58 protein-coding genes, 3 tRNA genes and 1 other annotated feature (2 of these 62 cut by a window edge) are annotated in these 57,671 nt (G+C 46.7%); of the genes, 51 read left to right on the forward strand and 10 right to left on the reverse strand.

Annotation, left to right across the window (positions count from 1 at the left end):
• From BM613_RS03730 to BM613_RS03755, 6 genes are all read left to right on the forward strand, one after another.
• Positions 1-1,938 carry the 3' portion of a cation-translocating P-type ATPase gene (locus BM613_RS03730; RefSeq protein WP_245926230.1) on the forward strand. It extends 1,224 nt beyond the left edge of the window, so only the last 1,938 of its 3,162 coding nucleotides appear in the window; its start codon lies off the left edge, out of view; its stop codon occupies positions 1,936-1,938.
• The gene (locus BM613_RS03735; RefSeq protein WP_146192758.1) at positions 1,889-2,104 is read left to right on the forward strand and encodes a hypothetical protein; all 216 of its coding nucleotides are present in this window, start codon (positions 1,889-1,891) and stop codon (positions 2,102-2,104) included. Before BM613_RS03730 ends, BM613_RS03735 begins: the two co-directional genes overlap by 50 nt.
• A 63-nt stretch (positions 2,105-2,167) precedes the next feature.
• Positions 2,168-2,542, forward strand: coding sequence for a hypothetical protein (locus BM613_RS03740; protein WP_109429836.1), 375 nt, complete (start codon positions 2,168-2,170; stop codon positions 2,540-2,542).
• Positions 2,543-2,572: 30 nt separating this feature from the next.
• Positions 2,573-3,628: a calcium/proton exchanger gene (cax, locus tag BM613_RS03745; RefSeq protein WP_109429837.1), complete on the forward strand. Its 1,056-nt coding sequence runs from the start codon at positions 2,573-2,575 to the stop codon at positions 3,626-3,628.
• 41 nt (positions 3,629-3,669) lie between these two features.
• Entirely contained in the window at positions 3,670-4,407 is a 738-nt protein-coding gene (locus BM613_RS03750) for a TVP38/TMEM64 family protein (protein WP_181362872.1), read from the forward strand.
• Positions 4,404-5,084, forward strand: coding sequence for a YjbE family putative metal transport protein (locus BM613_RS03755; protein ID WP_181362873.1), 681 nt, complete (start codon positions 4,404-4,406; stop codon positions 5,082-5,084). The genes BM613_RS03750 and BM613_RS03755 overlap by 4 nt, the downstream gene beginning before the upstream one ends.
• Here BM613_RS03755 and BM613_RS03760 read toward each other — a convergent pair.
• From BM613_RS03760 to BM613_RS03775, 4 genes are read right to left on the reverse strand one after another with little or no spacing between them, the layout of a single operon-like run.
• A complete protein-coding gene (locus BM613_RS03760) occupies positions 5,057-5,683 on the reverse strand; it encodes an HD domain-containing protein (RefSeq protein WP_109429840.1) in 627 nt (208 codons plus the stop codon). The two genes, BM613_RS03755 and BM613_RS03760, sit on opposite strands and share 28 nt — an antisense overlap.
• On the reverse strand, positions 5,680-6,387 hold the full coding sequence (gene tmk / locus BM613_RS03765; protein ID WP_219930623.1) for a dTMP kinase: 708 nt from the start codon (positions 6,385-6,387) through the stop codon (positions 5,680-5,682). The genes BM613_RS03760 and tmk (BM613_RS03765) overlap by 4 nt, the downstream gene beginning before the upstream one ends.
• Positions 6,384-7,100, reverse strand: a complete 717-nt coding sequence (tmk, locus tag BM613_RS03770; protein WP_109429841.1) for a dTMP kinase — start codon at positions 7,098-7,100, stop codon at positions 6,384-6,386. Before tmk (BM613_RS03770) ends, tmk (BM613_RS03765) begins: the two co-directional genes overlap by 4 nt.
• A gap of 44 nt (positions 7,101-7,144) precedes the next feature.
• A complete protein-coding gene (locus tag BM613_RS03775; RefSeq protein WP_109429842.1) occupies positions 7,145-8,656 on the reverse strand; it encodes a Ppx/GppA phosphatase family protein in 1,512 nt (503 codons plus the stop codon).
• A 109-nt stretch (positions 8,657-8,765) separates the two neighbouring features.
• On the opposite strand from BM613_RS03775, the gene BM613_RS03780 reads away from it, so the two are divergent.
• From BM613_RS03780 to BM613_RS03880, 21 genes are all read left to right on the forward strand, one after another.
• Entirely contained in the window at positions 8,766-9,065 is a 300-nt protein-coding gene (locus BM613_RS03780; protein ID WP_109429843.1) for a hypothetical protein, read from the forward strand.
• Between the two features lie 71 nt (positions 9,066-9,136).
• Complete coding sequence (locus tag BM613_RS03785) at positions 9,137-9,442, forward strand: metal-sulfur cluster assembly factor (RefSeq protein ID WP_109429844.1); 306 nt, start codon at positions 9,137-9,139, stop codon at positions 9,440-9,442.
• 204 nt (positions 9,443-9,646) lie between these two features.
• Positions 9,647-10,435, forward strand: coding sequence for a Fe-S cluster assembly ATPase SufC (gene sufC, locus BM613_RS03790; RefSeq protein ID WP_109429845.1), 789 nt, complete (start codon positions 9,647-9,649; stop codon positions 10,433-10,435).
• Between the two features lie 12 nt (positions 10,436-10,447).
• Positions 10,448-11,740 carry a Fe-S cluster assembly protein SufD gene (gene sufD / locus BM613_RS03795; RefSeq protein ID WP_109429846.1) on the forward strand — a complete coding sequence of 431 codons (1,293 nt, stop codon included), beginning with the start codon at positions 10,448-10,450 and terminating at the stop codon, positions 11,738-11,740.
• Positions 11,740-12,966: a cysteine desulfurase gene (locus BM613_RS03800; RefSeq protein WP_109429847.1), complete on the forward strand. Its 1,227-nt coding sequence runs from the start codon at positions 11,740-11,742 to the stop codon at positions 12,964-12,966. The genes sufD and BM613_RS03800 overlap by 1 nt, the downstream gene beginning before the upstream one ends.
• On the forward strand, positions 12,953-13,369 hold the full coding sequence (gene sufU, locus BM613_RS03805; protein WP_109429848.1) for a Fe-S cluster assembly sulfur transfer protein SufU: 417 nt from the start codon (positions 12,953-12,955) through the stop codon (positions 13,367-13,369). The genes BM613_RS03800 and sufU overlap by 14 nt, the downstream gene beginning before the upstream one ends.
• Before the next feature lie 99 nt (positions 13,370-13,468).
• Complete coding sequence (sufB, locus tag BM613_RS03810) at positions 13,469-14,866, forward strand: Fe-S cluster assembly protein SufB (protein WP_109429849.1); 1,398 nt, start codon at positions 13,469-13,471, stop codon at positions 14,864-14,866.
• Complete coding sequence (locus tag BM613_RS03815) at positions 14,866-15,174, forward strand: Rieske (2Fe-2S) protein (protein WP_109429850.1); 309 nt, start codon at positions 14,866-14,868, stop codon at positions 15,172-15,174. The genes sufB and BM613_RS03815 overlap by 1 nt, the downstream gene beginning before the upstream one ends.
• Positions 15,175-15,215: 41 nt before the next feature.
• On the forward strand, positions 15,216-15,671 hold the full coding sequence (locus BM613_RS03820) for an RrF2 family transcriptional regulator (protein ID WP_109429851.1): 456 nt from the start codon (positions 15,216-15,218) through the stop codon (positions 15,669-15,671).
• Between the two features lie 212 nt (positions 15,672-15,883).
• A complete protein-coding gene (locus BM613_RS03825; protein WP_109429852.1) occupies positions 15,884-16,882 on the forward strand; it encodes an ABC transporter ATP-binding protein in 999 nt (332 codons plus the stop codon).
• Complete coding sequence (locus BM613_RS03830; protein WP_109429853.1) at positions 16,879-17,886, forward strand: ABC transporter ATP-binding protein; 1,008 nt, start codon at positions 16,879-16,881, stop codon at positions 17,884-17,886. Before BM613_RS03825 ends, BM613_RS03830 begins: the two co-directional genes overlap by 4 nt.
• 32 nt (positions 17,887-17,918) lie before the next feature.
• Positions 17,919-19,649, forward strand: a complete 1,731-nt coding sequence (locus tag BM613_RS03835) for an ABC transporter substrate-binding protein (RefSeq protein WP_109429854.1) — start codon at positions 17,919-17,921, stop codon at positions 19,647-19,649.
• 92 nt (positions 19,650-19,741) lie between these two features.
• Positions 19,742-20,707 carry an ABC transporter permease gene (locus tag BM613_RS03840; RefSeq protein WP_109429855.1) on the forward strand — a complete coding sequence of 322 codons (966 nt, stop codon included), beginning with the start codon at positions 19,742-19,744 and terminating at the stop codon, positions 20,705-20,707.
• Between the two features lie 11 nt (positions 20,708-20,718).
• Positions 20,719-21,627 carry an oligopeptide ABC transporter permease gene (opp4C, locus tag BM613_RS03845; RefSeq protein WP_109429856.1) on the forward strand — a complete coding sequence of 303 codons (909 nt, stop codon included), beginning with the start codon at positions 20,719-20,721 and terminating at the stop codon, positions 21,625-21,627.
• A 245-nt stretch (positions 21,628-21,872) separates the two neighbouring features.
• Entirely contained in the window at positions 21,873-23,198 is a 1,326-nt protein-coding gene (locus BM613_RS03850) for an NRAMP family divalent metal transporter (protein ID WP_219930624.1), read from the forward strand.
• Between the two features lie 42 nt (positions 23,199-23,240).
• Positions 23,241-23,486 (forward strand): hypothetical protein, encoded by a 246-nt coding sequence (locus BM613_RS03855; RefSeq protein ID WP_219930625.1) that lies wholly within the window; start codon positions 23,241-23,243, stop codon positions 23,484-23,486.
• A 154-nt stretch (positions 23,487-23,640) separates the two neighbouring features.
• On the forward strand, positions 23,641-24,258 hold the full coding sequence (locus tag BM613_RS03860; RefSeq protein WP_109429858.1) for a fatty acid metabolism transcriptional regulator FadR: 618 nt from the start codon (positions 23,641-23,643) through the stop codon (positions 24,256-24,258).
• Positions 24,259-24,304: 46 nt separating this feature from the next.
• Positions 24,305-25,072, forward strand: a complete 768-nt coding sequence (locus tag BM613_RS03865; RefSeq protein ID WP_109429859.1) for an electron transfer flavoprotein subunit beta/FixA family protein — start codon at positions 24,305-24,307, stop codon at positions 25,070-25,072.
• A 49-nt stretch (positions 25,073-25,121) separates the two neighbouring features.
• Complete coding sequence (locus tag BM613_RS03870) at positions 25,122-26,093, forward strand: electron transfer flavoprotein subunit alpha/FixB family protein (protein ID WP_109429860.1); 972 nt, start codon at positions 25,122-25,124, stop codon at positions 26,091-26,093.
• 21 nt (positions 26,094-26,114) lie between these two features.
• Positions 26,115-26,495 (forward strand): hypothetical protein, encoded by a 381-nt coding sequence (locus BM613_RS03875; protein WP_109429861.1) that lies wholly within the window; start codon positions 26,115-26,117, stop codon positions 26,493-26,495.
• Between the two features lie 281 nt (positions 26,496-26,776).
• Entirely contained in the window at positions 26,777-27,133 is a 357-nt protein-coding gene (locus tag BM613_RS03880) for a hypothetical protein (protein WP_109429862.1), read from the forward strand.
• Between the two features lie 67 nt (positions 27,134-27,200).
• On the opposite strand, the gene BM613_RS03885 is transcribed toward BM613_RS03880, so the two are convergent.
• Both BM613_RS03885 and BM613_RS03890 read right to left on the reverse strand, forming a co-directional pair.
• Positions 27,201-28,463: a glycosyltransferase family 2 protein gene (locus tag BM613_RS03885; RefSeq protein ID WP_109429863.1), complete on the reverse strand. Its 1,263-nt coding sequence runs from the start codon at positions 28,461-28,463 to the stop codon at positions 27,201-27,203.
• A 211-nt stretch (positions 28,464-28,674) separates the two neighbouring features.
• Positions 28,675-28,932 (reverse strand): DUF2892 domain-containing protein, encoded by a 258-nt coding sequence (locus BM613_RS03890; protein WP_109429864.1) that lies wholly within the window; start codon positions 28,930-28,932, stop codon positions 28,675-28,677.
• A 115-nt stretch (positions 28,933-29,047) separates the two neighbouring features.
• Here BM613_RS03890 and BM613_RS03895 point away from each other — a divergent pair, with 115 nt between their 5' ends.
• The 3 genes from BM613_RS03895 (at position 29,048) to BM613_RS03905 (ending at position 31,214) form a co-directional block, all read left to right on the forward strand.
• Entirely contained in the window at positions 29,048-29,587 is a 540-nt protein-coding gene (locus BM613_RS03895; RefSeq protein WP_181362874.1) for a TlpA family protein disulfide reductase, read from the forward strand.
• Positions 29,588-29,665: 78 nt separating this feature from the next.
• Positions 29,666-30,385 (forward strand): hypothetical protein, encoded by a 720-nt coding sequence (locus tag BM613_RS03900; protein WP_109429866.1) that lies wholly within the window; start codon positions 29,666-29,668, stop codon positions 30,383-30,385.
• Between the two features lie 175 nt (positions 30,386-30,560).
• Positions 30,561-31,214: a response regulator gene (locus tag BM613_RS03905; RefSeq protein ID WP_109429867.1), complete on the forward strand. Its 654-nt coding sequence runs from the start codon at positions 30,561-30,563 to the stop codon at positions 31,212-31,214.
• Between the two features lie 102 nt (positions 31,215-31,316).
• Here BM613_RS03905 and BM613_RS03910 read toward each other — a convergent pair whose 3' ends face one another.
• A complete protein-coding gene (locus BM613_RS03910) occupies positions 31,317-32,417 on the reverse strand; it encodes a histidine kinase (protein WP_109429868.1) in 1,101 nt (366 codons plus the stop codon).
• Positions 32,418-32,504: 87 nt separating this feature from the next.
• Between BM613_RS03910 and BM613_RS14970 the strand changes: the two genes are divergently transcribed.
• From BM613_RS14970 to BM613_RS03975, 14 genes are all read left to right on the forward strand, one after another.
• Positions 32,505-32,660, forward strand: coding sequence for a hypothetical protein (locus BM613_RS14970; RefSeq protein ID WP_181362875.1), 156 nt, complete (start codon positions 32,505-32,507; stop codon positions 32,658-32,660).
• Positions 32,639-34,327 (forward strand): FAD-dependent oxidoreductase, encoded by a 1,689-nt coding sequence (locus BM613_RS03915; protein ID WP_109429869.1) that lies wholly within the window; start codon positions 32,639-32,641, stop codon positions 34,325-34,327. Before BM613_RS14970 ends, BM613_RS03915 begins: the two co-directional genes overlap by 22 nt.
• Positions 34,328-34,339: 12 nt before the next feature.
• A complete protein-coding gene (locus tag BM613_RS03920; RefSeq protein WP_109429870.1) occupies positions 34,340-35,032 on the forward strand; it encodes a PIG-L deacetylase family protein in 693 nt (230 codons plus the stop codon).
• A 235-nt stretch (positions 35,033-35,267) separates the two neighbouring features.
• Positions 35,268-36,656: a cytochrome ubiquinol oxidase subunit I gene (locus tag BM613_RS03925; RefSeq protein ID WP_109429871.1), complete on the forward strand. Its 1,389-nt coding sequence runs from the start codon at positions 35,268-35,270 to the stop codon at positions 36,654-36,656.
• 24 nt (positions 36,657-36,680) lie between these two features.
• On the forward strand, positions 36,681-37,694 hold the full coding sequence (cydB, locus tag BM613_RS03930; RefSeq protein WP_109429872.1) for a cytochrome d ubiquinol oxidase subunit II: 1,014 nt from the start codon (positions 36,681-36,683) through the stop codon (positions 37,692-37,694).
• A gap of 4 nt (positions 37,695-37,698) precedes the next feature.
• The gene (gene cydD / locus BM613_RS03935) at positions 37,699-39,438 is read left to right on the forward strand and encodes a thiol reductant ABC exporter subunit CydD (protein WP_219930626.1); all 1,740 of its coding nucleotides are present in this window, start codon (positions 37,699-37,701) and stop codon (positions 39,436-39,438) included.
• Positions 39,438-41,204, forward strand: coding sequence for a thiol reductant ABC exporter subunit CydC (gene cydC, locus BM613_RS03940; RefSeq protein WP_109429874.1), 1,767 nt, complete (start codon positions 39,438-39,440; stop codon positions 41,202-41,204). The genes cydD and cydC overlap by 1 nt, the downstream gene beginning before the upstream one ends.
• A 39-nt stretch (positions 41,205-41,243) precedes the next feature.
• Positions 41,244-41,882, forward strand: coding sequence for a hypothetical protein (locus BM613_RS03945; protein ID WP_109429875.1), 639 nt, complete (start codon positions 41,244-41,246; stop codon positions 41,880-41,882).
• A gap of 108 nt (positions 41,883-41,990) precedes the next feature.
• Positions 41,991-43,121: an MBL fold metallo-hydrolase gene (locus tag BM613_RS03950; RefSeq protein WP_245926229.1), complete on the forward strand. Its 1,131-nt coding sequence runs from the start codon at positions 41,991-41,993 to the stop codon at positions 43,119-43,121.
• A 182-nt stretch (positions 43,122-43,303) separates the two neighbouring features.
• Complete coding sequence (locus BM613_RS03955; protein WP_109429876.1) at positions 43,304-44,521, forward strand: NAD(P)/FAD-dependent oxidoreductase; 1,218 nt, start codon at positions 43,304-43,306, stop codon at positions 44,519-44,521.
• Positions 44,522-44,776: 255 nt separating this feature from the next.
• Complete coding sequence (locus tag BM613_RS03960; RefSeq protein WP_109429877.1) at positions 44,777-45,139, forward strand: response regulator; 363 nt, start codon at positions 44,777-44,779, stop codon at positions 45,137-45,139.
• Positions 45,136-47,460: a chemotaxis protein CheW gene (locus BM613_RS03965; RefSeq protein WP_109429878.1), complete on the forward strand. Its 2,325-nt coding sequence runs from the start codon at positions 45,136-45,138 to the stop codon at positions 47,458-47,460. The genes BM613_RS03960 and BM613_RS03965 overlap by 4 nt, the downstream gene beginning before the upstream one ends.
• Before the next feature lie 70 nt (positions 47,461-47,530).
• Complete coding sequence (locus BM613_RS15755; protein WP_425450682.1) at positions 47,531-48,367, forward strand: methyl-accepting chemotaxis protein; 837 nt, start codon at positions 47,531-47,533, stop codon at positions 48,365-48,367.
• A 38-nt stretch (positions 48,368-48,405) separates the two neighbouring features.
• Positions 48,406-48,762 carry a chemotaxis protein CheW gene (locus BM613_RS03975; RefSeq protein WP_109429879.1) on the forward strand — a complete coding sequence of 119 codons (357 nt, stop codon included), beginning with the start codon at positions 48,406-48,408 and terminating at the stop codon, positions 48,760-48,762.
• Between the two features lie 91 nt (positions 48,763-48,853).
• Here the strand turns inward: BM613_RS03975 and BM613_RS03980 are convergent, their stop codons facing one another.
• The 3 genes from BM613_RS03980 to BM613_RS03990 form a co-directional block, all read right to left on the reverse strand.
• On the reverse strand, positions 48,854-49,687 hold the full coding sequence (locus tag BM613_RS03980; protein ID WP_109429880.1) for a carbohydrate ABC transporter permease: 834 nt from the start codon (positions 49,685-49,687) through the stop codon (positions 48,854-48,856).
• Positions 49,687-50,667: a carbohydrate ABC transporter permease gene (locus BM613_RS03985; RefSeq protein ID WP_109429881.1), complete on the reverse strand. Its 981-nt coding sequence runs from the start codon at positions 50,665-50,667 to the stop codon at positions 49,687-49,689. The genes BM613_RS03980 and BM613_RS03985 overlap by 1 nt, the downstream gene beginning before the upstream one ends.
• A 137-nt stretch (positions 50,668-50,804) precedes the next feature.
• Positions 50,805-52,112, reverse strand: a complete 1,308-nt coding sequence (locus BM613_RS03990; protein ID WP_109429931.1) for an ABC transporter substrate-binding protein — start codon at positions 52,110-52,112, stop codon at positions 50,805-50,807.
• A 547-nt stretch (positions 52,113-52,659) separates the two neighbouring features.
• On the opposite strand from BM613_RS03990, the gene BM613_RS03995 reads away from it, so the two are divergent.
• The 7 genes from BM613_RS03995 to BM613_RS04025 form a co-directional block, all read left to right on the forward strand.
• Positions 52,660-52,998: a hypothetical protein gene (locus tag BM613_RS03995; RefSeq protein ID WP_109429882.1), complete on the forward strand. Its 339-nt coding sequence runs from the start codon at positions 52,660-52,662 to the stop codon at positions 52,996-52,998.
• A gap of 129 nt (positions 52,999-53,127) precedes the next feature.
• Positions 53,128-53,203 (forward strand) — tRNA-Ala (locus tag BM613_RS04000).
• 54 nt (positions 53,204-53,257) lie between these two features.
• Positions 53,258-53,332, forward strand: a tRNA-Asn gene (locus BM613_RS04005).
• 7 nt (positions 53,333-53,339) lie between these two features.
• Positions 53,340-53,433, forward strand: a tRNA-Ser gene (locus BM613_RS04010).
• Positions 53,434-53,495: 62 nt separating this feature from the next.
• Positions 53,496-53,698: a binding site (T-box leader), on the forward strand.
• Between the two features lie 42 nt (positions 53,699-53,740).
• A complete protein-coding gene (gene leuS, locus BM613_RS04015) occupies positions 53,741-56,164 on the forward strand; it encodes a leucine--tRNA ligase (RefSeq protein WP_109429883.1) in 2,424 nt (807 codons plus the stop codon).
• Positions 56,165-56,200: 36 nt separating this feature from the next.
• Positions 56,201-57,076 carry a diaminopimelate epimerase gene (gene dapF, locus BM613_RS04020; RefSeq protein WP_109429884.1) on the forward strand — a complete coding sequence of 292 codons (876 nt, stop codon included), beginning with the start codon at positions 56,201-56,203 and terminating at the stop codon, positions 57,074-57,076.
• Positions 57,073-57,671 carry the 5' portion of a DMT family transporter gene (locus BM613_RS04025; protein ID WP_109429885.1) on the forward strand. Its footprint extends 283 nt past the window's final position, so 599 of the gene's 882 nt are visible here — the first part of the coding sequence; it begins with the start codon at positions 57,073-57,075; its stop codon lies beyond the right edge, outside the window. Before dapF ends, BM613_RS04025 begins: the two co-directional genes overlap by 4 nt.

Below are 57,671 nucleotides of genomic sequence, written 5' to 3' on the forward strand. Positions count from 1 at the left end.
CTTTTGATTACGATTGGACTTACAGCGGGGGTGCGGCGGGTTGGAAAAACGAGTTTAGTCATTCGCAAACTATCCTCGCTTGAAACTCTGGGTCGCGTCACAGTGATCTGTTCTGATAAGACAGGTACTCTTACAAAAAATGAAATGACAGTGCGTCAACTCTGGACGTCGTGTGGACGGTATCGCGTTTCTGGAGATGGGTATGATCCGCGCGGGGAAATTTCTTTCTTGGGGGCGGATCCGGGTGTTTCTGATCACGGCGTAGTCCAAACACTCGCGCGTTTGGGGGGGCTGTGCAATGATGCGGAACTTTGCTATCGTGGCAAACCGCTTACATCTTATTCGGGGATGTCAGTAGAAACTACTGACGCGACGCAATTTTCCGTGCGCGGTGATCCGACGGATGGGGCTCTCCTTGTGATGGCATTAAAAGCGGGTTGTGATCTGTCAGAGATCACACAGGCACAACGCATGCATGAATGGGTCTTTACGCCTGAGCAAAAGCGGATGAGTGTCGTTTATGCAAAAGAGGGTCAGTTCGAATTTATTGCCAAGGGAGCGGTTGAGGAGATTTTGGTGCGTTCGTCAGCTTTGCTTACAGAAGCAGGAGTTAAACCGCTTACTCTGGCACTGCGCACAAAGATTATTGATGAAATGAGCACATTTGCGGCACAAGCGATGCGAGTTATGGCAGTGGCATATCGACCGCTTGCAACTGCTGAACAGGAACTTCTTTCTCAGGTTGACCAGGAGGGGAGTGTGCGTGAACGCCTTGAGCGCGATCTGATTTTTGTAGGACTTGTCGGTATGGTCGATCCTTTGCGAGCGCATGTAGAAGAGAGTATTCAGCTCTGCCGCGAAGCCAATATTCGCGTCCTGATGATTACTGGTGATCATCCGGTGACTGCGGCTGCCGTGGCGCGCGAGATCGGCCTGGTCGCAGGCGAAGAAGAACCGCTAGTCCTTACAGGAGCAGAGGTTGAAAATATGTCGATCCAACAACTCGCGCACGAGGTAGAAAAAGTATCGATTTTTGCGCGTATGTCTCCCCAGCATAAATTAGCGATCGTAGATGCATTAAAGCTGCGCAAACAAGTGGTAGCGATGACAGGGGATGGAGTAAATGACGCGCCAGCTGTTCGTCGTGCTGATGTTGGGATCGCTATGGGCAGACGCAGCACGGAAGTCACGCGGGAAGCAAGTGTCATGACGGTGGCAGATGAGAACTTCTCTACGATCGTCAGTGGTGTGAAAGAAGGCCGAGATGTTTTAGGGAATATTTTACGCGCACTCGGATACTTGCTATCAGGTAATTTGGGAGAAGTTCTCTATGCGGCTTTTGCTGTATTTTTAGGAATGCCCTTGCCTTTTGTACCTGTACAAATTCTCTTGATTAATCTATTGACAGATGCGGCCCCAACCATTGGTCTTGTGACAAGACCCCCACATACTCCGGCTGCTTCGCGGCAAGCGTTAACACAACAACGCGATTTTTTAGACAAGCAGTATGTAAGGCAGATTTTCACACACGCAGTCGCGATTGGATTTTCTACTCTCGGTGTATTTGCTCTTGGACTAAAGATTTCTGGGCGCTTGGCGATTGCTCAGACGATGGCCATGGTGACATTGTCTTTGGCTGAATTACTGCATATCGAAAGCTGGCATCACGATGAAGAACCTGCTCCCTTGCCAGTGCCTTCCGATCGTGTGTTGCGTGTAACTTTTTATGGATCACTACTGATGATTGCGGGCTCTCTCTATCTAGCGCCCTTACAACACATCTTTCAAACGACTGCTCTGCCCATTTTTTATCTAACGATTTCAGTTGCAGGGGCGTTTGGCGCCTATGCAGTGCAAACAGCATTTCGAACAAGGGGGTATGGCCGTGTTGGCAGACGTGCAAAAGCGCTTACAGCAAGCGCAGGAATTGTTGCATGAGGCGATTGATTTAAGTTTGCAGCAATTTATGTCAGGACAAGCAGACAAACAGACGCTGGCGCGTGAGTGGAGTGGATTTGTCGGTGATTTTTTCGGCTACATTAAAAGCAAGAGCAAGGAGACAAAGCAAAATCTTCTAACCTGGATTCACTTTCCTAATTCCTAGTTTTGTGTGTGGGCGCACTTGTGAAAAAGGGAAGGTATCATGAGGAGAAGGAGTCGACAGAGTATGGCGCAAGGTCCAAATCAGCAAAAGAAGTGGTGGATGGGGATAAGTCTTGTAACGCTTGGTGCGGTTGCGCACCCGACGGTACAACAATGGCTTCGAAAGGTGCTTGTCAAAACTGCACAAGGCATTCTTGAAGTAAAGGATGAGGCGATCGAAATGTATGCATTGACGCGCGAAGAATTAGAAGATATTGTGGCAGAAGTGAAGTATCGTAGACGTTTTGAGAAGATGGCAGTCGCAGGATCTAAGGTTACTGAGACCATTCATCAGGAGCCCATTTTGGAGAATGCAAAAAGGTCGCGAGTGCAAACTTCGCCTACTGAGTCTGAAGATCTGCAGGGTGTAGATGTGCTTTTGCAGGTACATGAACGGTAGTAGACAAGCAGTACAGGAGTGAAAGCACAAATGATGGGCAAAGGGTGGCAACTTGTCATTACTTTTGCAATCGCGGGGGTTGCGTATGCGCTTGATCTTTTGCCATTAAGCCCTATCTTGCGATTTTTGCTTGCTGCCCTTGCAATTATTTTTTTAGCTCGACTCATCGGGCAGGAGACAGAGCGTTTAGGGGATGTGTTTGGCTCTTCTGTCGGTGCGTTACTTGGGGCGACTTTTGGCAATGCGGTGGAACTCTTGATCTCGATCATTGCTTTGACTCAAGGGCTCACGACAGTAGTTAAGGCGAGCATTGTCGGAAGTATCCTCGCAAACTTACTGTTGACGCTTGGTCTTTCGATGATTGTAGGGGGCATGCGCAGACGCGTACAATCGTTTAATCAAATTAAAGCGGGTGTCAACAGTGTCATGTTGTTTGTTGCGGTGATCGGGCTTACGATCATGAGTATTGAATCGCTCATCGCACCCCAAGTCATGGGGAAAGAAGCTCTCAGTATTGGGATCGCAATTGTTTTTTTGATTGTCTATTTTTTAGGATTTGTCTTTTCCCTGTTTACGCATCGGACCTATCTGGCTGCTGGCGATCACGGGCAGCAGGCGCGTGTTGAAGCACAACGAGTCTGGTTACACATTGGGATATTGTTAACTGCGACAGCCATTGTAGCTGTTTTGAGTGACCAGATTGTTGCAACGCTTACTCCGCTTGCACGTCAGTTACACTTAACCGATCAGTTTGTCGGATTGATCTTTGTGCCTCTGATTGGAGCTACCCCTGAATTTTTCACTGCTTTGTTATTAGCTAAAAACAATCGAATGGATGGCAGTGTGGAGATTGCAGTCGGTTCCAGTTTGCAAGTCGCACTTTTTGTGGCTCCTGTACTTGTTTTAGTCGGATGGGCATGGGGTCGGCCTCTTACGCTTGTTTTTAGTGCGATTGAAGTCATTGTGGTCTTTTTAGCTACGATTCTAGTTAGCTTGGTCTCATTAGATGGAGAATCTCATTGGTATGAAGGGATCATGGTTACAGCGACTTATGTTATTTTTGCGTTGCTGTTTTATTTTTCCTAACGTGGTTAGCTTTCGATATTCCAAGACTCATGGAATTTTATGTGGCGGATAAACTAAGCGTAACGGCAGGAAAAGGACGTGATCCGATCGGAACGCATGTGCGCATTCGCAAAGTGATTTTCTTTGCAGTTTTGATTGGTGGGGCCGCTTGTTTCTTGTTTTTCTTATATCGGACGGGCATATGGTTTAAAATTCCTGACGCCTTGAGGCGAGCAGGGGTGTTTGGGGTTGCGATCAGCTTTTTGATGATTGTTTTCCAAACAGTGGTGCCCTTTGCGCCTTTTGCCCTTTTAGCTGGCTTTAACGTGACGGTGCACGGGTTTATCTTAGGGTATTTGATCACTTTTGCTGGTGCTTTTACAGGTGCTGTACTTCTATATTGGGTAGCAATAAAAGCATGGGATACTTTTTTACAAAAGCCGTTACATCGTTTTTTACATCGACATCCCAAAATGGATAAGGCACTTCGCCAAGTTTCGCGAGAGCGCAGTGCATCCGTTTTTTTTGTGATTTTAACGTTGCGGTTACAGCCATGGCTGCCATCTTCAGCGATTGATATTATGGCTGGGGCGGCGCATGTGCGCTTTTGGCCGTTTGTTGCAGCGACAATCGGTGGACAAGCTCCGATGATTGCTTTGGAATCGTATGTGGGCCATCGAATCTTACATTTTCGTACACATCAGCGTGAAATTTGGATCATTGGCATTGTGAGTGTTTTGCTGTTGATCATTTATTGGGCCATCCGCTATCGTAGAGCGCGCGCAAAAATGAATGAGTGAAGGGATGGGCACTGCTCGTGTGGATGGGGATTTTGGCGAAAGTAATAGAAATTTTGTTGGTCAATCTCGTTTTATCAGGGGATAACGCACTCGTGATTGGCGTGACAACGTTGCGCCTTTCTGCTCATCAAAGACGCTTAGCCGTGCTATTTGGCACTGCAATCTCGATCGTGCTGCGCATTTGGCTCACTCTGTTTGCCGGGGGATTGATGACTCTACCGTATCTCCAAGTTGTCGGTGGAATTTTCTTATGCTTTATTGCATGGTCTTTGCTTCGTGCCGAACAGCAAGTGGAATCTGCTCAAGAAGCCGTGAAGTCAAGGCCGAAAACGTTATTGGGGGCCATTTTTGCAATCGTCTTTGCGGATATTATGATGAGTATTGACAATGTGGTTGCTCTAGCTGGCATTGCTGCGGGCAATGAAGGCGTTTTGATCTTAGGGTTGATCATCAGTATTGCACTGATCATGTTTGCTAGCACAATCCTTACAAAACTTATTGCTCGTTACCGTTTTTTTCTATATGCTGGCGCTTTGATGATCGTATGGGTAGCAGGGGGCATGATGGCAAAAGACCCGATGGCTGCACATCTACCGCACCTGCTTTTACCTTTCACCGCACTGTTTCTTACTAGTTTTCTGTATGGGGTTCAACGGATTTTTAGAGCGAGTGAGTGACCAAACGCCATTTTCCAGGCATCGGCTTTTTTCTCTGCAAGACGTTTGGCATGAGTGGCTTGTAAACCAGTCACTTCAAGAACATAGCGGTCTTGCTCAAATTGACCGCCTAGGATTCTAACTCCTGCTGCATGTTTGCGATCGAGGCCATCTGCTACGCGCAAGATGGCAGCGAGCTGAAATAGCTCTTTGCTGCCCTTAAAATGTGTGATTAACCAACTGCGATCGGCCTTTTTTCTGTGAGTAAAAGCGAGAGCAGCTACATCATCGCGCACTTTTTTCTCCCAGGTTGTCGTTTGCCGCGCCGTCTGAATCAGATAGCGACTATGCTTGTGATGTCCTTTATCATTGATAAAATGCCCTATATCGTGCAACAGTGCAGCGAGGGTAAGCCGTAAGAGCAACTGGTGCTCATTTGAATTTTGCCGCAAGGGTTGCTCATGACTGAATCCGACGGATTTTGTTAACGTAAAAAGTTGTCTGCTAAAATGCATCACTCGTTCGCAGTGAGCTTGGTCTGTCTGATATAAGGACATGAGTTGAATGGTGTCTCTTTGTTGTTCGGGAGATAAGATGGAGACTTCTACAGTCCGCGTCATTTCTCTTCACCGAGCAGGCGTGATACATGCAAACGCAGATCAGCTTGCACGGCTTGGATACTACGCGCGCCTTGTAATGTAACAAAATCAAATTCCTCAGCTAATTCATCAAACTGTTCTTGGCACATGGTTTGATAGCGATGAAAGCTTTCAAACATGTCGGCCGACAGGGAAAGATCCATTCCAGATTCCCAGTATTCTAAGTACCCACGCTTTTGAAAATGTCGGTGTAATAATACCTCTGGAGCGAGTTGGAGATAGAAAGTTAAGTCGGGAATCAGTGCAAAGCCAAACAGTTCGTGAAGCCAATCTGGATCGGCTCCGCGCACGAGATCGCGCACCATGAGCGTAAAGATATAGCGGTCAGCAATCACGATAAAGCCAGCGCGCAGGGCGGGAATGATTTTGTTTTCCAGTTGATCGGCAAAATCTGTGGCATAGAGTAAACTCAGAGTCGTCTTGCCTAGCACATTTCCTTTTTTTGCTTGATCGATCACACTACTGACTAAGTCAGAACGCTTGATCCCTGTATCCATGACAGCATGCCCATTAAATTCCAGCCATTGTTTTAATAACATGGTTTGTGTCGAGCGACCGGAACAATCGGCTCCTTCAATGACAATTAACTTACCACTGTAGTTGGAATCTTGCAGATAGGGGAGACCGGCGCCGTAAAAACGTTCTTCCATCGATTGCGTGTTCATGCCCGCTGTTCCTCCTGTGATACGCTTGGAGCGACGTAATCGCGCAAATGTTCCATAACTGCTTTGCGCACTTTTTGTTGTTGCTTTTCTACAGATTTTGTTGCATCGACGACAAAGAAGTGCTCTTCTTCAATCATGTCATCATAATGGTTCTTAATCATTCCTTGGAAGAGTTTGAAACTCTCGATCGGGTCTGTTGATAATCCGAGGTCGAGTCCCGCCTCATGGTATTTTAATTGAGGACGAGAACTTAGAATACGCTCGAGTGAGACGTCGAGTGGCGTTTGGAAATAGAAGCTAATTGTTGGCTTAACGGCAAAGCTATAAACATTTTTCACCCAGTCTGGATCACATCCGCGTGCCATGTCACGTGCATATGCAGTGTAGATATAGCGATCGGCAAGCACAATGTAGCCGGCGCGCAAATGTGGCAGCATCATTTTTTCATAGCGATCTGCGAAGTCGCAGGCATGAATGAGGCTGAAAGTCGTAGGAGTTAGCAGATTTTTCTTTTTCGCCTTTTTATTTGCTGCTTTAATGAGTTCACTTGAATTCCACTCTGTGAAAAAGACGGGATAGCCCTGATCTTCCAACCAGCGTTTCAGCAAATAGATCTGCGTGCTTTTTCCAGATCCATCGGTCCCTTCTACAATAAATAAACGTCCGGGATAATTCATGGTACGTCCTAATCCGCGTGCTTTGCGCAGCCGCATAATGAGAAAGGCCCCTTTCGTATGACAATTCATTCTGTCTGTGGTTATTTTTCCTCAGATTCGATCCGCAGGGTGCGTTTGAAATTCTTTTTTACATAAGGCGCACAACTTTGTGCTGCTGCTTGTTCTACTTCAATACCTTGTGTGCTGTAGGTCATAAGCACGAGTTGATGATCATCACTCTTTACGCTAACGCGGTGAATGCGGCGTTCGTGACGTCTGTCTAGGGCTTCGGCTAAGCGCACAAGTACGCCAAGTTTTGTAGCGAGTTGCAAATCTTCTTCCGTAAGCAGCAGTCGGTAAGGGGCACAAATCTTGCGCAATTTACTCTTCCCTTTAAAAGATGCGGCAGCGGCAGCAAGAATTATCTCTCGGTGTGTAAGGCCATAGAGTGCACTGTTGAGAATGAGATAAAAGGTATGGCGATCATAATGATAATAGCTCACCTGTACGCCGATGCGGTGCAACATCGCTGCTGTAAAGAGGATGCGATCAGCGCCTGCAGAGAGAAATCCCCATTTTATCATATCTCGATATAAATAAAAGGCGAGATCGGTAACGTGGGTGGCATGCACCTCAGATTCCTGAAATCTTCTTAATGTGTTTAGTACACTATCCCTCAATACGCGAGCAGGCTCTAGGGTGGGTTCTCCTAAGATGTGAGAATAAAACACCCCATCGCGTAAACCTCGTCCACTGACGCGAACCTGCTGGCTGTGTAAAAGTTCGATTAATGCAAGCAAAATGGTCGCTCCAGGAACAATCAAGTCTACTCGATCACGCGATAACCCTTCGACTTTTTTGCGCTGATTGACAGGCAGGGCGCCGAGCCATATCACCGTTTCGCGCAGTTCTTCTGCACTCATGGTGTAGTTGTGCGTGATCGACAAGGGATAACCGATGCGCGCCTGGTGTACACTGGCTAAATTTCGCAGCGTACCGCCAATGCCGATGATTTCAATGCCAGGGTGAGCGGTTAGATACGGTTTTGCGCGCAGCGCGGCAACGATTGGGCTGATTGCACTTTGAATGCTTTCTCGTGTGCTAACAGTCGGCCAATTGTGACTGAGTGTCACTGCACCAAAGGGAAATGAATGAGTAGCAATCAGTTTCCCGCCTTCTAGCAAAGAAATTTCTGTGCTCCCGCCGCCGATGTCAATCACATAGGCGGTGTCGACACGCAGCGTGTGTGTAATCGCGCTATAACCTAACAGCGCTTCTTCTTCGCCGCTAATGACTTGAATGTCAAGTCCGATCTCTTGGCGTACAAGTCGAACGATGTCATCGCGGTTTTTTGCAGCGCGCAATGCTGCTGTACCGATGGCCACGAGTCGAGATACGTTATACGCTTTACACAGTCCTTGAAATTCGCTTAAATGAGTCATGAGTTCTACGATGCCGCGTTCAGACAGTGTACCATCTGCTTGGATGGCGTTGCTCAAGCGAGGTGTGGATTTATGTTCATCCACAACGTAAAATCCACCATTGTCAAAGCGTTTCAAGATAGAGAGTCGCATGGAATTGGATCCGATGTCCATGATGCCGGTAAGTGTCACACTGCTTGTCTCCTTACACCGAGGTTTCCGCGCCAATAGGTGTAGTATACCGAAAAAAATGAACTCATGTTAAACTGTTGTCAATTGCTTTTCGAAAGGTGTTTGCAAGATGACAAAGCGATACAGTGTAGAACAGGTGGCAGAAATGCTTGGTCGCGATCTTCTTACAGTTCGCACAGCGGTAGAGACATTGCATAAACAGCGTGCACTTTCCGCTGAAACTTTTTTATTTGCCAAGCGTGCTTGGCGTGTTACGCCCTCTGACGTGTCAAAAATCCAGATCTATCTCGACGAACAGGTAACAGGGAGTATGAGGCATCACGAACGCAAAGTGCGACGTGTCGTAAAACGACAAGTGATCGCTCCGCCACAATCAGATCTTCAACCGGACGGGGAGAACAGCGAATAGAGTGAGCTGCTGTAGATGGACAAAGTAAATCAGGTTCGTTACGATTTGAAAAAGAGTAAGGAGGAGTTTTCATGATCACAGAAGAAGCCGTGTATGAGCAGTTAAAAGAAGTGCTAGACCCGGAGATTCAAATCGATGTCGTCAATCTCGGAATGATCTATGGAGTTACGGTCGTCGATGGGGGAGAACGTGTGATTGTTCGCATGACGCTTACGACGATGGGGTGTCCTGCGATGGAAGAACTGCAACATGACATCATTAAGCGCATTCAACAATTGGGGGCAAAAGAGGTGGAAATTGACCTTACCTTTGATCCGCCTTGGAACAAAGAGATGATGTCGGAGGAAGCGAAAATGGTCATGCGATATTTGTTTTAAAAGAATCATTATTTTACGTTGCTCGCGCCGATGTGCGCGAGTTTTTTTATTGTGAAGCAGGGCGGAATCGCTTGCAATTTTGGCTCTATGTGATAGCATAAAGGTGACTAAATTAGTCAACTTTTCGAGAAGACCAATGATCATGATAAACCATAGGAAAGTGCACGACGATCCATTTGTGCTGATCGCTAGGAGGATACTTAAATGAGTACAAGTCCAGTGTTGCAAATCAATGATTTATATGCATCCGTAGAAGGAAAGCAAATTTTAAAAGGAGTTAATTTAACGGTTCGAGGCGGGGAAGTGCACGCGATTATGGGTCCGAACGGAACCGGGAAAAGCACACTTGCTTCGGCGCTGATGGGGCATCCTAAGTATGAAGTGACTGGTGGAACCGCCTTGCTAGATGGTGAAAACCTACTTGAGCTGGCAGTGGACGAGCGTGCCCGTCAAGGTCTCTTTTTGGCGATGCAGTACCCAAGTGAAGTATCAGGGGTTTCCAATGCAAATTTTATGCGTATCGCGCTCAATGCCAGACTTGGAGAAGGCCATGAAATGCCTGTGTTAAAGTTTCATCGTGAGTTGCAAAAAAAGATGAAGGCACTCAGTATGGATCCTTCCTTTGCAGAGCGTTATTTGAATGAAGGATTTTCAGGTGGAGAAAAGAAGCGCAATGAAATCTTACAAATGACTGTTTTAAAACCGCGGATTGCCATTTTAGATGAAATCGATTCGGGTCTTGACATTGACGCGTTGCGTATTGTTGCTGAAGGAGTGAATTCGCTGCGTGGACCTGAATTTGGTCTTTTAGTCATCACGCACTACCAGCGCTTGCTGCAATATATTGTTCCGGATTATGTTCACGTGATGATGCAAGGGCGCATTGTTCGTTCAGGAGGTCGGGAACTTGCCTTAGAATTAGAACAACGTGGCTATGACTGGTTAAAAGAGGAACTAGGAATCGTGGACGAAACGGTATCAGCAGGTGTATAGGGGGTTTCACGTGTGAGTGTACTAAAGGATCGATCTGTTATGGCGAAAGATTTGGAAATGTATAGTGCAACGCGGTTGGAGCCGGATTACGTCGTTCAGTTGCGCCAACGCGCGCTAGAATTGTATGAGGCGCTGCCGGTTCCTCAATATGAAAAGAGTGATTTGACAAATCGACGTGTAGATGCGTTTACAATAAACACCACACCTCCTGATGAGCATTTGTGGCGACCTGTAGCAGAGCCGTATATTGCACAACATGCAGAAGCCCCTTTACTCGTGATCGCAGATGGAGTGTTGGTATACTCGCGTGGACTAGAAGCGGCGGCTGCACAAGGCGTGATTTTTAAGAGCCTACAAGAAGCTGTTGTGTCTCATCCAGAATTGATCAAGCAATATTTACACTCTGTGGTGCCACAGGATGAAAATCAGTTCATTGCTTTAAATAGTGCACTCTGGCGCAATGGTGCATTTGTCTACATTCCGCGCAACATGATGTGGGAAGCGCCGTTGCAGATGATTTCCGTAACGACTGTGGGGGGGCACGGGACATTTGTGCACAATTTAATTTTGGCAGAGGCGCAAAGTCAAGTGCAGTTTGTAGAAATTTATGCGGCGCCGCCGACGCTTAGCGACGAGTTGCATGTAGGTGTGACTGAAGTTGTCGTACAGGATGGTGCGCACGTAAAAATCGGTACACTTCACGATTTTCCAACGCATTCGACAAACGTGATCGTGCGTCGTGCAAAAGTTTTGCGTGATGGACAAATGGATTGGATCGCTGGCGAAGTCAGTGAAGGCTATACAGTGATGGAGTTTGGTTCTGTGTTAGAAGGCCAGGGGAGTCGCAGTACCAGCCATGCAATCGCATTTGGTTCGAAACGGGCTCATTTTGATCTCACGTCGCGCATGGTGCATGTGGCGAAGTTTAGTGACAGCGACACGACGGCGAGAGGCGTGATGCAAGACCAAGCAGAAGCGGTTTACCGCGGACTTACACATATTTTAAAAGGGGCAAGCGGTGCGAACGGGCAACAATCAGAAAAGTTGTTAATGCTAAGTCCTGAAAGTCGCGCCAATGCGATCCCGATGTTGCTAATTGATGAAAATGACGTGAAGTGCGGGCACGCCGCGTCTGTTGGACAGATTAATGAAGACCAGCTTTTTTATTTGATGTCAAGAGGGATTTCGGAAGCAGAAGCAAAACGCATGGTTGTATGGGGATTTATTGATCCTGTACTTTCCGAGTTGCCGATTGCTGCTGTGCGCGAAGCTGTCGAGTCTGTGCTTGAGAGGAAGATGGCGTGATGGAACAATCGATGATTTTGCGCGACTTCCCTATTTTAGATCAAAAAGTAAATGGCAAGCGGCTCGTTTACTTAGATAGTGCGGCGACTTCACAAAAGCCGCAGCAAGTGATTGAAGCGCTAGAAAAGTACTATCGTGAATACAATTCAAATGTTCATCGCGGGGTTCACACGTTAGGATCCTTGGCCACAGACGCTTATGAGGGGGCGCGAGCAAATGTCGCCCACTTTATTCACGCGCCGTCAGAGAGTCAGATCGTGTTTACGCGCGGCACGACCGAATCGTTAAACATGATTGCTCATGGGTATGCACGTCCGCGGCTAAAACCTGGTGATGAAATTGTCATTACTCCCATGGAGCATCATAGTAATTTGATTCCTTGGCAACAAGTTGCACAGGTGACGGGAGCGACGCTCAAATATATTCCGCTACAACAAGATGGCACAATTGCGCTTCAGGATGTGCGCGAGACAGTGACGCCAAAGACGAAAATTGTCGCGATGGTGCATGTGTCAAACGTTCTTGGCACGATCAACCCCGTGAAAGAAGTAGCGCGGATCGCTCATGAAAATGGGGCCATCATGGTGGTTGATGGCGCTCAATCGGTTCCGCATATGCCAGTTGACGTGCAGGATTTAGATTGTGATTTTCTCGCGTTCTCAGGGCACAAAATGATGGGGCCGACAGGTATTGGCGTACTCTATGGGAAACGCAAAGTACTCGAAGAAATGGAACCGGTGCATTTTGGCGGCGAAATGATCGAAACCGTTGAATTGTTCTCGTCCACCTGGAAAGGGGTTCCTTGGAAATTCGAGGGGGGCACTCCCATCATAGCGGGTGCAGTCGGATTGTCTGCTGCAATTGATTACTTACGCGCGATTGGGATGGCAGAGGTTCAACGAATGGATTCAGAGATTACGCAGTATGCGCTCAAGCGATTGAGTCAGGTACCAGACTTGACGATCTATGGACCGCGTGGAGAACGTGGGGGTCTCGTAACGTTTAATCTTGCGGGCGTGCATCCGCATGATGTTTCTACTGTCCTTGATGCGGAAGGAGTGGCGATTCGCGCTGGTCATCATTGTGCACAACCGCTCATGCGCTGGCTTGACGTAGCGGCAACGGCTCGCGCGAGTTTTTACATTTACAATACAAAGGACGACATCGATGTGCTCATTCATGCGCTAGAGACGGCAAAGGAGTTTTTTGGCCATGCAATTAGATGACTTGTATCGACAAGTGATTATGGATCATTATCAGCATCCGCGTAATCAAGGCAAGCTTGAGGGCGATGCGCTTTCGGTAGATATGAAAAATCCGACATGTGGCGATGAGATTACGCTCCAGTTACAAATTGAGGATGGCATTGTAAAGGACGTGCGTTTTAAGGGTGTTGGATGCTCGATTAGTATGGCGTCTGCCTCGATGATGACAGAAGCGATTAAAGGAAAGACCGTGGAAGAGGCACTGGCGCTTTCGGAAGAGTTTCGCAAAATGATGAAGGGCGAGACGGTTGAGGATGAGGAGCTGGGTGATTTAGAGGCTCTGGCAGGTGTTTCGAAGTTCCCGGCGCGCATTAAGTGTGCAACCCTTGCTTGGCATGCACTCGAGCGCACTGCGCAAAAATAGGAACAAGAGATCAAAGAACCTGCATGAACGGGAAGTATCCATGTCCGATTGGTATCGCGCATTTCGATAGAACAAAAGTGAAGTAGAGGGGGACTTGCGATGAGTAAGACACTGCCAGAACTATCCGAATACCAATATGGTTTTCGCGATAAAGATATTTCAATTGTCAAGTTTGAAAAGGGACTCTCACGCAAAGTCGTCGAGGAAATTTCGATGATGAAAAATGAACCAGGTTGGATGACAGATTTCCGTTTGCGTTCACTCGATATTTTTCATGCGAAACCGATGCCAACCTGGGGTGGGGATTTATCAGATCTTAATTTTGATGAGATCACCTACTACGTCAAACCTTCTGAGCGTCAAGGAAAAACCTGGGATGAAGTGCCGGAGGAGATTAAAAATACGTTTGATCGTTTAGGAATTCCGGAAGCTGAACGAAAGTTTTTGGCAGGGGTTTCTGCACAGTATGAGTCAGAAGTCGTCTACCATTCGATGCAAAAGGAACTTTCCGATCTTGGAGTCATTTTCACGGATACAGATACGGCGCTACGTGAATATCCGGAGATTTTTAAGGAGTATTTCGGTACGATCATCCCTCCAGAAGACAACAAATTTGCCGCATTGAATTCGGCGGTTTGGAGTGGTGGGAGTTTCATTTACGTACCTAAAGGCGTGCGTTGTGAAGTGCCATTACAAGCGTATTTTCGCATTAACTCAGAAAATATGGGGCAGTTTGAGCGGACGTTGATCATTGCGGATGAAGATTCCTTTGTCCATTATGTAGAGGGTTGTACAGCTCCGATTTATAGTACGAACTCCTTGCACTCTGCCGTTGTAGAGATCATTGTAAAAGAGCGAGGGCGGGCACGCTACACGACGATTCAAAACTGGGCGCCTAATATCTACAATCTCGTGACAAAACGCGCTGTTGCTTATGCGGATGCCACGATGGAATGGATCGATGGCAACATCGGTTCAAAATTGACGATGAAGTATCCAGCTATTTACATGGTGGGTCCTCGCGCGAAAGGCACAGTACTTTCGATCGCGGTCGCTGGCAAAGGTCAGCATCAAGATGCGGGGGCAAAAGTGGTGCACGCTGCACCTGACTGTACATCGACAATCGTCTCAAAATCGATCAGTAAGCATGGTGGTAAGGCTACCTATCGTGGACTTGCATACTTTGCAGAGAATGCAGACCATTCAAAGTCGAACATTAAGTGCGATACGTTGATCCTCGATCAAGCATCGACGTCTGACACGATTCCTTATAATGAAATTGAAAACAACACGGTGACGCTTGAGCATGAAGCGACCGTCTCACGTGTGAGTGAAGAGCAATTGTTCTATTTGATGAGTCGCGGTATTTCTGAAGAAGAAGCGACACGTATGATCGTTATGGGTTTCATCGAGCCGTTCACAAAAGAATTGCCTATGGAATACGCAGTTGAAATGAACCGTCTCATCAAATTTGAGATGGAAGGATCGATTGGTTAATGTCTTTGGTGAAGGTCGCTTCACTTCCTGCGCTGCAAGAACAATCTATGCAGCGAGTGCGAGTGAATGATACGGATGTGTTGCTTTTATGGGTGAATGGCACGGTTTATGCAGTAAGTGATACATGTACACATGCACGCGTAAGTTTAGCTGATGGCTGGCTTGAAGGAGATATTCTTTGCTGTCCGAGACACGGTGGCAAATTTGATTTAAAGACGGGAAAAGCAGTTGCTTTTCCCGCGATCCGTTCCCTGCCAAAATATCTTGTGCACGTAGATGGCGAGGATGTGTATGTCGATGTCGAGTAACGGAGAGTGATCTCCTGAAGTGACAAAGAGGAGGGGCACCAGTGAAAGTATCGAAGCGCACGGAATATGGACTGCGCGCGATTGTCACCTTAGCGGAAGCGGCACAAACCGCAAACCACCCGATTCCTCTGCGTGAGATTGCAGAAGCCGAAGCGATTCCGGATGCATTTTTGGACCAGATCTTCGCCTTGATGCGGCGTGAAGGACTTGTCAAAAGTGTTCGCGGAGCGAACGGTGGATATTTGCTCGCGCGCGATCCGGCGGAGATTTCGATGGGGCAAATTATTAAATTACTTGAAGGCGATGTGGCGCCGATCGGCTGTGTAAGTGATGACTTCCCCTTTCCAGAAGAATTTTGCAGCAAGGCAGGCCGCTGCTCGACGCGCAATGTGTGGCTAAAGTTAAATGAAAGTATCATGCGCACACTTGATGGCATCTCACTTGCTGATGTACTAGCCGATGGTCAAAGTACGGCTGCATTGTCTGTGATAAGCTAAACGGAAAAATGAAGAAATGAAGAAACGGAAGATAGGGAGATGACCTTCTATATGAGCGTCATCTCCTTTACACTTTCCGATATTTTTACACACTTTTTACACTCTTGTTATCCACTTTTTGTGATAACTTAATAGTCAGACACATTATATCGCGAATTGGCGCCTCGATTCGCAGAAAAATTCAAGGATTCCATTGATTCTGGAGGTGCACGGTGGCGGAGCCATTGTTGAAAGTTCGCAATTTAAGAACGTATTTTATTAGTAAGAATTCCACGGTGAAGGCAGTTGACGGGGTAGATTTTGAAGTCTATCCAGGGAAAGTGCTAGGCATCGTGGGGGAATCAGGAAGTGGAAAGAGTATGACCTCTTTATCGGTCATGCGTTTAGTTCCTGGACCTCAAGGTAAGATTGTCGAAGGGGAGATCTTACTTGAAGGTCAAGATCTTTTGCAGCTTTCTGAGCGCGCGATGCGCGATGTTCGCGGCAATCGCATCGGCATGATCTTTCAAGAGCCGATGAGCGCGCTCAACCCTGTGTTAAAGATCGGGGAGCAGATTGGCGAAGTGCTTGTTCGCCATCGTAAAGTAACAAAGGCTCAGGCGAAAAAGCAAGCAGTCGCACTTTTGCGCAGTGTTGGATTTCCGCGGGCGGAGCAGATTGTGGATGAATATCCGCATCAATTGTCCGGCGGAATGAGGCAGCGCGCGATGATTGCGATGGCTATGGCTTGCGAGCCGTCTTTGCTAATTGCAGATGAGCCGACAACGGCGCTTGATGTGACGATTCAGGCGCAGGTGTTAGATCTGATGCGCAGCCTTAAGGAACAAAATGGAACGGCGATTCTTTTGATTACGCACGACCTTGGTGTAGTTGCACAAATGGCAGATGACGTCGTAGTGATGTATGGGGGTCAGGTGGTCGAAGCGGCCTCGGCGGATGAAATTTTTGATCACCCCTTACATCCCTATACCCAAGCATTGATGGCTTCTATCCCGGTGATCGAAGAAGAGCGCGAGCGATTGCAGGCGATCCCAGGGACAGTGCCAAGCGCTGCAGACTTTCCGTCTGGATGTCGATTTGCCCCACGCTGTGCATTGGCAGAAGAACGCTGCCACGAACAAATGCCTGAGTTGCGCGAAATTTCCCTCGCACATGCGGTGCGCTGTCTCGTAGTTCAAGGGAAAACCGATCGAAGGGAGAATGCAACATGAGTGTAGGTGCCCCCGAATCCTTCGAAAAATTGCAGACTGTGCAACCGCTGCTTGAGGTGCGCAATATCAAAAAATATTTTCCAATAACAGGAGGGGTTTTGCGGCGTACGATTGGACACGTCAAAGCAGTTGATGACGTCTCATTTACGTTAAATGAGGGGGAGACGCTCGGCCTGGTTGGAGAGTCAGGGTGCGGGAAATCAACACTGGGTCGCGTGATCATGCGCATTTATGAACCGACGGAAGGCACGCTTACGATCAATGGACAAGAGATCAGTCACCTCAAAGGAGAAGCATTGCGCAAACTGCGTCACCAATTTCAGATGGTCTTTCAAGATCCCTATTCGTCATTAAATCCGCGCATGAGTGTAGGCTCTCTAATTGCCGAGCCACTCCTTGTGAATCGGCGAGGTTCACGTGCACAGATTCAAGAGCAAGTGGAGTCTTTGCTTGCTATAGTCGGCCTGAGTCCTGAGGCGCGTGTGCGTTATCCGCACGAGTTTTCTGGAGGGCAGCGCCAGCGCATTGCAATTGCACGGGCACTCGCTTTGCGGCCAAAATTAATCGTGGCGGACGAAGCGGTTTCAGCACTTGATGTGTCGATTCAGGCGCAGATTTTAAATTTACTTGCCGATTTACGAAAAGAGTTCGGGTTGTCCTATGTGTTTATTTCTCACAATCTGGCGGTCGTTAAACATGTGAGTGATCGGGTGGCGGTGATGTATTTAGGGCGTTTGGTTGAACTTGCGCCAAAGTCAAAGCTCTATACACAACCCCTGCACCCGTATACGCAAGCGCTACTCTCTGCAGCACCTGAGCCAAAACGCCATGTGGCACGTGAACGCATTGTCCTTATGGGCGATGTGCCTAGTCCAGCAAAACCGCCGAGTGGATGTGCGTTTCACACGCGCTGTCCACAGGTGATGGATGTATGTCGCAGCTTGCGCCCGGAGTTAAAAGAGCACACACCAGGGCAATATGTTGCTTGTCATATTTACTCATAACAGAAAAAGAATCAGAATAGGGGGCTACATAAATGCAAAAGAAAACGACTATTTTTTCAGCAGCAGCCGTCGTCACGTTATCTGCATTACTTGCAGGGTGCGGTGGCGGGACAAATAGCGGGAGTGGATTGGGTCAAGCGGTTTCGGCAACCCCCGTAAACGGCGGCACGATTGTACAGGATTTTCCCACCTCATTTGGCTTGAATTTCATCCCTTATCTCTCGACCTCCTACTATACTCTCCAAGCATGGGCATTGCAATTTGATTCATTGCTGCAATTCAATCAAAACGATCAATTGATCGGCGACCTCGCAGACAAATGGACCGTCTCGCCAGACAAAAAGACGTATACCTTCTATTTGAATCCCAATGCCAAGTGGTCCGATGGCACACCGATCACTTCAAAAGACGTGCAACTTGGCGTCGATTGGCTACTATCAAAAAGCTACAATGTCACAGATGGCGGTTCCTATGGCTACATCCTTTCAAACGTTGTGGGTGTTCCGTCAAGCGGTTACCTCCCTGATGGACAGACGCCTTCTGGTTTTAAGATCATCAATTCACACGAGTTTTCGATCACGGTACAGCACGCCGATGCGGCTGTGCTTACCGCAGATTTGGCTGGTATTGTGCCCTTGCCCTATTCGGTACTTGGGAAAATTCCAATGTCGCAATGGAAAGGGTCCCCATTTGACAAAAAACCATGGCTTGGCAGTGGCCAATTTATTATGACAAGTCTCGTTCCAGGGCAATCGATCACACAAAAAGCAAATCCTTATTATGTATTTGGCAAACCTCACATTGAGTATAATGTCTGGAAGGTGATCAGTCCGGATGTCGTCGATGGGGATCTCGCTTCGGGCCAAGTGACGATTTCAAGCATTCACGCAACAGATGCGGCGAAGATGCGGCAAATTCCGAATGTTTCTGTAAATATTGAACCGACTAATGGATTTGATTATTTGGGCTGGCGATTAAATAACAGTGAATATGGCGATATTTTTAGTCGTGTGCGGTTTCGCCAAGCGGTAGAATATGCGCTAAATCGTCCTGCGATGATCAAAGCCCTATTTGACGGTTATGGTGTCGTTGAGAACGGACCCCTACCCCCCATTAATTTCTGGTATAACCAGGCATTAAATGGAACCTATCCATACGATCCTGCAAAGGCCAATCAATTGCTTGATGCACTAGGTATGAAGATAAAAAATGGTTGGCGGACATTGCCAAATGGGCAACCTTTTACCCCGACGCTGACGATTTCAAGTGGTGATGCAAACATTCAACGGCAAGCAGATTTTGTTCAGTACTACTTAAAGCAAGTGCATATTGATTTGAAAATTTTGCCTCCTATTAACTTTAATACGATTTTGAATCAATTGAACAACGATGCGAACGGCAAGCAGCCGATTCAAGGATTTCTGTTAGCGTGGAGTCTCAGCAATGATCCAGATCCACGAGGGCTATGGCGCGCGACAGATACGATGAATACTACGTCGATCGACTGGACGAATACAAAAGATCCTGCGATTCAAGAAAACGACAAACTGATTCACGAACAACATACGCGACAAGCGTTTGATCAACAATATCGCATTAGCATTCTGAATCAGTGGCAACAACTGCTTAACCAACAGATGCCAGAGAACTTCTTGTTTGACCAAGATACGGTCACAGCATATAACAAAAATTTACACGGTGTTGTCTTCTCTCCTTACGGTGCTTTGTTTGAGTACAAATGGTGGCTGTCGCCTTCAAGCTAAGGCATCCTCTATGAAAGTCTATTTGTGAAAAATAAGAAGGGCAGGTCATGCCGCCTGCCCTTTCGATTACGTAGAGTGGAAGGGGATTCACTTTGGCGACTTATATTATTCGCCGTTTACTTGGTTTAATTCCAACTTTGTTTGTCATCACTGTGATCGTGTTTATTTTGATGCATCTCATGCCAGGCAATGCATTTCTTGCTTTGACGCAAAACCCTCATATCAAAGATGCGGCAGAAGTAATCAAGCGTAAAGAAGCGGAAGCTGGTTTGAATCTTCCTTTGTGGCAACAGTATGTGAATTGGGTTGTCAATCTGTTACACGGGAATCTCGGGACCTCCTATCAATACGACGAGCCAGTGGCACGGCTGATTGGTTTCTCTCTGCCAAATACGCTGACGCTCGCCATCACTGCGGAGATCATCGTGCTGCTGGCGGGAATACCAATGGGCCTGCTACAAGCGAGTCGAGTGAATAAGGCGTTTGATGTCAGCACGTCGTTTTTCGCAGTCTTGCTTTACTCGATTCCAAGCTTTGTGTTTGCGTTGTTCCTCATTTATATATTCTCTTTTACGCTAAATTGGCTTCCCTCGTTTGGAACGGTAACCCCTGCAGTTCCTTGGTCTGGGGATCTAGGCGATCGCATTTCGCATCTGATCTTACCGGCACTGGCACTTGCGCTTCCATCGATTGCTTTTTACTCTCGTTTGACGCGTGGCAATACTTTGCAGGTGATCGTTCAGGATTTTGTTCGCACAGCCCGTTCCAAAGGATTGCGCGACAGTCGTGTGCTGTTTCGTCATGTCTTACGAAACGCCATTATTCCCATCATTACACAGTTTGGGTTTGACATCGGAGGGCTATTTAGTGGGGCTGTATTAATCGAAGAAATTTTTACCTGGCCGGGCATGGGGGAGTTGACCGTAAGCGCGAATTTAAATCGCGATTATCCGGTCATACTTGCGACGACCCTGATCTTTGCTGTAACCGTGTTGATCGGCAATCTGGTTGCAGATATTTTGCTTGCAATCGCGGATCCGCGTATTCGGTATAATTAGGGGTGGACAAGGTGGCAGTACAAGCATTGCACAATAAAGCAAAGACAGGCGAGACAAAGCGCAAGAGAGTGCAATCTCCCTGGCGGCTTTCACTTCAACGGTTTATGCGCAATCGGCTCGCAGTCGCAGGTTTTTTTACGTTGTTAGTGATTATCTTCGTGACAGTGGCAGCGCCGCTTTTTACGCCGTATAATCCGACTGCGATCAACATCATGAATACGAATTTGCCTCCTTCTGCCGCTCATCCGCTTGGCACCGATGGGTCTGGTTACGACAACCTCGCACGCTTATTGTACGGGGGGCGCGTCGATTTGACGGTAGCTGTTGCGGCAGCTCTGATGACGATGCTCATTGGCGTCATATATGGAGGGATTTCTGGTTTTTTTGGCGGATGGATCGACAATTTAATGATGCGTTTTGTCGATGTCATGTTAAACTTTCCATTTATCCCGTTTATTTTAGCGCTAGAGGCGATCTTTAATACTTCTGGTGAATTGATTTTGATCACCGTGGTTTCACTTACTGCGTGGCCGGGCCCAGCTCGTTTTATGCGGGGTATTTTCTTACAACTGCGGGAGCAGGATTATGTACTTGGTGCAGTCACGATTGGTGCAAGTAAGTGGCGGATCATTTTTCGGCATATGTTGCCCAATACAATTAGCAGTTTGGCTGTACTTGTGAGTATGTCTGTCGCGGGGTATGTCGGGCTTGATGCTGGTCTTACGTTTTTGGGGCTGGGATTGCCTTTAACAGTTCCCTCATGGGGGGGAATGCTCAGTCAAGCATCCAATTACATTGATATGCGCACTGAGCCGTATTCGTGGATTCCTCCTGCTCTTATGATCATACTTACAATTTTGTCGGTGAATTTTATTGGGGATGGGTTACGCGATGCATTTGATCCGCAAGCACGTACGTAAGTTTCTTGTCTACCTGCAGCAAATCATTGCTGTCGGATTGGGCTCCATGATGCATAAGAATTTTTACTTCTCGATACCAGGTCGCAGGATGGCCTGGTTTTTGTATTCTAGGTGTTGCAATTTTTGCGTATCCCGCATATAGTGAATGTATAAGTGGCGTTTGGGAAACTTTTTTTCTTGAACGACAATATGTGTGACTTGGCTAAACTACGCAATTTTTATTTATTTAGAAGGAGGCGTACATGATGTCGATTCAAGCTCCAGGTCGCGAAGAGGCGGCGCGCGCTCTCGATCGGATTCGGGTTGCCAGAGCGAGGATGGGTCGCTCATGGTTGCGCTTATTATGGTTGCTTGTAGGTCCTGGGATTCTAGTGATGCTCGGTGAGAATGATGGTCCTTCGATGCTTTCTTACTCTGCGACAGGATCCCAATATGGGATTGGGTTTTTTCTCCCTTTTGTGGTACTCACTTTTGCCCTAGCGTTTGTGGCTCAAGAGATCACAGTTAGACTTGGTGCTGTTTCTAAAGCTGGTCACGCAGAGTTGATCTATCGTCGATTTGGACGTTTTTGGGGCAATTTTGCTATGATTGACCTTTTGTTTACAAATGTACTGACACTGATCACAGAATTTGTTGCAATTGTTGCAGGAGCCTCTTATTTTGGCATTTCAAAATATATTGCAGTGAGTGCAGCGTTTCTTGTCGTGACGTTGGCGCTTAGTGCCCGACGCTACTGGTCGTGGGAACGCGTCACGTTGTTACTCGCACTTGGAAACCTCGTCTTTGTTCCGGTGGCACTTCTGTCTCATCCAAATTGGTCGGCTGTAGGGCATGCTTTTCTCACTTGGTCTCCTCTTCCCAATGGGGGATTAAATGAACAAACGATTATCATTTTGCTCTCGGATATTGGAGCGACGATCACACCATGGATGCTCTTTTTCCAGCAAGGTGCAGTGAGCGATAAAGGATTATCAACGCGTGATATTCGCATGGGACGCATCGATACAGCAATTGGCGCCTTGCTTGCAACAGTTGCAGCAACGGCTTGTATCCTGGCCACGGCGCCTCTATACACGCATCATATGAATGCGAGCCAATATGGAGCAGCACAGTTTGCGCAAGCACTCGTACCTTATGTGGGGCATGTAGGAGGAACTCTGTTTGCGCTTGGCATCCTTGAGGCTGGACTCGTTGCAATTGTTGCGATCTCGACTTCATCTGCCTATGCGTTTGGTGAAGTGACACAAAAAGCGCACAGCTTAAATCGGACGTTTCGCGAGGCAAAGGGATTTTATCTCGTTCTCTTGCTCGTTGCAGGGCTGAGCGGTAGCGTCGTCCTCATACCCGGATTTCCACTTGAATTTGTCGTTTTAATCGTCAATGTGCTTGCTGTTTTGACAATGCCACCTGCAATTGGATTTTTGTTGTTACTTGTAAATGATAAAGAAATTATGGGGGAGCATCGCAGTGGTTGGCTGCTAAACACGCTTGGCATTGGGGTTGGGGCGTTTGTGTCACTTGCGGGAATTCTGTATGCGTTGACCGTTATTTTTCCAACGCTGCATTTTTAAGTGGATAGAAAAAATTTGATTTCGTAGGGTGAGGTGTAACGTATGGCGACGCCAACAAGTGAACTTCTGTATCCGTTGCAACAAGGTCCGATACGACTTAAGGAATTGCATGAGAAACCAGAAGTCATCGAGGAGACATTGCGCGAACACAAAGAAGCACTGCAAAAAGTTGAGCAGTTGGGTCTGCGACCGCTTAGTCCACTCGTAAGAGTAACTATCTGGGGATTAAGGCTATACGTCTTATTTATGGTGGTTATCGTGATTGTAAACGTCATACAAAACCTATAAGTTTACGTCTTGTGCGCCCTTTTTTCGAGTCGTGGAGAATGGGGCGCTTTGCTGTCATTTTACTTGTGTGAAGCAATGGGGAGACTTGACGATGTAGTAAGAGTACGCTACTCTGTATACGAATGAATGAACAGCCATTCGATGTGGACAGGAGATGAGTGCCATCGCACAACGCAAAGATGCAGCCAAGTATCATGCGATATTAGAGGCTGCAATTAAAGTGATGGCAGTGTCAGGTTATCATGGGGCGCAGGTCGCACGTATTGCACGCGAGGCGGGTGTGGCTGACGGGACGGTATATCTGTACTTTAAAAATAAAGAAGACATTCTCGTCTCAGTCTTACGAGAGACGATCTCCCAGATTATCATGCTGTCTACTTGGCTAGAAGGTGATCATCCGGAACCATTGCTTGCATTACACAAACTCATTGAGGGGCATTTTACGACCCTTGGGAGGAATCCTGATCTTGCTTTAGTACTACAGGTTCACGTGCGTCAGTCAGACCCTGCGATTCGAGAGCAGGTAGCAGATATGATGCGACCCTATCATCGCATGCTCGAACGAATTTTAGTGCTCGGACAAGAGACAGGCGTTTTTCGACAGCCGTTTGATGTTCGCATTGCTCGCCGGATGATCTTTGGTACGATTGACGAGACTGTGAATGCGTGGATTTTTACTGGAGCAAAGTACGATCTCGCTGCACAGACAGACCCCGTATATGATATGCTTTTGCGTGGAATCGGAAAAGGGGATAAGCTGTCGGAGATTTAAGAAACGTTGAAGGCAAAAGAGAAACTAAGAGTAGAGGAGTGTCCCTATGAACATCATCGTATGCATTAAGCAGACGTTTGATACAGAGGCGAAAATTTCATTAGAAAATGGCGCGGTTAAAGAAGACGGCGTTCAGTTTATTTTAAATCCATATGATGAGTACGCAGTTGAAGAGGCACTAAAGATCAAAGAAGAACAGGGTGGTGAAGTGACGGTCGTCACAGTAGGCCCTGCGCGTGTAGAAGAGGCGATTCGCACGGCGCTGGCAATGGGAGCAGATGAGGCGATTCACATTGAAGATGAAGCGGCGTATGGCGATGAATACACAATCGCTGAGGTCTTAGCGGCTGCGATTCGACAAAAGTCTTACGACTTAATTTTAGCGGGGAATCAGGCTGTTGATGATGGTTCAGGTCAAGTGGCTGTGAGATTGGCACAGCTGCTCGACATTGCACATATTTCGACGATTACAAAACTTGAAATTCATGGCACACAAGTGGTTGCAGAGCGCGATGCAGAGGGGGATACAGAGATTGCTGAAGCATCTTTGCCCGTCTTGGTCACTGCACAACAAGGGTTAAATGAACCGCGCTATCCCTCGTTGATCGGGATCCGCAAAGCGAGTAAAAAGCCTTTGACAAAATTGACGTTAGCAGACCTTGGTTTATCTGCTGATGCAGTTGGGCGAAAAGTAACTCCGGTAGAAGTGTTTTTACCTGCTGCTAAAGGAGCTGGACGTATACTCGAAGGGGATACTGCGATGCGAGTACAAGAATTAGTGCGAGAATTGCGGCAAACGAGTAAAGTACTGTAATTTCAAGAGGAAGTGTTTATAGGTATTTATGTCCTAAGGAGTGATTGAATTGAAAAGGAATGTTTTAGTCATTGCTGATTTGCGTGGTAATCAATTGCGCAACGTTACATTCGAGACACTTGGCGCCGCTCATGCAATCGCGGATGGGGGAACCGTGGCTGCAGCTGTAATCGGTCACGAAATTTCAGCACTCGCTCAGACTCTTGGCGAGTATGGGGCTCAGCAAGTCTATGTCGTAGATCATCCAGAACTTGCACAGTATATTCCAGATGCTTATGTGGCGGCAGTTTCACAAGTGATGCAAGCGTTTGCAGCAAATGTTGTACTCTTTGCACATTCCGCGATGGGTCGCGACGTAGCGCCGCTATTAGCTGCCAAACATAAAGCAGGTCAAATATCTGATATTATTCATGTAGAACTCGCAGGAGACGATGTTCTCTTTACACGCCCGATCTATGCGGGGAAAGCATTTATGAAAGTAAAAGCAGCAGGCGATCTTGTATTTGCGACCGTGCGGCCAAATAACTTACCGATGCCAGAACATGTGGATGCAACAGCAACAGTGACTTCTATTACGTATGAAGTGCCCGAAAAGGTTCGCACGAGAGTGCGCGAAGTCGTCAAAAAAGCGTCTACCGGCGTTGACTTGTCTGAAGCGAAGATTATTGTCTCTGGCGGCCGCGGTGTAAAGAGCGCGGAAGGTTTCAAACCACTTACAGAATTGGCTGAAGTGCTTGGTGCAGCTGTTGGTGCATCACGCGGTGCTTGTGATGCCGGATATTGTGATTACTCCATGCAAATTGGCCAAACTGGAAAAGTGGTTACGCCTGATCTTTATATCGCGTGTGGGATTTCTGGGGCGATTCAACACTTGGCTGGGATGTCTAACTCCAAAGTGATTGTTGCGATCAATAAAGATCCAGAAGCGCCAATTTTCAAAGTGGCGGATTATGGAATTGTGGGCGATTTGTTTGAAATCGTTCCTGCGTTGACACAAGAAGTACGCAAAGTGCTCGCATAGGGAAAAGGAGTAGGCGATTGGATGACCATTTCAATTCCGTTGTCCTTTGCGAAATTTTTGCAAGCACATGTGTTCTCTACGACGATGTGGGAAAATGGGTATGATTCTGACGAGAGCAATCGAGTATGTGCGGCGATGACGGAGTGGGCGCAACGCGATTTGGGGATTTCGGGTGAGTTTGTAATCATATGGTCAGCAAATCAGGGAGCTGTGTTTTCTGGTGATTGTGAACTTGCATATCTCCACGCGAATCGAGCGTATCTTTTACCGAATCCCTATCTTGAAGGTAATGCGGAAGGCTTTATTCATGCATTGCAAAAGATAGTGGAGGGTCACTGGTCGGAACTCTATGATGTACCATTTTCCCATCGCGTTTTATACAATGTCGTATCGTGTGTTTGAAACATACACACGACAAAAATGGTAAAATATTGATAGGCCCGTGCATATTTCTTCTCTTCCCTGACATGCGCCCGCGCGCGGAGGGCGGTTGTTACATTACTTACAGTGTACAGCCGATCTAAAGGGTCACGGAAGGAGGAAATATCATGGGCATTTTTGGTGCTTATACGCGCTGGGCTGTTGTGTTTCTCATTATTTTTGTCTTATTCTTTTTGCTCGTGCCCTCCTATGTAACACAATGCACGACCGTTCCAGTGTATTAAGAGGGGGGAGTTCTAGCGATGAATGGGATGCGAATTCGGCAACAGTGTCTTGATTGTCAAGGGGCTTGGGTAAAATTTCGCACGCATTATGGGGTACACCAAGGGGTCATTCATCAAGTGCGCCATGATGCGGTATTGGTTCGAGTTCCTGCGCAATACGCGCCACGTCTAGCCTCATTACCCAAAACAGATGATGAGAAATTGGATGTTGCCTTAGCGCAATGGGGAGCAGGGTATCCACGTTATGGGGCAGTTGCTCCTGGATATGGACCCGCAGCACCCGGGTATGGATATAATTGGTGGTGGGCGGCTGGATTTTTATGGTGGTGGCTGGCGTTTGCAGCGATTTTTTGGCTTGCTTTCTTATTCTGGTAGTAAAAAGCAGATCAAGCTCCCAGGTAAACGTGAGGGGTTTGATCTGCGTTTTTGCTTAAATAATCGATTAAATACGTTTTGCCTCAGCGCTTTTTAATTCATGGTGTTGGATTGCGCGTGTGTGAATCGTATGGTTCCAAGTACTATTTTTGCGTGTAAAAAGTGCAGTGACAATCACGGGAATCCACGTGAGTGTAAAAATCGGGAATAATGGAATGGCGAGTAGTGCATTTGCGCTGACGCCGTCTAAAGCAAGTGCGACAATCATTTGTAGGATGACTAAAATATTTAAACTCCAAATGATCCATGGGGGGATTAAGGAGAATACAGTACCAACCCAGCCATTTATGCCGTTGTGTGCCTGAAAGAGCAGCATGAGCGCAGCCACGAAGATGATCAAAAAACTCGTAGGTTGAAATAAATAGAGGGCTGCGTCTAATTTTGCTAAATTGCGTTCGCGCACTCCCTGAATGAAGAGTGGAAGCGTATAGCGTTCACTGCAGCGAAAATGTCCACGCATCCAACGCAATCGTTGACGCATAGATGCCACAAGGGTTAATGGTTTTTCATCATATACACGAGCTTCATGAGCCCACTCAGGGATAATCCCCATGGTTACACATTTCGCCCCGAATTCAGTATCTTCTGCCAACGTTGTTGCATCCCAACCCAGTCGTTGCAGCAAATTTTGATCAATACATAGACCTGTTCCGCCTAAAGCGCAAGGTAATCCTAAATTTTTGCGGGCAAGTTGCCACATTCGATTCGTATACCAGTAAGATAGCGCCATAGAGACAGAAACCCATGAGTCAAAAGGATTCTTACTATCTAAATATCCTTGAATCACTTGTTTTCCTTGTAATAGTTTGTCATTCATGACCGTCAGAAAGTTACGGCTTACGAGGTTGTCTGCATCGAAAAAGACGATGGCGTCATACGTTCTTGTATGGTGCTTGAGTTGCTCAAGGACCCATGCGATCGCATAGCCTTTTCCTCGTTGCTGGGCAGTTTGCCGTTCATAGACGATTGCGCCAGCTTGTTGTGCGACATCTGCCGTATGATCATCACAATGATCTGCGATGACAAAAATATCATAAAGATTCCGCGGGTAATCTAAATCTTTGAGATTTGCAATGAGCGGAGAGAGAACCTTGGCCTCATTATGCGCAGGAATGACAATCGCAAAGCTTTTTTCTGGCGTGCGATATGATTTTTGTTTGCGCAATTTTAAGGAAAACAAAGAAATGACGAGCTGGTAAATGCCAATTCCGATTGCGGCAATCTGGATGACGATACAAAAAACGTCGACCAGCGTCAGCCAAACTGACATGTAGATATCCTCCATTCATACAAAAGCCATCCTTCGGTAGGAGTAAAGGGGTGCTGACTACCAGTTGGACAGGCTCTGTGTACAGTTTCTATGAGGAAAGACGCAGGAAGGACTTAAAAAGTTCAACTGTATCTTTCCCATACAGAAACTTTCCTACACTGAACACGCGCTTTGGGTGAAGGGGGATATCGCTTAGCGATGGGTAGGCAAATTATTTTTTATAAGTTACTCGTGTCATCTCTGCTTTGGAGACGCGTATACGCTCTTCTACTCCGAGTTTTTTTAAAACCAATTCGGTAGGGCAAAATCCTGTGGTATACGAGATAATGAGCATGGTAGCAGGAAGACCACCAATCAGTACCAGCCACTTATTCACAAATAAGGACAGCAGAATGCTGATCCAAAAAATAGATCCTGCGAGCAGACGGATGAGGGAACCTTTCCCTTCACAAACATAATTTTTACTCACGTGTACACCCCCGATAATGAGATGAATTCCATAGATTTTCTTAAGCTTACCTCAAGTAGAAATTGAATGCAAAGATCTGTATTGATCTGCGGTATACTGTGTAGGGGGGATCCATTTGAATTTGCAACGAAGACGACAGATTCTGTCGGGGATTCTTGCGATCGCAGGAATTGGTGCCTTGATTGCAAACCAGCAACCACAAACATTGGCGCAATTACCCGAATCCGGATATCAAGCACCAAGCTTTACGTTACAATCGATCAGTGGTAGGGAGATTAAATTGGCGCAATTTCGTGGGAGACCTGTCATGCTAAATTTTTTTGCGTCGTGGTGTCCACCTTGTCAAGCAGAGGCGCCAGATCTCGTGAAGATGTATGATCGCTACCAAGGAAAGATTATTTTTCTTGGCATAGATATGACGGAAACGGATTCACCAGCAGATGTGTCAGCTTTTATGAAGAAAGTTGGAATGACATATCCTGTACTCCTTGATGGCATGGGAAAGGTAGCACGTCAGTACGACGTGATCTCTATTCCGACAAGTTTTTTTATTAATGCACAAGGGAAAATTGTGCAACGTGTCGAAGGAGCGATGAATCAACAAACATTACAAACTGATCTTGCACAATTGTCTCGACCTGAGGTTCAAACATAAAGCGGTCATTCCTGCTTTGTATACTCAATACCGCATATCATATCGTCGCTAAGTTTCAGGAAATGGGGATAGACAAGCATGAACCAATTGCTTGGCGGATTGCATATCGGACCCTTTACAATTTATTATTCTTTTCTAGGGGGTGTACTTTTCGTCGTTTTTGCTGCGGTTGCCGCAAAGCTTTACGCAAAACGAGAAGGGTCCGCTTACGGAGACGTTTTTGTTGATACACTGCTCACCAGTGCTATGATTTGGGTGATCGTGTGGAAAGTTTCCGGCATGGCCTTTGTCTTTCAGGATATTTTAGAAAAACCTGTACAGGTGCTTTTTTCAGCTCCAGCTGCGGGGTCTGGGTTAATTGCTACGGGGATCGCCGGTTTATACTTGTTTGTGCGATTGTGGAGAGCCCATCCTGCACTTTGGCCGTGGGTAGACATATTGGTTGTTAGTATGACAGCAGGTCTTATTCCGTATTTTTTGTTGCACCTCGAACTTGGGAAACAAACAACTTGGCCATGGGGGATTTGGGCTGCTGGTGCGCGCTATCAACCTGTAAACTTTTATGAAGCTGGAATTTTGGCCATATGTCTGATTCTTGCTTTGAGCAGTCGGGTTGAAGAACGAGGCGTGCGGGGGGTTTACCTGCTAACATTGGTTGGAGTCGGAAGTTTGAGTGTGACGTATTTTACGTCGTCTACTACACTCGTGCTTTTGTTCTCGCCAGTGCAATGGAGTGCCCTGCTGCTCGCACTTTTAGGGATTTTCGGAATGAAGCGTTTCGAGCGGACGAAAGTGTAATGCTTGCGACTGTTTATTTGATGCGAAAACGGCATGTCAGCAATAGTCCAAAAGGACTACCGCACGTGGTTCAATTTACTCTTTTTAAGCGCTGGCGCTTGTGACACAATGACTTCATCGAGGTAGAATCTTCGCGAAAGTGACAAGTCTTGATGTGCAGGAGGAGAAAGGCGATATGGCGATCCGAGTAGCTGTGGTAGATGATCACCATCTATTTCGCAAAGGTGTGATAGGCATCCTGCAATCATCTTCAGATTTTGAGGTGGTTGGGGAAGCGGAAAATGGTCGCGAAGCCGTGTCGCTTGTTCAGTCTACCCATCCAGATGTGTTGATTATGGACTTGTCGATGCCACTGATGAATGGGCTAGAAGCAACGCGACGTATTCACGAATTGAATTTAGAAGTAAAAATTTTAATTCTTACAGTGAACGAAGAAGAAAGCTCACTCTTTGAAGCGATTAAACAGGGTGCTCAAGGCTATATGATCAAGACGGCAGATCCGGATGAACTTATCCATGCGGTTCATAGTGTTGCACAGGGCGAAGCTGTTGTCCCGGGAAATTTAGCGCTGCGGATCTTATCGGATTTTTCTAAGCCCAATCGTCCAAGTACTGTAGGAGATGCTGTCGAACCTTTGACAGCGCGGGAAATCGAAGTATTACGAGAATTGGGTACCGGGGCTTCCAATCGGGATATTGCAAAGCGTTTATTTATTAGCGAAAATACTGTGCGCAATCACGTGCGCAATATTCTCGATAAATTGCATATTTCAAACCGCGTAGAAGCAGCTACTTTTGCTGTGCGTGAGGGATTGACCAAGCAACCGTGAGAGTGCTTGGGTAAGGGAAACGCACAGGCATGCAAATAAGGGAGCCCATCTTTGCAGGTAAAGCGCGCGACAGAGGGCTCTTTCATTTAGCTACAAATTACATTACATCGAAGTTCGCAATGGTTCCCGATTTATCTGTGGCAGAACAAGTGGAACTTGTGATGGATCGGCGGAAATGACGATGCGCCACACAGCTCCTTTGCCTGGTTCTGATTCAACAGCTGCTTGCCCACCGATTAGCCGACAACGTTCCTTGATGGAGCGAAGTCCATAATGCCCTTTTCGGTTTTCAGCTTCCTCGACAATAAATCCGCGGCCATTGTCGCGAATGCGAATGGATAAGTGCTCTTTTACTCGTTCGATGTGTATCACAACGCGAGTAGCTTGTGCGTGTTTGCGAATATTCGTGAGAATTTCCTGCACGATACGTGCCAGTTGAACTTCAATGCGTTTTGGCCAGGGTGTATGATCTTCTGAAACGTACGTTTCAACAGTAATTCCTGTACGTGCATTCAATTTGGCAGCCACATCGCGAATAAAATCGATAAGATCTGTATCCAATTCAAAGTTTAGGTCGTAAAGTGAGTTGCGCAGTTCTTTAATACTGTCATCAAGTACTTCGGTGATTGCTTGCAATTGATCATTTAAATCTTTTGCTTCTGGTACGTCTTTTTGGGCTTTACGCAAAAGTTTTAGTTGCATCGTTGCATAGGCGAGGTTTTGCGCGACTGTATCGTGCAAATCACGTGCGATGCGCTCACGTTCCTCTAATGTAAAACGCAGTGTTTCATTCACAAGTCGCTCATTTTCCCAGCGTTTTTGAACAGAAATATCCCGTAATGACATTAAAATGCGCATGTCATCGTCACTCACAGGGATATAACTATAAGAAATACTTACGGATATGGTGTCGCCATTTTTTTTAGTTACCATCATCTGCCGATCGCCAAGTGAAGTGTGCAAATCGCGCACTACACAACCTAGACAATGCGTAGAACTCATGGAAACACCGGATTCAGTCTGACAGTGTACGACGTCTCCACAAAACGCCTCTCTCCACGCATCAATCTCGCCAAACCACTCGCGCGCAGTATGGTTCATATAAGTAATTTTTAAATCTTTATTTAGCACGATGTACGCATCGATGGCACGCTCGAACATCTGTTGGAAAAAATTACGTTCGGATTCGTAGAATTCTTTCACTCGCCTGTGCTCCCCCCTTTTTATTCAGGGTTTCCTCAGTATACACCTTGCTTTCTTTCAGAATAACAGACATAGGGCATTTCGTCTATGGGCTGGCACCTGTTGTACGATCCATTTGGATATCTTAACTTAGTCTATTTGTGCTATTGGCGGATAGTCACTTTGGGGCTCGTGACAGTTTTCCCTAATGTTTATGCTGAACAGCAGGAGGCGATCTTACGATGGAAGGATCTCGCAGTTTAAGGGTAGTGATTGTCGGCGGTGTTGCGCTTGGTGCTGGCGCCGCAGCAAAAGTGCGAAGAATGGATGAATCAGCAAATATTGTGCTTATTGAAAAAGGACCACATGTTTCTTTTGCGAATTGTGGGTTACCCTATTATCTTGGTGGCGTCATTGCAGATCGCAACGACCTCTTACTGCATACACCCGCATCACTCCGGGCGCGTTTTAATATTGACGTGCGCACACGCCAGGAGGTGATCGGGATTGATCGTACGAGAAAGGTTGTGCAGGTACGGGACTTGCCAACAGGGAACATGTATGAAGAACCTTATGATAAATTAGTGCTCGCGCTCGGAGCAAAACCATTGCTTCCGCCAATCCCTGGGTTACAATTGCCAGGTGTCTTTACGGTGCGAAATGTTCCAGATGTAGATGCAATCAAGCAATGGATTGATCTCTACGATGCGAAGCGGGTAGCTGTGATCGGTGCTGGCTTTATCGGGATTGAAATTGTAGAAAATCTGCGTGATCTCGGTTTATCTGTGACTTTGATTGAAAAATCGACGCAAATATTGCCGCCTTTTGATGAGGAAATGACGACACGTGTCTATGACGAACTCGAACGGATGGGTGTTGCAACTATTTTGGGTGATGGGGTAGCTGCGTTTCACGGAGAAGATCGCGCGCAAACGGTCGTACTCGAAAGCGGCAAAGAGGTGGCAGCCGATCTTTTTATTCTTGGATTGGGCGTTCGGCCGGATGTGCAAATTGCAAAAGAGGCTGGATTAGAACTTGGGGTCGCAGGTGCGGTAAAAGTCAATGATTATCTGCAGACGAGTGACCCAGATATTTATTCTGGTGGCGACATGGCAGAAGTGAAATATCTGGTTGATGGGAAGATGCGTTGGATTGCTTTGGCCGGTTCAGCGAATAAGCAAGCGCGCATCATTGGGATGAATGTATGTGGGAGTCGTGTGAAATTTAGAGGTTCACTTGGCACGTCGATCGTCAAATTTGGTTCTGTTACAATCGGAATGACTGGAATGAGCGAAAAGGCGACAAAAGCAACGGGGATTCCGTATTTTGTTTCCTATGTTACGGCTGGGCACCATGCCTCCTATTATCCAGGCGCGCATAATCTGACGATTAAACTAGTGGTTGAAGAGAGTACGGGCCGAATTATAGGAGGCCAAGTTGTAGGTCGTGAAGGGGTAGATAAGCGAGTAGATGTTATCGCCACAGCCATTTTTGGCCGCATGACCGTCGAGGATCTAGCCGATCTCGATCTTGCGTACGCTCCGCCATTTTCGGCAGCTAAAGATCCTGTGATCATGGCTGGAATGGCAGCAGAGCACCTGTATGATGGGACGGTAGAGGCTTTAAATGAGCTGCCTAAAGATCTAGCGAAGTGGCAAATTGTTGATGTTCGCAGGCCTGATGAGGTAGCTGCCGGTATGATTGCAGGGGCGATCAATATTCCACTCGATGAATTGCGTCAACGTCTGAGTGAACTTGATTCAAAAAAGCCTATTCTTCTTTATTGTCAAGGTGGGCAACGCAGTTATTTCGCGTATCAAATGTTAAAAGGACAAGGGTTTTCCCGTGTGTATAATTTGAGTGGAGGGTATATCGTCCAAAAATTGCGCGAGCAGCAAAATGGTAATCCCTCATTAGTGACTGCTGGCTAAGGAGCGTGACACATGTTTCAGGGCAAGCGAGTGATGGTTTGTACAGCACATCCTGATGATGAGATTTTTTGTTCCGGCACGATTGCGAAAATGGTGAATAACGGGAACGAAGTCTTGCTTGTTGTCGGTACTGAAGGAGAAAAAGGGAGTCATGACCCGACTGCTACACCAGAAGGAATTGCAGCCTTGCGGCGGACAGAGTTAGAGACAGCAGCCGCAAGGCTAGGTGTTTCTTCCGTGATTCGCTTGCACTATCACGACGGAGAATTACAGTATGCAGCAGATTTAAAGGAAGTTTTATTTCGCATCGTGCGTACACATCGACCTGATGTTGTCCTGACGTTTGATCCATGGAAGCGCTATGAATTGCATTCGGATCATCGTACGATCGGGTTTGCGATGATTGAGGCAGCACATTTAGGAGCAAATTGCTGGTATTATCATGAACAGATGAAAGATCCAGGTGTGGCGTGTCACAAAAGTAGGGAATTGTATTTGTTTAACTGTGATGAGCCAAATTACTACGTGGATATTTCAGACGTATGGGAACAGAAATTACACGCGGCTTCCGCTCACTGCAGTCAATTTGGCGATAAAAAACTGACGGAAAACGATGTGCGAAGATTGACGAACCGCTTAAACCCAAACGATCAAATTACGATTGAACCCATGCATAAAATGTGGCAATCTGATTTGTACCTTTAATGCACGTGCGCCATTTATCCGCACTACTTAGGTGAGGGGTAAACGGGAAAGTAATCGACGCAAACGTTATGTAAAGGCAGCGTACAAATCCAACTGTGAGAAATTGTTCATGAACCCTCTTTGTTTAGTCTTAATGGACTAGATAAGAGGGTTCATTTTAATCTCCAACAAAGTTTCCAAAAGCAGTGTAATGAAGATGACCCTTAGGGGAATCTTTAAATAGGAGGTATACGGTATGGAGCAGTTGATCTTTGCTCGTCTGCAATTTGGCGAAACTACCGTATTTCATTTCCTGTTCGTTCCACTCACGATTGGTTTGGCTTTTTTATTGGCCGTTATGGAGACCATCTACGTGCGAACGGGGGATGAGACATATCGCAAGATGCTTAAGTTTTGGGGAAAGCTTTTTCTTATCAACTTTGCAATTGGTGTAGTCACAGGAATTATGCAAGAATTCCAGTTTGGCATGAACTGGTCAAATTATTCTCGTTTTGTCGGGGATGTGTTTGGCGCACCGCTTGCGATTGAAGCATTGCTTGCCTTTTTTATGGAATCTACTTTCCTTGGTGTCTGGATGTTTGGGTGGGATCGCGTGTCAAAGCGCGTACATCTTATGTCCATCTGGCTGGTGTCGATTGGGACTGCAATCTCGGCATTTTGGATTTTGACAGCGAACTCATTCATGCAAGAACCCGTTGGCTATACGATTCGCAATGGCCATGCAGAGATGTCGAACTTCTTGGCGTTGTTAGGTAATACACAGTTGTGGCTGGAATTTCCGCACACGTTGATGGGGGCATTTGTAACTGGTTCATTTTTTGTCCTTGGAGTAAGCGCTTATCATTTACTAAAGAAAAATTACGTGGACTTGTTTAAGAAATCATTTCAAGTGGGTATCATAGTCGCAACAATTAGTAGTGTGCTCGTTGTGGCCATTGGTCATGCGCAAGCACAGCACTTAGTGACGGCGCAACCAATGAAAATGGCAGCTTCTGAAGCTCTGTGGAATACGAGTCCAGAACATGCACCATGGACTATTGTGGCAGGTATTAACACAGCAGAACACAAAGACACATTTAAAATCCAAGTTCCTTATGTTTTAAGCATCTTAGCGTACGACAGCTTGTCTGGTAAAGTTGAAGGGATGAATCAGATCCAGGCGCAATATGTGCAAAAATATGGCCCGGGCAACTATATCCCCCCAGTACCTGTTACGTTTTGGAGTTTCCGAATCATGGTACTTGCTGGGACAATCATGATGTTGCTCGCTTTATTTGGGGCTTATTTAATGTTGCGTAAAAAAGAGTTGCTTCATCATCCCAAATTTTTGAAGTGGCTGGTTTGGGCTATTCCACTTCCCTTCATTGCGAATACGACTGGGTGGTTAATGACAGAAATTGGGCGTCAACCATGGATCGTTTTTGGTTTGCAAAAGACGGCCCAAGCAGTTTCTCCTACTGTGTCGGCAGGGGAAGTGTTGACGACGATGATCGGATTCGCACTTATTTATGGAGTTTTTGGGGTTGTCGAGGTGTATTTGCTAGTTAAAAACGTGCGTCTTGGTCCTGATGAGCATGTGCATAGTGACGAGTCAGTCAACGAGTCGGTTCCATCGCTGTTTTAATGTAGATGTGAAGGAGGGACAGATATGAATCTCGATGTTTTATGGTTTGTCATCATCGCTATTTTGTTCGTCGGGTACTTCTTTCTTGAAGGATTTGACTTTGGCGTCGGAATGTTGATTCCTTTTATCGGGAAAACAGACACAGATCGCCGGGTGATGATTAATAGTATTGGACCATTTTGGGATGGCAATGAAGTTTGGCTGATCACTGCTGGGGGCGCTTTGTTCGCAGCGTTTCCCAACTGGTATGCGACGCTTTTTAGCGGCTTTTATCTTGCTCTGTTTCTGATGTTGTTAGCGTTGATCGCGCGTGGTGTTGCATTTGAATATCGCAGCAAAGAGCAAAATCCTACTTGGCGTGCAATCTGGGATTGGCTGATCGTACTTGGCAGTGCTGGACCTGCATTTTTATGGGGGGTAGCGCTGGCAGACATGATGAAAGGCGTTCCTATTGATGCAAACATGAATTATGTCGGTTCGTTTTTTGATCTGTTAACCCCCTATTCATTACTTGTCGGTGCAGCGATGGTCCTTATGTTTACACTGCATGGCGCGCTCTTCTTATCGTTAAAAACAGAAGGGGTCGTGCAAGAACGTGCAGCAAAAGCTGCATTGCGTGTTGGTGGGCCTGCCACAACATTGCTTGTGCTTGTCGTAATTCTGAGCTATTTTACAACGGATATGTTTCGCAAGATGGGAATTGATCCAGGCCCAGTGCCTCTATTAGCTGGCCTAGCGTTGCTCTCTGTGCGGTATTTTATTGGTGCAAAGCGCTTTGGCTGGGCGTTTGCCATGACCGGTGTGACGATTGCCTTATCTACAGTCACTGTGTTTTTAGGTCTCTTCCCACGCGTGATGGTCAGTAGTTTAAATCCAAACTGGAGTTTAACAATATACAACGCGGCTTCAAATCATTACAGTCTCGTCGTGATGTCAATCGTCGCGGTGACGCTCGTTCCGTTTGTGCTTGCTTATCAAATCTGGACGTACTGGACGTTTAAGAAACGCGTAACTCCAGCCGACCATTTGGACTACTAAGATGATGGACCGTAAACTTTTTTCTCACATTCGAAGCGCGCGTGTGTTGCTTATTCTCACAGTGGGGTTAGGACTTACCGGTGGATTTTTGGCAGTGGCACAAGCGCAATTTCTAGCGAGGATCGTGACGCAAGTATTTTTGCGTCACGCTTCGCTGGTTCTTGTCTATCCAGCGCTACTGACACTGCTTGGGATCATTGGATTACGTGCACTTGCTGCATTTGGCAGTGAAGCGGCCGCTGGACAAGTTGCGGCGAAAGTGAAGATGGATGTACGAGAACGTTTGTTGAGTCACTTAGCTAAACTGGGTCCAACCTATGCAAAAGGGGAACAAAGCGGGGAGATTGCACTTACGATTGTAGATGGTGTGGAGGCACTCGAACCCTACCTCGCGCGTTACTTGCCTCAAGTAGCACTTTCTGCATTTGTTCCTCTAACAATTCTTGCTTTCGTCTTTTGGAATGATCCTCTTTCTGGGGTAATTCTAGCTGTCACAGCACCACTGATTCCATTTTTTATGATTTTAATTGGAAAAGGTGCTCAAGTGATCAGCGATCGTCAATGGAAAGCATTAAGTTTATTGTCTGCCCATTTTGTCGACGTGGTGCAAGGACTTACGACTTTAAAGATTTTTAATCGCAGTCGCGATCAAATTGAAGTCATTGCGCGCATTAGTGATGACTACCGCAAAGCGACGATGGCTTCTTTGCGTATTGCTTTTTTGTCGGCGCTTGTTCTTGAACTGCTTACGACACTTAGCACGGCGATTGTCGCGGTGACAATTGGATTACGCTTGATCGCAGGGGATCTCCCCTTTTCAAACGCATTTTTTGTCTTGTTATTAGCTCCAGAGTTTTATCTGCCGATTCGCTTGCTCGGAACACAGTATCATGTGGGACGTGATGGTGTGACTGCTGCAAAGCGAATTGTAGAGATTTTAGAGACAGAGCCTGCAGTGAAGGGGAGTTCTACGGCTACATTGCGTAAACCCATTACACTTGGTCGCATTGCTTTTGAGCATGTAGGCTACACATATGCGAATGCTCCTCAGCCTACGCTGCGCGATATCAGCTTTCAGGCAGAACCCATGCAGATGCTGGCGATCGTAGGTGCTAGTGGTGCGGGCAAATCGACGATTGCTGACTTGCTTCTTGGATTTATACAGCCTACTGTGGGACGCATTTCAATTGATGATGTGGATTTGCGCGATGTGCCACTTGGTTGGTGGCGTGAACAGGTTGCTTGGCTTCCGCAGCAGCCGCATCTGTTTTATGGCACGATCGCCGATAATTTGCGCATGGCAAATCCCGCGTGTAGTGATCTTGAAATGATTGCTGCAGCGAAAAAAGCCGGTGCAGATGAATTTATTCGCACTTTTGCTGACGGGTACCAAACGTTTGTTGGTGAGCGCGGTGCGCGTCTAAGTGGTGGGCAGTTGCAACGCATTGCGCTGGCCAGAGCATTTCTAAAAGAGAGTGAAATTTTACTGCTCGATGAGCCTACTTCAGCTTTAGATGCAGAAACGGAATGGGTAATTCAAGGTGCGTTACGCCAATTGCGCCAAAATCGAACGGTGATTGTTATTGCACATCGGATTCATACGATTGAACGTGCGGATCACATTTTAGTGATGCATGAAGGGACAATTCAACAAGCTGGGAAACATCGCGAGTTGTTACGCGAACCTGGGTTATATCGCGAACTGGTGCTGGCTTATTCGAAAACAGCGGGGGAGGGAGCCTAATGCGTACACTGCTTAGATTTCTGCGCCCCTATGGGTGGTTAGTCGCATTATCGATCGTTTCGGGTTTTTTTGCGGTAGGTGCGAATATTGGGTTGATGGCGACATCGGGGTACCTCATTGCGCGAGCCGCGTTGCGGCCGGAAACTGTGCTGTTACTCTGGGTTCCGATCGTAGGCGTGCGTTTTTTTGGCATATCGCGCGCCGTATTTCGCTATATTGAGCGATTGGCGTCACATGACTTGACATTTCGCATGCTTGCGCGGATACGTGTTTATGCCTATGAGCGGTTGGAACCGTTAGCGCCAGCAAACTTGCTTGCGAGACGGACGGGGGATGTGGTGTCAGCGCTCGTCGCAGATGTTGATTTTTTACAGAACTTCTTTTTGCGCATTGTCTCTCCTGTGATTGTATTTATCCTCGCGCTCGGGTTGTCTTACCTAATCGATGCACAATTCTCCGTTTTGCTTGGCGTCTCGCTTGTGATTAGCCTTCTTGTCGCTGGTGCAGTTGTACCTGGACTCACTTTTTGGCTTGGGAAAAAAAGTGGTGAAGAATTAGTTACTTTGCGCAGTGAGTATTATGCAATCGTTCTCGATTTGATGAAAGGAATGGCTGAGTTATTGGCGTTTGGGCAATATGAGGCGCTGGTTGCGCGGTTGACGGCATTACAGCGAAAAATTTCGCGTCGGCAGCGTTTCATGAGCAGGTTAAACGGCGTTTCGACGGGGGTACTCGTGCTGATCAATCACGGGGCGATGTGGATCAGTTTGGTCATTGCGATTCCCCTCGTCGCCACATCAAAAATTCCAGGATATGACTTAGCGGTTATTGCGCTAACAGCACTAGCTAGTTTTGAAGCTGCGTCAAGTCTGCCTCAAGCCTATCAGTATCTAGGGCAGACGCTACAAGCTTTTAAGCGCGTAAAAGAGTTAGTTGGTCCTGACTCTCTGATCGCTGAAAGTGGAGAGCCCATTGGGAATGACCAGGCACATGATCTAGTGATTCGTGATCTGTATTTTCGTTATCGGCAGGATGAACCAGATATCTTAAAAGGGCTTGACCTTACTTTGCCATTTGGTAAGCATGTGGCCATTGTCGGGGAAAGTGGGGTAGGGAAAAGTACGATTTTACAATTGTTGTTGCGGTTTTGGGAATATGATCGTGGATCGATTGTGTTTGACGGAAAAGAGTTGCGAGAGTTAGATGCTAGTTCGTTGCGCGCGTGTTTTGCAGTTGTAGAGCAAGCGCCACATATTTTCCAAGCGACGCTTGCTGACAATTTACGTGTGGCCAGTCGTAAGATAAGCCAAGAACGGTGGCAGCAAGCGATGAAGATTTCGAAGTTTGATACTGTGCTTGCGCAAATGGTAGATGGAGAGCAAACGCTCGCTGGAGAATGGGGAACTCGTTTGTCTGGTGGTGAAGCGCAGCGCTTAGCAATTGCGCGAGCTTTGTTAGTAGATGCACCCATCTATCTCTTAGATGAGCCCACACGTGGACTTGATTCGGTCACGGCTCGCCAGGTGTTGCAGGGGATCGAAGAGGTGACGCGGGGGCGCAGCTTATTGTTAATCACTCATCGCTTGACAGGACTCGAAATGATGGACGAGATTTTTGTCATGCATGACGGTAAAGTGGTTGAACGTGGCACTCATCAGCAATTGCTGGAGATAGGTGGAAGGTATCGGAGCTTATATGACCGTCAGTATGTGGAGCAACAATTGGATTGCATTCAGCCAAGCGCAGGTGCAGCAGTTCATTCATAGTAAAGTAAGTTTTGCGCGTAAGGGACAGGGGAAAGGGGAATGAAGATGCGACGTTTGAGCACGCACTCTGTCGCACGTATGGTGCAGTGGCTGTCTGAACTCGATGAAAGAGTACTTCTTTATATGCGCAATCGCGCCACGCTCTTCGCAGCACTGATCGGCGCTTCTTTGTTGCTGTGGTCAGTAGTCACTGAAAATGGCTTCCTAAGTGCGGAAGTCATCTTAGCGGGAGCTGTTGGCTATGCGCTCGGTTTTGTTCCGGCGATTGCAGGGGGTATTTTCATTAATGGCATCGAGATTGCACTGCACTATGGACATCCTCTACATGTTCCGACTTTGCTTGTACAGTTTTTTGGCTGTTCGAGTATTGCGTGGCTTGGACATGTGCACAAAATGGTTGCAAGGCGTGCGCGCGAGCAGCAAGAGCGCGATGTAACTGTACGCGCTCAAATTGTTCCGTGGACACTCGTGAATGAAGTACGCAATTCTTTGCTGGCTATGCGTTTGTTGCTATTTTCAAACAAGTTGGACCGCAATTCAGATCCAAACAATCTAAAACTAGTGCAAGCAGAACTCTTACGATTGGAATCGTTATTTAAAGAACTGCATGAAGAGCAGGTTCATCCAGGAGATTTAGACAAAGGGTCAGAACAAACGACGCAAAAAAAGAATGCCTAAAATAGTCTTTCTGAATTAGTCCTTTTGGATCATGCGCATATACCCCATAGGGTATATGCTTTGATTGTCTTTAAAAGACAACACATCGTGGTAAAGGAGTGGGTTTGCTTGGTACAAACCATTACAGCAAAAGAGTTACACGATAAAATGAACCAGGGAGAAACGGTCATTTTAGACGTGCGTGCTTCAGCAGCTTATCTAGAATGGCATATCGACCATAAAAATGCGCGTCTACTTAATATTCAAACCTCCAAGCTAAAAGCAAACGGACCAGAAGCGTATCCAGAAATACCGCGCGATAAAGAAATCGTATGCGTATGTGCACAAGGCAATGCCAGTCAGGAAGCGGCTCAAATTCTAAATGACCACGGGTATCAAGCGGTCAGTCTTGATGATGGAATGAGTGCATGGAGTGAGTTTTACTATCCAGTCACAGTCGTTAAATCAGATGATCTTGAATTGATTCAAGTTGTTCGTCCAGCGAAAGGCTGCTTGTCTTATGTACTGATTTCTGGTGATGAAGCACTTGTCGTTGACCCTGCACGCCATGTGGAAGTGTATGATCAGATTGCAAAAGATCACGGTGTGCAAATTCAGCATATTCTCGATACGCATTGTCATGCCGATCACATCTCTGGTGGGCCGGCGCTTGCGAAACAAGTGGATGCAAAATATTGGGTGGCGCCAAGTGAAATGGAAGGTGGCAAGATTTCATTCGATCCCCTAGAAGACGGGTTGCGTTTCTCATTTGGCACTTCAAAACTTGAGGTGTTAGCCATTCCTACTCCTGGTCATACACCTGGAAGTACTTCGTTTTTTGTCAATGACAAGTTTTTGCTCTCTGGCGACACGGTGTTCGTGAGTGGTCTTGGTCGTCCGGACCTTGGTGGAAAGGCTGAAGAATGGGCTGCGATGCTTTATGAGACGGTAAATACAAAGTTAAATAAGATTGAGGATGATGTACTCATTCTTCCAGCTCACTTTTCTGGATCGGATGAAATCACCGAAAGTGGGTATGTGGGAGCTCAGTTTGAGGCGATTCGCTCGACAAATCACTTGTTGCAAGGTGTATCAGAAGAAGAATTTACAGATGCTGTCGCAAGTAAAGTGGGTCTTACCCCGCCGAACTATACGACGATTGTCAGTATCAACCGCGGGTTAGAAGCTCCCTCTGAAGAAGAGGCAACCGAGCTTGAGATTGGCCCGAATCGCTGTGCAGTCAAACATTTGGTTGGCTAGTTGATTTTTCGCGAGCTTATCTTTTCAGCGCATTCTCGTTCGTAATTTAAAACGAGAATGCGCTTGTTTTATTTTTGTAACGATTACGCTCCTTCCATGGATTGTATTCCTATTTATTTGCTTTATACTTATATTGTAATCTATTATTTGGCTTTGTGATCCATATAAAGGAGGCTTTTATTTTGCATAAATTAGTTATTCTAGGTGGTGGATTCGGGGGATTAACTGTATTTCATCACGTGGCAAAGTGGGCGCGTGAATATCAAGTGGAAATTACAGTGATCGATGAGCGAGAGACTTTTTTAGTCAAGCCTTCTTTGCCAGAAGTCTCTCTGGGAGAAAAGTCTGTGCGTGAGATTACCTTTCCTTTGCGGCAAGTTGTAGAATCTTATGGCACATTTATTCGTAATCGCGTCAATCGCATTGATCCTGTTGCACAAAAAGTTTATTTAGAAGAAGGTGTGGCCGTTTCGTATGACTTTTTAGTCATCGCACTTGGGGCTAAAAAGCATTTTGGTGAGATTCCTGGATTCGCGGACTATGGACATTCGATGTGTACGGACGTTTTAGCACCGCGTCTAGCGAAAGCGATTGAGCAATTCGATAAAGGCAACATTGTCATTGGTTCGATGCAAGTTAAACAGGCTACGCGTCTTCCTGAAGTTCCTTATCTCAAGGCAGCATGTGAAGGTCCAGTTGGAGAAGTGGCTTTTATGATTGATGTGGCATTGCGCAAGAGGGGAAAACGCGATGACGCTCGCGTGGTGTGTTTTAGTCCATCGCCGATTTTCTTTGAAGATGTAGGAGATAAGGTGCATGAGGCGTTTGGCGATCTCGCGCAGAAGCATCAAGTCGAAGTAATTACGGATAAAATCGTTAGGAAAATCGAACGAGATTATGTTGAATTTGATGACGGCAGTACACTTGAATCTGCGCTGACCATTATGATTCCGGCGTACTATGGTCCAGATGCTGTGGCGAATTCAGGATTGGGCGATGAAGCTGGATTTGCGCCTACAAATGAACAATTTCAACATCTCGATTATGCGAACATCTATGCGATCGGCGATGGGGCGTCGCGCACGGTTCCAAAATTAGGACACTTAGCTGTGGAGCAAGGAAATGTTGTAGCAAGTCATTTAAAGCAGACGCTCACCGGTCGTGGAGAAGTTCTTCCGTATGAGCCGGAAGTATTTTGTATTATGAATATGGGGAATCGCAAAGCAATGTTGATTCGCTCGAACACTCTATACGGTGGACAAAGGGATTTTGCCTATTATGGACAAGTCTCGAGTTTAATGAAATCATCCTTTGATGAATATATGTTGCGCTTTAAAGGAAAAATGCCCCCAGATATGTTACAGCGTCTTTTGAATGTCTATCTTGGACGTTTAGAATAGAGCGTGTTACAAACACCACACCTAACGAACTTCAAGCTGTTGCTTGTGACGTTCTTGAGGTGTGGTGTTGCTTTTGTCTACAAGAAAACTCCCGTGATCGGTAGTACTAGTTCGTTTGAACTAGTCTAAAGTGAGCTTCACTACATCATTTAGTCTGGTTTATATCTACCTTAAGTTGCTAAAATAGTGTACAAAGAGAGTAGCATTTTACATGTTACTTCGTTTGATTTGAATTCGGGAGAGGGGTTTCTACATATGGCAAATATTCTCGTGGTGGACGATGCTGCGTTCATGCGCATGATGGTTAAAACAATGGTTGAACGGGCTGGACATCATGTGATTGCCGAGGCACAAAATGGGCAGGAGGCAGTAGCGCTCTACCATCAACACAAACCAGACTTAGTGACAATGGATATCACGATGCCTGAGATGGATGGGATAGAGGCAGTAAAGCAGATTAAAAGTCAAGATGCCCACGCTAAGGTGATCATGTGTTCGGCCATGGGGCAGCAGCAAATGGTTATTGAAGCCATTCAAAGTGGGGCGAGTGATTTTGTGGTTAAGCCGTTTCAGGAACCGCGATTACTGGAAGCCATTCAAAAGGTGTTGGCAAAATGAATGAATATTTGACGATGTTTATCGACGAAACGCGGGAGCATCTGCAAGCGTGGTCAGATGGCATGCTGACGCTTGAGAAACACGCGGACGCAGAGACGATCGCGACAATTTTTCGCGCGGCACATACGATTAAAGGCATGGCCATGACGATGGGTTTTACGCGCATGGGCGAGGTGACGCACAAGGCGGAAAACCTGCTGGACGAAGTGCGCCAAGGCAAGCGGGTTGTGGATTCTGAGCTTGTTGACACGCTGTTTCACAGCCTTGATGTGTTAGAAAGTTTGTTGGCCGACGTAGAAGAAACAGCGCAGGAGCGCGAAGAGATCGCGCTTGCAGCAGCAGGGACACAGGCAAAAGAGCAAGTGCAAGCGGCGCTTGTGGAACAAGCGGCAGGGGCTGTTGCGCTTGCGGAGCAGCCAGCGTCTGCTCCGGCAGATGCGGCGGGGACGAACGAGATTGTGCGCAGTGTCGCGCATCGGGCGATGGAACAAGGGCGGCGCGTCTATGAACTGCGCATTGGGTTTGCACCAGAGTGCGTGATGCCGATGGCGCGGTTTGCGCAACTGTTGCAGCGCGTGGACCAAAATGAGCTATTGATGACCATTCCAGATGCAGCTGTGCTCGAACAGGGGGACTACACGGGGGAGATCGTGCTAGTACTAGCGACGCTTGAGGATGTCGAAGCGCTGTTAGGACGCGTGACAGACATCTCAGAACTTGAGATAGAGACGGTGCGCGAGTGGCGGATGAGTGAAGCAGGGGCGGCAGAGCCGTCGCAAAATCTACTGCCAAGCACGCGGATTACCGAAGATGATCATGTAGTGAAAGTCGTGCAAGCAGCGCTCAAACAAGGGAAGCGCGTCTATGAAGTGGGTGTGCGGCTACATGTTGACACGGTGCTAAAGAGTGCGCGCATGTACATGGTGTTTGAGGCCGTGGGTGGACAGGATCAGTTGTTATATACGCGACCTGGGATGCGGGAGATCGAAGATGAGGCATTTTCACGCGACGTGCTGTTTGTCATGTGGAGTACGGAGGAAGTGGGGGCGATCAAGCGGGCGGTCGAAGGAGTAGCAGACATCGAACTCGTGCAGTTGCGGGAGTGGACAGAAACTGACGGATCAGCGCAGGCGGGGCCGAACTTAGTACAGGGGAATGCGCGCTCGCAAAAAGGGGAAGCGAAGGCGAAAAAGGCGAGTGCGACAGTGCGCGTGGATGTGGACAAGCTGGATTTGCTGATGAACTTGTTCTCGGAGATCGCAATTGATAAGACGCGATTTGAGAGTTTGGCGGCGGAATTTGGGGATGCACGACTCGTAGAGACCGTTGCGCATATGAGTCGAGCGACCAATGACTTGCAAGAGTTGATTATGTCAATTCGGATGATTCCTGTAGGGAGTGTGTTTCAACGCTTTCCGCGGATGGTGCGAGACACTGCGCGCAGCTTGGGCAAAGCGATCGAATTTACGATGAGTGGAGAAGAGACGGAACTCGATCGGATGGTTGTGGAGGAGTTGGCGGATCCGCTGATGCATTTGTTGCGAAATTCGCTGGATCACGGGATTGAAGCGGGCAAAGACAGGCGTCAGCGCGGGAAAGAGGAGACGGGGCAAATCGCGCTGCGTGCGTATCCGGTAGGGAATCGCGTGGTCATCGAAGTCGAGGATGATGGAGGAGGGATCGACCGGGCGCGCGTGCTACGGAAAGCGGTGGAGCGCGGGCTTGTGAGTGCGAGTGAGAGCGAAGGACTCTCCGATGCAGAAGTGTATCGGTTGCTGTTTGCGTCGGGGTTTTCGACAGCAGATACAGTAACTGATTTATCGGGGCGCGGCGTTGGGTTGGATGTGGTCAAGTCAAAGATTGAGTCGTTGTCAGGGCGAGTGGAGGTAGAGAGCCAAGAGGGGCAAGGGACGAAGTTTACGATCACATTGCCAGTGACGCTGGCGTTGCTACAGAGCATTATGGTGCGCATAGACGAACATCCGTTTGCAGTGCCGCTGGCAGCGATCGAGGAGATTCAAGAGGAGCCAGAGAGCAGGCGACTTGGGGAGCAAGAAGTGGTTGTGTGGCGGGGGCAAGTGACGCCGCTTGTGCGCGCGCGGACGACCTTTGGATTAGGAGTTGCCAAGGAGCGCGGGCATGTATTGTACGTGATGCGTGGGCGTGAGCACATGGGACTGGTGGTCGATGATGTTGTCGCGCAGCAAGAGGTGGTGTTAAAGCCGTTGCCAAAAGCGGTGAAAGATGTGGCGTACTTCGCTGGGGCGACGATCCTCGGGGATGGACAAGTGGCCCTCGTACTTGATCCTGGGGCTTTCTAATCGTGTAATTCCCTAGAGTACAAGAAAACGGATACGTAATAGATAAGAGAGTCTGAAGGAGCGAGAACACGTGGAGATAGTAGAAGCAGTGGTTGCAACGGCAGATGTTTATTTTGAAACTTTAAGAAGGTTTGGTAACTTTTATTTCGCTGCGTGTGATTTAGAAAAAATTGTTGCGGCAAAATGGACGGAGGCATTTGACCTCAATGTGCGAGTTGGTGATCCATTAAATCCTAAATGGTTAATCGCTCAAGCTGCTCATACAGGGAAGGTACAGGAAACAGTAGTAGATCGCGAGCATACGACATTAAATCACTCTTATATGGGTAAGGCGATCCCACTTTTTATGGATGGAACATGTGTAGGTGCATTAGGATTCTATCTTTCCACAGATCGTTTAGATAAGCAGAATCATTTTGTATCTGAAGTACACGAACTTGTTCAATCACTTCAAAGCATTAGCGATACGTTTATGGATACTGCTCAACACGTACATGCGATTCAGGAACAGATCAATGAGGAAATGGGTGACTTTGTAAATCGTTTTTCGAATATGCAAGAGGCGAGTAAGACGATTCAAAATATCGCTGCACAGACGAATCTGCTCGGGTTAAACGCAGCGATCGAAGCAGCGCGTGCTGGAGAACACGGGAGAGGGTTTTCTGTAGTCGCTGATGAAGTACGTAAGTTATCGAATGATTCAAAGACGTTTGCCAGTGAAATTCATACCGCGATACAAACATTGACCGATTCGGTTCGCTTATTGCAAAAGAAGGCAGAATCGATTTATCAAGTAGGTGAGGAACAAACAGCAAGTGCGAGTGAAATTCGAGATTTAGCGTTGAAAGTTGAAACAATGGCAGGAGAGTTGAAAGATTTATTTCTATCTGATGAAGTGATCGGATAGGGGAATACATAAGACTGCTTAAAAAGGGGGGGAGTTCAATGAAATTTGTTGTTTATCGCTTAGCAGATACTCAATATGCAACGCCTGTCGAACAGATTGAATCAATTGAACGGCTGCTTCCTATTCGCCCTGTTCCAGGATCTGAGAATTTCGAGTTAGGTGTGGCTAATTTACGTGGAACTGTGATTTCAGTTCAAGATTTGCGCAAAAAATTAGGAGTAGAGGCTGCAGAGCCTGATCAAGAAGCCCGTCTTTTAATCGCTCAAGGAATTGGATATCTCGTTGATGCAGCGCTTGATGTAATCGATGTTGACGATTCACAGTGGGAACGAGTAGCTGGAGGACGAGTCTGGAATCGGGGAGATACACTCGTTTTAGAGTATAGCCTTGTTTAAAGGGAGAGAACAAAGAAGAAAGCAGTGCGCAAACAGCAGATCAGTTTGCGCACTGCTTTTTAAGTATCGATTGATAAGAGTTTGTAGGAGATCATCCTTTTACAGATCCCGCTAGAAGGCCTCTTACAAAGTACTTTCCTAGAAAAATGTATACAATCAATGTCGGAAGTGATGCGAGTAGAGCACTTGCCATTTGAACGTTCCACTGTACAGTCTGACTTCCTGCAATATTGACTAGTGCGACTGTGACTGGTTGGTTAGGTGGGTTTGTCAAAGAAACTGCAAATAGGAAATTATTCCAAACTTGAGTAAACTGCCAAATGCCCGTGACGACAAAACCAGGGATTGAAAGTGGTAAAATAATGTGACGAAAAATCCCCCAATATCCGACCCCGTCAATTTTTCCGGATTCAATAATTTCCATAGGAATCGCCGAATAAAAATTCTTGAAAATTAAAGTAGTAATTGGAATTCCATAAATGCTGTGTACAAGGATGAGACCAGCAATCGTATTGTACAATCCAATCGAATCGAGTACGCGCAATAATGGAATCAACACACTTTGGTAGGGGATAAACATACCAAAAAGAATAATGAAGAAAACGACATTGGAACCTCTAAACTTCCATTTTGATAGTGCATAGCCATTTAGTGAACCGATTAGTGATGAGATGATGGTTGCAGGAATGGCTAATTCAATACTGTTTCCAAAGTTTGGACCTAATTGATTCCAAGCGGATTGAATACTTGCAAAGCTTGGATGAACAGGAAGTGACCACATGTGTGACAGGCTGATGGCTGCGTTATCTTTTAGACTAGTGATGACAACGACATAAATGGGGACAAGGTAAAGCAATGCCAGCACAACCAACAACAAGTACAACAGGGTCCGGTTGATCCTCCGCAGTACGAGGCGCAATTCCATTATTCGTCTTCCCCCTGCTTCAACGTCGAAATGAGATACGGAACGATAAAGGCTGCCATAATAAGAAGGAGAACGACAGAGATTGCAGCCCCTTGGGCAAATTGGTTACCTTGGAAGGTGGTTTGAAACATATTCATACTCGGCATATCGGTGACAAATTCCTGCCCAGGACCCGTCATTGCGTAAATGAGTCCAAATACTTTCAATGACGCAGCTGTTAAAATAATGATCACAGTTGTTGTCGTCGCGCGCAGCTGCGGTAAAATAATCGACCAAAAAATGCGCCACGATCCTGCTCCATCAATGCGTGCAGCTTCCTTAATATCGTCTGATATTCCTCGTAATCCAGCCAAATAAACAGCCATTGCAAAACCTGACATCTGCCAAACAGCCGCGATTAAAACGGCAAGTAAGGCGAGTGGAATGCCAATTTGAATTTGTCCTACAGTAATGTTTGGAACGATCGTCGTACTTAAAAACCAAGAGGGAAGATGCTTCCATCCCATCGCTTTTAGTACAAGATTAACACCGGTTTCGGGGTTGAGTATCCACGACCAAATGACCCCTGTGACAACAAAGGAAACTGCCATTGGAAAGATAAAAATACTCCGAAAAAGACTTTCCGCCTTAACCTTTTGATCAATTAGGATTGCTAAAAACAATCCAATAACTATACAAGAGATGATAAACAAAATGGTAAATACAACAATATTACGCAAATCCGACTGAAAGCGAAATGTTTCAAAAACTAAAAAATAATTTTTTAGCCCTGCAAACGAGAAATCTGGTATAAAGCTATTCCAGTTTGTGAGTGAGACGTATCCAGTCCAAAAAATAAAACCATAGACAAATACACCAAGTAAAATAATGGATGGTGCAAGCGTTGTAATTGAAAAAAAGTGATCCCACGAAATCTTGGAATGTTTTCTCAATTTTGTTGTGCGCTGTGTCTGCTTGAGTGGTACGGTTTCGCTTTTCATTCATGTCCTCCTATGCCTCTGCGTCCGCCCCGTGCATCCGACATTCTCGGATGTAGAACAACGATAGCAAGAAGAGTGACAAAATCGGCGACGATACCGATTTTGTCAGCTCAAGATTGCGTGCAACAGAGGGTGAGTTAGCTAAGCGGATTGGCTTGTGCTGCGCTGTTGACCGCGGAGACAAACTGATTTACGTTATGGTTTGTCACAAAAATCTCCATTGCATTATTTACTGCATTTGTAAATCCGGGATTTGCTCCGCCTTGGCCAATGACAAGAACCAACGGATCCTTTTTATAAGATGCCATTGCGGAACGAGAATAGGCATCGTATAGTGAGGTATTTGCATCTAGCCGCGGAGAGAAGGTTCCTTTTAGCGGATTGAAGACGTCTTGCCCTTTTTCAGAGCCAAGAACTTTTAAGAAATCAAGAGTTGGCGTATCGTTTTTCAATTTTGCAGGCAATCCAAAAACGTCGGTTACAGCTGCAAAGACTCCTTGGGTTCCTGGAGTAGGCGCCCAACCAAAGCCTGTTCCCGGAGTTAGATGTAAATCTGTCGTAAAGTAACCCTGTGCCCAGTCGCCTTGTACGTTCATAGCTGCTTTGCCTTCTGCGACGAGTTGGTCAGCCTGTTGCCAGTGTAGCGCCGAATAATCCGGATTAGCATAGCTCAACATCTTCGCAAACGTCTGCGATGCAGCAACCACTCCAGGAGAATTCCAAGATGCTTTGCCATCGAGGAGTTGGTTGTATTCGTTTACTCCGACCGTGCCGAGCAACACATCACTCCAGAGCAGTGTAGCTTCCCAGTTGCCGTGGTTGGCTAAAGCGAGTGGTGTAATGCCGTGTTGTTTTAAAATTGCAGCATCAGCAAAGAATTGTGAAAAAGTAGTAGGAGGCGTCAGATTGTATTTGTGGAAGATACTTGGATTATACCAAAGTACGTTGGCGCGTTGCATGTCGACGGGTACAGCGTAAATTTTGCCGTTTACAGTCAACAAATTAAGAAGTGATTGTGGGAAAGCATGATACCATCCTTGTTGTTGATACAAGGAATTCAGAGGTTGCATATCGCCTGCTTGAATCCACGATAACAAGGATCCATTTCCACCGTGTACTTGGAATGTTCCAGGAGGATTTCCTGCTTCCATACGGCTCGCTAAAACAGCTTTTGCATTTGAGCCAGCTCCACCTGCAACTGCTTCATTTACTACTTGGACGTTAGGATACTGCTGATTGAAAACGCCAATTAGGGATTTAAGAGCTTTACTACTAGCAACTCCAGTCCACCAACTGAAGATTTGCAACTGCTGACCACTTGCAGATTGGGTAGTTGGAGTCGTCCCGGATGATGCTGGCGCTGCTCCCTGGCTACCACATCCTGTGAGTGCGATCGAACCAAGTGCTGCGACCGCAGCAAGACTTACGCCCATTTTCTTTTTCATTTGCACAATGATACCCCCTTATTTTTGTACCTAGTTACATTACAATGAGACTACAAAACTGTCAAAACTATAGTCGCAGTGACTGCGCGGTCCTCGTGTCCCCATTTTAAAATTGAGAAGCGCTTACAATGGAGCACTACTAACCTCGCATAAAATCTTTGTTTTTACAATATACTAACTCAATCGTTTGTGCAACTATTAATTTCGTGCTTATCACATAGTTTAACATAAAAGTGTTCGGTTATGTGAGAAAAATAGTTTTGCTGTGTGTCGCGCGCACGCTCGTAAGCGGCTTAAGCTAATAGCAGAAAAAGCGGTAAAAGAGGGATGGCTAAGTGTTGTTGAAAATCGCACAGATGTAGAGTAAATCGCACAATCATGTGAGAGTCGATTGCTGTGTTTATTAAAGTAATGAACTATGTTTGCTGGGTGGCTATTTTAGAGAGTGCGAGCGACACTCGGTGTGATGATCGTAGAATGAGAGAAGGAGTTGCATCTCGCGATGTGATCGTTACAATGTGAGGAGTATAAGGGAGGAACGTAATCGGTGGCTGTTCTTCAAGCGATTTTCATTCGCGTTGCGATAGGGTTTTCCATTGCTGCAGTTGGTACGCTTGTTTCACTAGTGACTGGGAATTGGCGGATTGAATATGATTGGTTTGGCATGCTAGGCATGATTTTGCTTGGAGCGGCGAGTATTCCCTTATTTACGACGAGTTCGCGAAAGTATATTTCCACACAAAGGAAAATCGCGAAAGAGCCACTTCATGATGCCGTGCAAATTCAGAATGGAAATGAGATTCACCTGGCGGTCACACTTTTTTTGATTGGCGCAATCAATTTTTTAGTCCCCATTATCATTTACTATGGGTTTCACCCCAAATGAAGATCTGCGGCGGGAGAGTATCGCCGGGGGACTTTTGTTGCGAGAGCTAATTTTGTTTTTAGACAGATCGTTTTTAACTGAAGCTCTTGCATTCTTTTTTGAGTTGTGATATTCTACAACAGTCAGTTCGGGGATATAGCTCAGCTGGTAGAGCACCTGCCTTGCACGCAGGGGGTCAGCGGTTCGAATCCGCTTATCTCCACCATGATCAATTTTTAAAGGCATGGAGTTATCTAGTCGAATGGATTGATCTTTTTATTCCTCGATAGCTCAGCGGTAGAGCATCCGGCTGTTAACCGGAGGGTCGTAGGTTCGAATCCTACTCGGGGAGCCATTTTTATGGAGTGATGGCCGAGTTGGTCGAAGGCGCTCGCCTGCTAAGCGAGTATACGCTTTAAAGGCGTATCGAGGGTTCGAATCCCTCTCACTCCGCCAGACTTACTTATGAAAGATTGCCCTTGTGCAATCTTTTTGTTATATTATGACGATAAAATGCAATATGAGCGATGAAGGGGAAAAGTAACCTGAGGAGTGCGAGGCAGAGAGTTGGCGGGTGGTGCGAGCCAAGTGCGCAGCGCAGGTGAAGCTCGCCCTGGAGCAAGGCGGGTAGTCTCTCTATCGACTAATTGAGCGAAGAATAGTTTTTTTAAAGAAGCTGTTCTTAAGCAGGGTGGTACCGCGAGAAACTCTCGCCCCTGTACGGGGGTGGGGGTTTTTGTATTTTTAAGGGGGCGATTGCGCAATGAATTATGATGCAAAAACAATTGAGGCAAAATGGCAATCTTATTGGGAAGAAACTGGGCGTGACCGTGCCTTGGAGACATCGCAACGGCCTAAATATTACTGTCTTGACATGTTTCCGTACCCTTCTGGTTCAGGGTTGCACGTGGGGCATTGGCGAGGATATGTGTTGTCTGATGTTTGGAGTCGCTATAAGCGCTTAAATGGCTATGAAGTCTTGCATCCGATGGGGTGGGATGCTTTTGGACTTCCTGCAGAAAATGATGCAATCAAAAAAGGGATTCATCCAACGGTAGGGACTGCGCGCAATATTGCGAATTTTAAAGAGCAATTAAAGCGCATGGGTGCGATGTTTGATTGGAGTCGCGAAATCAATACTAGTTCACCTGAATATTATAAATGGACACAGTGGATTTTTCTTCAATTGTTTGATATGGGATTGGCTTATCGCAAAGAAATGCCTATTAATTGGTGTCCGAGTTGCAAAACTGGACTTGCAAATGAAGAAGTGGTAGATGGCGCTTGTGAGCGCTGTGGAACACCAGTGACTAAACGCAACATGAATCAATGGATGTTGCGAATCACGGATTATGCGGAACGTCTTCTCAATGATCTAGACGATCTGGATTGGCCAGAAAAAGTGAAAAAAATGCAGGCAAATTGGATTGGTCGCAGTGAAGGTGCGGAACTTTCATTTGAATTGCATGGCCTAGAGAAGCGCCTCGCGGTGTTTACGACGCGACCAGATACATTGTATGGGGTCACATACATGGTGTTGGCGCCGGAACATCCGCTTGTTTCGGAGCTGACAACACCACAACAGCAACAAGCTGTATCTGAGTATGTAACACAGACACTCGCGAAATCGCAGTTGGCGCGTCAACGTGTAGATAAAACAAAGACAGGGGTATTTACGGGAGGATATGCTGTACATCCTTTGACAGGCGAATTGTTGCCGATTTGGATTGCTGATTATGTACTAATGGATTATGGGACAGGGGCAATTATGGCTGTTCCTGCACACGATCAACGCGACTTTGAGTTTGCGCGGCAATTTCAGTTGCCAGTGCGGCGCGTGATCAAAATGGCTGGAGTGCAAGAGGTTTCTGAACAAAATATGCAAGAGGCAGATGTCAGAGACGGCACCTTGATGAATTCAGGACCTTATGATGGACTTACAGTTGAAGAAGCAAAACGAAACGTCGTTTTAGATCTTGAGGCCAAGGGAATTGCGAAACGAACGGTGGGATACAAGTTGCGCGACTGGGTGTTTGCGCGTCAACGTTATTGGGGTGAACCCATTCCTGTCGTACATTGTGAGCGTTGCGGAATTGTCCCTGTAAAGGAAGAAGATCTTCCCGTTTTATTGCCAGATGTTGAGCGCTATGAACCCACTGGTACTGGGGAGTCGCCGCTTGCTGCAATTGAATCGTTTGTGCAGACGACTTGTCCAAAATGTAAGGGTCCAGCAAAACGTGAAACGGATACGATGCCGCAGTGGGCAGGATCTTGTTGGTACTTTTTGCGTTTTGCGGATCCACATAATGCAGAACGTCTATTTGATCGTGAAAAAGTAGATTATTGGCTGCCTGTGGACATGTATATTGGGGGTGTCGAGCATGCGGTACTGCACTTGCTCTATGCACGGTTTTTTACGAAAGTTTTATACGATCGCAAGGTAATTGGATTTCATGAACCGTTTGTTCGATTATTTAATCAAGGAATGATGACCTTACACGGCGCAAAGATGTCAAAATCGAAGGGAAATGTAGTGAGTCCGGAGGAATTAGTCGAGAAGTACGGGACTGATACGTTACGTATGTACGAATTGTTTGTTGGGCCTCCTGAAGTGGATGCGGAGTGGAATCCACGTGCGATCGAAGGAGTGCACCGTTTCTTGGCCCGCACCTATCGATTGATCGTCGATGCGGCAGCGCAAATGCAAAAGCAGGAATCGCGGTCACTCGGAAAGCTTCGGCATCGTTTTGTGCAGCAAGTAACTGAACGTATTGAAGGGTTTCGATTTAATACGGTTGTAAGTGCATTTATGGAATATGTTGCGGCCTTGTCAGAACAAAGTGAGACACTAGACCAAAAAACATTAGATACGCTGGTGATTTGTTTGGCGCCACTTGCACCGCACTTGGCTGAAGAGTGTTGGAGAATAATAGGGAATCAAGGTTCCGTCTTTGATGCTTCGTGGCCAGAGGTTGACGAACGCTATTTAGTGGATGATACTGTCGTAATTGTAGTGCAGATCAATGGGAAGATACGTGACCGAATTGAGGTGGCCCGCGAGACAGAACAAGAACAAGTTCGGGAGCGGGTATTTGCTAGTCCGTCGGTCCAAACTGCAATTGCGGATAAAACAATAGTAAAGGAAGTATATGTTCCGGGTAAAATTTTTAATCTTGTTGTCCGCTAATGGGCGGAAAAGTCTGTACGGTGGGAGAGGTGCATGATGAAGTTTGCAAAAATGCATGGACTTGGGAATAACTATATCTATGTGAATCTATGGGACACCTTGATAGAGGAAAAGGAATTTGCTCCACTTGCGGTGGCTGTGTCAAACGTGAATACAGGCATTGGCTCGGATGGAATGATTACGATGGGGCCCTCGCACATTGCAGATGCGCGCATGCGTATTTTTAATGAAGATGGTTCAGAGGGAGAAAATTGCGGGAATGGACTGCGCTGTGTGGGAAAGTATTTATACGAAAAAGGGATCGTTCCAAAAGAGCGTTTAACGGTAGAAACAAAGGGCGGGCTGATGTACTTAGAGCTGCATTTGAATGAAGCGGGCGATGTCGTTGAAGAAGTAACTGTCGACATGGGTGAGCCGCGTTTGCGCAGGGAGCAGTTGCCTGTACTTGGCGGAGCGCCAGATGAGCAGGCGTTGTTACAGCCGATTGAAGTAGGTGGGGAAATGTTTCAATTTACGGGTGTATCTATGGGAAATCCGCATGCAGTCATTTTTGTCGATGACGCGACAAAAATTGACGTTGCGGGTATTGGACCAAAATTGGAACATCATCCTCTCTTTCCAGAACGCGTAAATGTTGAGTTTGTCACGGCAAAAAATGATCGCGAATTAGATTTTCGAGTATGGGAACGCGGTTCTGGGATCACGATGGCATGTGGCACAGGTGCCTGTGCTGCCGTAGTTGCAGGTGTGTTGACAAACCGTTTGCAACGCGGGGAAACCGTAGTGGTTCACCTTTTAGGTGGGGATCTAAGCATTCGCTGGGGGCACGATGGGCATGTGTATATGCGTGGACCTGCCGCATGGATTTGTGAAGGTGAATGGTTAGGTGACGGTGGTTCTAAGCGAGGATGAAAACTTGGGCTCCCTATCTCGTGCTTTTAGTCGTGAGTGCAATTTGGGGCGCTCACGCTGTGGTGGGGGTGGCAGCGTTGCGGGCTTTAAGCCCGCTTGCTTTATCTGCATGGCGGTATGCTTTTACCGCTGTGCTGTTTGCGCCTGCACTCGTCGCTGCTGCCAAGCGCCTGCACCACTTAACGTTGTCTGATGGTTTGCTGTTGCTCATTGCGAGTTTATCTTCTGCTGTGTTTTATCCGCTTTTCTATTATCGGTCATTAGCGGTGCTTCCACCTGTTGAATCCCTGTTAATTGTCAATGCAGCCCCTGTCTTAACTGCTCTCTTTGCCTACTTCTTTTATCGTGAACGGCTTTCTAAGCGACAAGTGATAGGTCTTGTCATTGCGCTGTTGGGGGTTGTGGTCATCAGTTTACAAGCGGCGACGCGAGGGACCCAGAGTTTAGAGGTTATTTTTGACGCAGTGATTGGTACAGCAGCGTTTGCACTCTACAGTGTTGTATCGCGAAAATTGTACATGCGTTTACCGCTATTTGATGTACTCGCAGTGACTTCATTTGTGGGTGCGATTTTCTTGTGGTTGATTGTGCTTTT

It is taken from the genome of Sulfoacidibacillus thermotolerans, assembly GCF_003144315.1.
In the GTDB taxonomy this organism is placed as follows: Bacteria; Bacillota; Bacilli; order Alicyclobacillales; family SLC66; genus Sulfoacidibacillus; species Sulfoacidibacillus thermotolerans.

Bases quoted from the DNA above. Each gene is read 5' to 3' on its own strand.
- BM613_RS03740 (WP_109429836.1), top strand. From the start codon at position 2,168: ATGGCGCAAGGTCCAAATCAGCAAAAGAAGTGGTGGATGGGGATAAGT.
- cax (WP_109429837.1), top strand. From the start codon at position 2,573: ATGATGGGCAAAGGGTGGCAACTTGTCATTACTTTTGCAATCGCGGGG.
- BM613_RS03760 (WP_109429840.1), bottom strand. From the start codon at position 5,683: ATGACGCGGACTGTAGAAGTCTCCATCTTATCTCCCGAACAACAAAGA.
- tmk (WP_219930623.1), bottom strand. From the start codon at position 6,387: ATGAACACGCAATCGATGGAAGAACGTTTTTACGGCGCCGGTCTCCCC.
- tmk (WP_109429841.1), bottom strand. From the start codon at position 7,100: ATGCGGCTGCGCAAAGCACGCGGATTAGGACGTACCATGAATTATCCC.
- BM613_RS03780 (WP_109429843.1), top strand. From the start codon at position 8,766: ATGACAAAGCGATACAGTGTAGAACAGGTGGCAGAAATGCTTGGTCGC.
- BM613_RS03785 (WP_109429844.1), top strand. From the start codon at position 9,137: ATGATCACAGAAGAAGCCGTGTATGAGCAGTTAAAAGAAGTGCTAGAC.
- sufC (WP_109429845.1), top strand. From the start codon at position 9,647: ATGAGTACAAGTCCAGTGTTGCAAATCAATGATTTATATGCATCCGTA.
- BM613_RS03800 (WP_109429847.1), top strand. From the start codon at position 11,740: ATGGAACAATCGATGATTTTGCGCGACTTCCCTATTTTAGATCAAAAA.
- sufU (WP_109429848.1), top strand. From the start codon at position 12,953: ATGCAATTAGATGACTTGTATCGACAAGTGATTATGGATCATTATCAG.
- sufB (WP_109429849.1), top strand. From the start codon at position 13,469: ATGAGTAAGACACTGCCAGAACTATCCGAATACCAATATGGTTTTCGC.
- BM613_RS03815 (WP_109429850.1), top strand. From the start codon at position 14,866: ATGTCTTTGGTGAAGGTCGCTTCACTTCCTGCGCTGCAAGAACAATCT.
- BM613_RS03830 (WP_109429853.1), top strand. From the start codon at position 16,879: ATGAGTGTAGGTGCCCCCGAATCCTTCGAAAAATTGCAGACTGTGCAA.
- BM613_RS03835 (WP_109429854.1), top strand. From the start codon at position 17,919: ATGCAAAAGAAAACGACTATTTTTTCAGCAGCAGCCGTCGTCACGTTA.
- BM613_RS03850 (WP_219930624.1), top strand. From the start codon at position 21,873: ATGTCGATTCAAGCTCCAGGTCGCGAAGAGGCGGCGCGCGCTCTCGAT.
- BM613_RS03855 (WP_219930625.1), top strand. From the start codon at position 23,241: ATGGCGACGCCAACAAGTGAACTTCTGTATCCGTTGCAACAAGGTCCG.
- BM613_RS03860 (WP_109429858.1), top strand. From the start codon at position 23,641: ATGAGTGCCATCGCACAACGCAAAGATGCAGCCAAGTATCATGCGATA.
- BM613_RS03865 (WP_109429859.1), top strand. From the start codon at position 24,305: ATGAACATCATCGTATGCATTAAGCAGACGTTTGATACAGAGGCGAAA.
- BM613_RS03875 (WP_109429861.1), top strand. From the start codon at position 26,115: ATGACCATTTCAATTCCGTTGTCCTTTGCGAAATTTTTGCAAGCACAT.
- BM613_RS03880 (WP_109429862.1), top strand. From the start codon at position 26,777: ATGAATGGGATGCGAATTCGGCAACAGTGTCTTGATTGTCAAGGGGCT.
- BM613_RS03885 (WP_109429863.1), bottom strand. From the start codon at position 28,463: ATGTCAGTTTGGCTGACGCTGGTCGACGTTTTTTGTATCGTCATCCAG.
- BM613_RS03900 (WP_109429866.1), top strand. From the start codon at position 29,666: ATGAACCAATTGCTTGGCGGATTGCATATCGGACCCTTTACAATTTAT.
- BM613_RS03905 (WP_109429867.1), top strand. From the start codon at position 30,561: ATGGCGATCCGAGTAGCTGTGGTAGATGATCACCATCTATTTCGCAAA.
- BM613_RS14970 (WP_181362875.1), top strand. From the start codon at position 32,505: ATGGGCTGGCACCTGTTGTACGATCCATTTGGATATCTTAACTTAGTC.
- BM613_RS03915 (WP_109429869.1), top strand. From the start codon at position 32,639: ATGGAAGGATCTCGCAGTTTAAGGGTAGTGATTGTCGGCGGTGTTGCG.
- BM613_RS03920 (WP_109429870.1), top strand. From the start codon at position 34,340: ATGTTTCAGGGCAAGCGAGTGATGGTTTGTACAGCACATCCTGATGAT.
- BM613_RS03925 (WP_109429871.1), top strand. From the start codon at position 35,268: ATGGAGCAGTTGATCTTTGCTCGTCTGCAATTTGGCGAAACTACCGTA.
- cydB (WP_109429872.1), top strand. From the start codon at position 36,681: ATGAATCTCGATGTTTTATGGTTTGTCATCATCGCTATTTTGTTCGTC.
- cydD (WP_219930626.1), top strand. From the start codon at position 37,699: ATGGACCGTAAACTTTTTTCTCACATTCGAAGCGCGCGTGTGTTGCTT.
- cydC (WP_109429874.1), top strand. From the start codon at position 39,438: ATGCGTACACTGCTTAGATTTCTGCGCCCCTATGGGTGGTTAGTCGCA.
- BM613_RS03945 (WP_109429875.1), top strand. From the start codon at position 41,244: ATGAAGATGCGACGTTTGAGCACGCACTCTGTCGCACGTATGGTGCAG.
- BM613_RS03960 (WP_109429877.1), top strand. From the start codon at position 44,777: ATGGCAAATATTCTCGTGGTGGACGATGCTGCGTTCATGCGCATGATG.
- BM613_RS03965 (WP_109429878.1), top strand. From the start codon at position 45,136: ATGAATGAATATTTGACGATGTTTATCGACGAAACGCGGGAGCATCTG.
- BM613_RS03975 (WP_109429879.1), top strand. From the start codon at position 48,406: ATGAAATTTGTTGTTTATCGCTTAGCAGATACTCAATATGCAACGCCT.
- BM613_RS03980 (WP_109429880.1), bottom strand. From the start codon at position 49,687: ATGGAATTGCGCCTCGTACTGCGGAGGATCAACCGGACCCTGTTGTAC.
- BM613_RS03985 (WP_109429881.1), bottom strand. From the start codon at position 50,667: ATGAAAAGCGAAACCGTACCACTCAAGCAGACACAGCGCACAACAAAA.
- BM613_RS03990 (WP_109429931.1), bottom strand. From the start codon at position 52,112: ATGAAAAAGAAAATGGGCGTAAGTCTTGCTGCGGTCGCAGCACTTGGT.
- leuS (WP_109429883.1), top strand. From the start codon at position 53,741: ATGAATTATGATGCAAAAACAATTGAGGCAAAATGGCAATCTTATTGG.
- dapF (WP_109429884.1), top strand. From the start codon at position 56,201: ATGAAGTTTGCAAAAATGCATGGACTTGGGAATAACTATATCTATGTG.